Below are 57324 nucleotides of genomic sequence, written 5' to 3'. Positions count from 1 at the left end.
CCGAGGCGCAGCTGCCGATCAACGTCGGTGACACGGCGTACGACCCGCAGTTCCCCTACGGCTGGGGCCTGACGACGCTGACCGACGTCCCGGAGGGCGGCGAGGGCACCCTGCGGGCGCTCGCCGTCGCGGCCCGGGCGGCCGAGCGGACCGGTGCCCACACCGCGGGCCGGGCGCTGGTCACCAAGGCCCGCCTGATCGTCCAGCAGCGGGCGGGCCGGATGACGGCGGCCGTCGCGGGCCCCTTCGCCGACGCCGACCACCTCCTGCTGACGGGACGGTACGCAGAGGCGGTGGGGAAGCTGACCGAGGCCTACCGAAAAGCTCGGTGACACCCATATGTCCTAATTGCTGGCAATTCGGGTAGCGTCGAAGTATGAAGGTCGCACTATCTGCCCGAGCCTACGCCGGCCTCCTGGCCGCGCTGGCGCTCGCCACGCTGACGCTGCTGTCGGCGGGCGCCCCGCGCGCGGTCGCGGACAGCAGCGTCACGACGATCGCCGAGGCCTTCCGCGAGAGCCCCGTGTACGTCGACCCGGAGGCGTCCGCCCTGCTGTCGCGGGCGGACGCCGACGCGCTGCGCGAGACGATCGAGAGCGCCGACAAGCCCGTGTTCGTCGCGGTCCTGCCCGCGGACCAGCCGACCGGCAACCTCTTCACGGACCTGCGCACCGCCACCGGCGTGACCGGCCTGTACGCCGTCCGCCTCGGCGACCGCTTCGACGCCCGTGCCGACTCCGCCGTACTGCCGAACGCGGCCGTCCGCAACCTGGTCTCCAGCGTCCAGGGCGAGAGCGACACCGCCACCCAGCTCGACGAGTTCACCGACCGGGCCCTGGCCAACATGGGCGGCTCGGCCCCCGCGAGCTGGAGCCCCGACGGCGGCGGGATCTCCTCCGCCGCGCTGATCACCACCGGCGCGGTCCTGGTGGTCGGCGGCGCCGGTGCGTACACCCTCGTCCGCCGCAACCGCCGGCGGCACGAGGAGGAGCAGCGGACCGCCCTCGAACGGCTCCGGGTCGTCGTCGACGAGGACATCACCGCGTTCGGCGAGGAACTGGACCGCCTGGACTTCCACCCGGCCGAACCGGGCGCCGACGACGCCATGCGCACCGACTACGAGCACGCCCTCGACGCCTACGACCGGGCCAAGTCGTCCATGGCCGCCGCGACCAGACCGGAGGACGTGCGCGCGGTCACCCAGGCCCTGGACGACGGCCGGTTCTCCCTGGCCCGGCTCGCCGCCCGCAGGACGGGCGGGGACCTGCCCGAGCGCCGGCCGCCCTGCTTCTTCGACCCGCGCCACGGCCCCTCCGTGGCCGACGCCACCTGGACGCCGTCCGGCGGCGCGCCACGCGAGGTCCCGGTCTGCGCCGCGGACCGGACCCGCCTCGCCGACGGCCTCGACCCGGCGGTCCGCGAGGTCGACACCGACTACGGCCGGCGCCCGTACTGGGAGGCGGGCCCGGCCTACGGCCCCTGGGCGGGCGGCTACTTCGGCGGCGGCATCCTGCCCGGCCTGCTCGTCGGCACCCTGCTCGGCAGCATGATGGCCACCCCGTCCTACGCCGCCGACTACGGCAGCGGCTACGGCGACTTCGGCGGCGGCCACGAGGGCGGTGACGTCTCCGGCGCGGACTTCGACACCGGTGACTTCGGCGGGTTCGGAGGCGGCGGCGGAGGCGACTTCGGCGGCGGCGGGGACTTCGGGGGAGGCTTCTGACCCGGTCCCCGCGGGAGACCGGCACGGGCCCGGCGCGGGGCGCGCCGGGCCCGCGGACGCCGTACCGGGTGCGGCGGGGTCCGCGGACGCGTACCGGGTGCGGCGGGGTCCGCGGACGCGTACCGGGTGCGGCGGGGTCCGGGGACGCCTTACGCCTTCGCCATCTCCAGCAGCCTCTCGAAGTCGATGGCCCCCGGATCCCCGTGCGTGTTCTCCGGCACGTGCATGTGCCCGCACACCCCCTTGAAGGCGTTCCAGCGCGCCTTGCTCATCCGCTGCCCGCCGCCGCTGCCGTAGGACTTCGGGTACGCGGGCCACAGGGCCGGGCCGCGCAGGGGGACGTCGTGCTCGGTGTGCATCCAGGCGAGGAAGCGGGCGACGCCGAGCAGGGCCCAGTCCGGGGCCTTCGGCCAGTAGACGTGGGCCCGGTCGCCGGTGCGCCACTTGGTGTGCGTCTCGGGGTCGCAGGTGCCGGCCAGTTCGACCTGGCAGACGTTCAGGGTGTTCGTCTCGACGCCGCCGGGCTTGTTGAGCAGGGCGCGCGAGGAGATGTCGATGTCGAAGTGCTGGTACCACTTCAGCTTCTTGGCCGCGAGGTCGGGCACCGCCGTCAGGTTCGGCGCGGAGGCGCCGCCTCCGTAGCCGGGGAGCGAGGTGCCCTCCGTGGTGTGCAGGACGACGACGTTGACCTCCATGCGGTCGCCTTCGAAGTCGTCCTGGTACCAGTGGTCGCGGTCGGCGCCCGGGTACTTCTGCGGTCCGGTCCTGGTGCTCATGGTGCCTCCTTGCTCGAGCGTCTTCCCCGCCGTCTCAGGGGGACACCCTGAGCAACGAGTGACGGCGGCGAGCGTGGTGGCGCGGGAAGGGGCGCGGGAAGCACGGTCCGGCCACGCCGAGCGCCCGCCCTCCCCGAGGGGGAGTGGAGGGCGGGCGCGCTCGGAAGGGGCGGCGTCGGTGCGCCACCGGTGACGTGTCACGCGTTGCGGACGGCCGAGACGTCGAAGGTCAGCTTGATCTTGTCGGAGACCAGTACGCCGCCCGTCTCCAGCGCCGCGTTCCAGGTCAGACCCCACTCGGAGCGCAGGATCTCGGCCCGGCCCTCGAAGCCGACGCGCTCGTTGCCGAACGGGTCCTTCGCGGATCCGTTGAACTCCAGGTCGATGGTGAGCGGCCGGGTGACGCCGAGGATGGTCAGGTCGCCGGTGATGCGGTAGCCGTCGCCGCCGAGGGCCTCCGCCGCGGTGGAGCGGAAGGTCATCGCCGGGAACTCGTCGGTCTTGAAGAAGTCGGCGCTCTTCAGGTGTCCGTCGCGGTCGGCGGACCCGGTGTCGATGCTGTCCATCGTGACGTCGAGGGTGGCGGTCGACCGCGACGGGTCGGTGCCGTCCAGGTGCAGCGTGCCGGTGAAGTCGTTGAACTTGCCCTTGACGTTGGTGACCATCGCGTGCCGGGCGACGAACCCGAGCGTCGAGTGCGCCGGGTCGATCGTGTAGTCGCCGGTGAGCGCGGCGAGCTCCGGGTTCACGGTGGCGGTGGCCGTGGCGGACGCGGTGGAGGGGGAGGTCTCGGGGTTCCTGCGGCCGAAGATGCCCATGACGTGCTCCTTGGGGTCGGATCGATGACGGGACCGATGCTGTTGAATGTTCAACGAACTCAACGGGGTCGACTGTAGACCTGTTCCGTTCAACTTTCAACCTCATGCGCGCGGTGACCGCGGCGTCACGCACGGCCATCCGTCCGAACCCGTCGGCGCAGGCTAAGCTCGTCGCGTCACCCGTCCGGAGGGATCGCCACGCCGGGGAATGTGTGCCGGGTCTCACCGGCCGTCTTTGTGCGGTCTCCACAGTCCCGACGCCCTCTGAGCAGTCGGAAAGCCTGCATGCCCCCCAGGTTCTGTTCAGGAGCACCAGGAAAACGCGCCGGAGACTGTACGGAGTCGACGTCCCGGTTTCCTCGGTGGGCTTCGTAAGGTCGCTACATGACCGTTTTGGAAGAGACGACGGGTGAGCCGACCGCGGAGCCCACGGACGCGCGCGGGCGCGTCGCCGAGCTGCACGAGATCCGTGCGCAGGCGCTGGCCGGGCCGAGCGAGAAGGCGACGGCGGCGCAGCACGCCAAGGGCAAGCTGACCGCCCGGGAGCGCATCGAACTGCTCCTCGACCCGGGGTCCTTCCAGGAGGTCGAGCAGTTGCGCCGGCACCGGGCGACCGGGTTCGGCCTGGAGGCCAAGAAGCCGTACACCGACGGTGTGATCACCGGCTGGGGCACGGTGGAGGGCCGTACGGTCTTCGTCTACGCCCATGACTTCCGCATCTTCGGCGGCGCGCTGGGCGAGGCCCACGCCACGAAGATCCACAAGATCATGGACATGGCCATCGCGGCCGGTGCCCCGCTGGTGTCGCTCAACGACGGCGCGGGTGCCCGGATCCAGGAGGGCGTCTCCGCGCTCGCCGGCTACGGCGGCATCTTCCAGCGCAACACCAGGGCCTCCGGCGTCATCCCGCAGATCAGCGTGATGCTGGGCCCGTGCGCGGGCGGCGCGGCCTACAGCCCCGCCCTGACCGACTTCGTCTTCATGGTCCGCGAGACCTCGCAGATGTTCATCACCGGCCCCGACGTCGTCAAGGCCGTCACCGGCGAGGAGATCACCCAGAACGGCCTCGGCGGTGCCGACGTGCACGCCGAGACCTCCGGCGTGTGCCACTTCGCCTACGACGACGAGGAGACCTGCATCGCCGAGGTGCGCTACCTCCTCTCCCTGCTCCCGCAGAACAACCGGGAGAACCCGCCGCGCGTCGAGTCGGGCGACCCGGCCGACCGCCGCGGCGACGTGCTCCTCGACCTGGTCCCGGCGGACGGCAACCGGCCGTACGACATGGCCAAGGTGATCGAGGAGATCGTCGACGACGGCGAGTACCTGGAGGTCCACGAGCGCTGGGCGCGCAACATCATCTGCGCGCTGGCCCGCCTCGACGGCCAGGTCGTCGGTATCGTCGCCAACCAGCCGCAGGCCCTGGCCGGTGTCCTCGACATCGAGGCGTCGGAGAAGGCCGCCCGCTTCGTGCAGATGTGCGACGCCTTCAACATCCCGATCATCACCCTTCTGGACGTCCCCGGCTTCCTCCCCGGCGTCGACCAGGAGCACGGTGGAATCATCCGCCACGGCGCGAAGCTCCTCTACGCCTACTGCAACGCGACCGTGCCCCGGATCTCCCTCATCCTGCGCAAGGCGTACGGAGGTGCCTACATCGTCATGGACAGCCAGTCCATCGGTGCCGACCTCACCTACGCCTGGCCGACCAACGAGATCGCCGTGATGGGCGCCGAGGGTGCCGCCAACGTCATCTTCCGGCGTCAGATCGCCGAGGCCGAGGACCCCGAGGCCATGCGGACCCGCATGGTCAAGGAGTACAAGTCCGAGCTGATGCATCCCTACTACGCCGCCGAGCGCGGCCTGGTCGACGACGTCATCGACCCCGCCGAGACCCGCGAGATCCTCATCCGGTCCCTGGCGATGCTCCAGACCAAGCACGCCGACCTGCCCTCCCGCAAGCACGGCAACCCCCCGCAGTAACCCAGCGGACTTTCCGCGACACCCTCGCGGAAACCTCTCTCACGGAGACTGACAGCCATGAACGCCCCTGACATCCGCGTCGAGAAGGGCCACGCCGAGCCCGAGGAAGTCGCCGCCATCACGGCGATACTCGTGGCCCGCGCCGCCGCCCGCACCCCCGAGCCCGTCCCGGCCCACCGCGGCCGCCCGAGGGCCGGCTGGCGCCGTCTGGAACGCGAGGGCGGCTTCCGCGCCCCGCACAGCTGGCGCTGACCACCCCCGCCGGACCCGCGAAGGCCCCGACGCCCCCCAGGGCGGCCGGGGCCTTCGCCCGTCCCCGGGCGCGGACACGCCGTCGGCCCCGGCGGCACGCGAGGAGCCGGCGCCCGCACGGACCGCGCCCGGCGACGGCCGCCGTCCCGTGTTTTCCCCGCTTTCCCCGCTTTCTCCAGGACCCCGCGGACACGGACAGGGCGCCCTCTCCCGTCGGGAGGGGGCGCCCTGTCCGTGCCGTGCCGCGCGCCGGAGTTACCGCAGCCGGGCCATCAGCGCGTGCTCGACCAGCGTGATCAGCGCACTCTTGGCGTCCGCGCGGTGGCGGGCGTCGGTGGTGATGATCGGGGCGTCGGGGCCGATCTGCAGCGCCTCGCGGACCTCGTCCGGCTGGTACGGCTGGTTGCCGTCGAAGCCGTTGAGGGCGATCACGAAGGGGAGACCCGAGTTCTCGAAGTAGTCGACCGCGGGGAAGCAGTCGGCGAGCCGGCGGGTGTCCACCAGGACGATCGCGCCGATGGCGCCGCGCACCAGGTCGTCCCACATGAACCAGAAGCGGTCCTGGCCGGGCGTACCGAAGAGGTACAGGATCAGGTCCTGGTCCAGGGTGATGCGGCCGAAGTCCATGGCGACCGTGGTGGTCGTCTTGTCCCCGGTGTGGGTGAGGTCGTCGATGCCCGCCGAAGCGGAAGTCATCACGGCCTCAGTGCGCAGCGGGTTGATCTCCGAGACAGCGCCGACGAACGTGGTCTTGCCCACGCCGAAGCCGCCCGCCACCACGATCTTCGCGGAGGTGGTGGAGCGGGAAGGACCGCCGCTAGAGCTTGCGAAGTCCACTGAGCACCCTTTCGAGCAGTGTCACGTCTGGCTGGCCGCCGGCGCTCTCGTCGCCGCCGGGCTGATGGATGGCGACCAGTCCCGCCTCCGCCAAGTCGGCGACGAGGATCCTGGCCACGCCGAGGGGGATGGTCAGGAGCGCCGAGATCTCGGCGACCGACTTGATCTCTCGGCAGAGGTTGCAGATCCGCTGATGCTCGGGCAACTGGCCCTGCATCTGGTGCGGCTGCGCGGTGGTGTGCACCAGCGCCTCGATGGCGAGCTGGTACCGCGGGCGGGTCCGGCCGCCGGTCATGGCGTACGGACGCACCAAAGGGTTGCCGGCCGCCCCGGCGGGCGCCGGCTCAGGGGTGCGGCGCTGCGGCTGCACGGGCTGGACGCGCGGTGCGTGCGGCTGGTCGTACGGCGACGGACCGGGGCCCTGCGGACCCTGCGGCGCGTACGGCTGGCGCTGCTGGCTGGGGGCGGAGGGGAAGTTGTAACGGTTCGCGTTCTGGGAACCGTCGCCCTGGCCCTGGGCAGGGCCGTACGACCAGTTGCCCGAATGCGCACCGCTTGGGGGTGTTACCACTTTTCTCCTCCTCCGACTGTGTCTGGCACCCATCACGTGGAAGCCGCGTCCCGAAACCCTACGGCCTCGGGACGCCAAAACGCACCGTCCGTCTGTTAGTTGAGAAGGCTCCCTTGGAGCTCCGCACGAAGGTCGGGCGTCAGGACCGTGCCGGCCCGGTCCACCAGAAGGGCCATCTCGTACCCAATGAGGCCGATGTCCGCCTCGGGGTGTGCGAGGACTGCGAGCGAAGAACCGTCAGAGATGGACATGATGAAGAGGAATCCCCGCTCCATCTCCACAACCGTCTGGTTCACGCTGCCCCCCTCGAAGATCCGGGAGGCGCCTGCCGTCAGTGACGTCAGACCGGAGGCGACGGCCGCGAGCTGGTCGGCGCGGTCGCGGGGGAAGCCTTCGGACATCGCCAGAAGGAGTCCGTCGGCGGAGACCACCACCGTGTGGGACACCCCCGGGGTGTTGTCCACGAAGTTGGTGATCAACCAGTTCAGGTTCTGTGCCGCCTGGCTCATCGGGCTCACACTAACGCTCCTGGTCGTAGGTGCTGTCAGGACCGAAGCCCTGGCCGTTCGTTTCACTGCCTGCGTTGCGTCCGCGCTGGACGCCTCGACGCAGGTTGCTCAGCCTGCCTCGGACGTCCTCCGGGGCGCGGGAGACCTGCGGGCCTCCCTGGGGGGTGCTCTCGGCGGTGCCCTCGACCAGATTGGCCTTGGGCACCCGCCGCGGAAGACCGGAGGAGGTGACCCCGCCCGCCTTCGGCTTCCGGAGCTGCGCGGCCTGCTGCCAGCGCTCGTCGTTGGCCGAACGCCAGTCGCCGTCGCCGCCGTTCTCCGGAGAGGGGGCCGGCGCCTCGCGGTTCACGGGCTGCGCGGCGCCGTTCGAACCGCTCGCCGCGGTGGAGCCGCGGCGGGGCAGCCCGGCGTCGGTCAGCTCATGGGCGGCGGAGGGGGCCGGTCCCGGACGGTCGAAGCCTACGCGGTCCTGCTCACTCACGTCAGCGGCCTGCGCGGATTCCGCTTGCGGAGCGTACTGGTCCGGGTAGCCGTTCTGGTAGCCGGTCTGCTGCGGCCAGTCGTCCTGGTAGGACTGCTCCCCGTACGACGGGAAGCCCTCCGGCGCGGACGCCTGGGCCGGCGTGCCGCCCTCCGCGGACGGCTCCGCATACGTCGGGTCCGGGTAGCCGCCGTTCGACGGGAAGGCACCGTTCGGTGCGGCGGTGCCGTTCGACGCGAGGTACGGGTCCTCGTACGCCGGACGCTGCTGCTCCTCGTACGCCGTCTGCTGGTCGTACGCCGCCGGCTGCTCGGTGTACCCGGTCGCGCCGGCCGTACCGTCACCGTAGGCGTTCTGCGTACCGGTGAAGCCGCCCTGGGAACCGTCGTACGCCTGCTGTTGCTGCTGTTGCTGCTGCTGGGCGCCGTCGAAACCCTCGGCGTACGCGGACGGCTCGGGGGAGTCCTGCCGCGGCCGGCCGTGCGGCTGGCCGTGGTCCTGGGACTCCATGGCCGCCCGGCGCTCCTCGCGCATCCGGGAGCGGCCCACCGGGTCCAAGTCGCGGATGTCGTCGGGGACCTCGACGTAGCGGCTGTCGTCGAAGCCGAGTTCGGCCGCCGTGCGCGGCTGCGGCTGGTTGAAGTTCTCACCCTGGAACTGCTGCTCGGGGATGATCTGCGAGACGGTGAACTCGTCGCGGCCGGCGGGCTGTTCGCCGCCGCCGCCGTGCGTGATCGCGTCCGGCAGCATGACCAGCGAGGTGGTGCCGGCCTGCTCGCCCGAGGGGCGCAGCTGGACCCGGATGCCGTGCCGGTCGGACAGCCGGCCGACCACGAAGAGACCCATGCGCTGCGAGATCGCGGCGTCCACGGTCGGCGGGTTGGCCAGCTTGTGGTTGATGTCCGCGAAGTCCTCGGCCGTCAGGCCGATGCCCTTGTCGTGGATCTCGATCATGACGCGGCCGTCGGGCAGACGGGTCGCGGTGACGCGGACCTTGGTCTGCGGCGAGGAGAACGTGGTGGCGTTCTCCAGCAGCTCGGCGAGCAGGTGCACGAGGTCGGTCACGGCACGGCCGTGGATCTCGGCCTCCGGCACCCCCGAGAGCTCGATGCGCTCGTACTGCTCCACCTCGGAGGAGGCGGCGCGCAACACGTCCACCAGCGGCACCGGCTGGTCCCAGCGGCGGCCGGGCTCCTCGCCGGCGAGGACGAGGAGGTTCTCGCCGTTGCGGCGCATACGGGTCGCGAGGTGGTCCAGGCGGAAGAGGTTCTCCAGCTGGTCCGGGTCGGCCTCGTTGTTCTCCAGGTCGGTGATGAGGGTCAGCTGGCCCTCGATCAGCGACTGGTTGCGGCGCGAGAGGTTGGTGAAGATCGCGTTGATGTTGCCCCGCAGCAGGGCCTGCTCGGCGGCGAGCCGGACGGCCTCGCGGTGGACCTGGTCGAAGGCGCGGGCGACCTCGCCGATCTCGTCGGTGGTGGTGATCGGGATCGGGGTGACCCGGGTGTCGACCCGGCCGGGGTCGGTGCGCGAGAGCTGGTCGACCAGCATCGGCAGCCGCTGCTCGGCGATGCCGAAGGCGGCGTTGCGCAGCTGGCGCATCGAGCGGCTCATCTGGCGGGCCACGGTACCGGCCAGGATGAAGGCGAGGAGCAGGGCGATGACGACGGCGGCACCGGTGATGATCGCGTCGGTCCGGGCGTCGGCGGCGATGTCCGAGGCCTCGGTCACCGCCTTGTCGGCCATGTCCGACTCGATCTCGCGGTACGCGTCGTACTTCAGCGTGGTGACCGCCCACCAGTTGTCCGCCGTGACACCCTCCTCGGCGAGCGCGGCACGCTCGGACTCGTCGGTGCTCTGCATCGACGCCAGCGCGGAGACCATGTCGGAGGGGTCGGAGGGCGGCGGGACGTAGTCCGGGTCCTTCTGCTTGGCCGCGGCCGCCGCCGACGTCGCGTCCGTCTTGATCTTCGCCTCGGCGTCTTCCAGCTTCTGCGCGTCGGCCTCGGTGCCACCGCCGACGTACTCCTCGACGGCGAGGCGCTCGAGGTAGGCGTACGAGGAGAGGGCGATGCGCTGCTTGGCCAGGTCGCTGGTCTTGGGGCCGGGGCTGACCAGCAGGTGCATACCGACCGAGCGCTCGACGGAGAGGGCGGCCTTGGTCAGCGAGATCGCGTAGACGGTACGGCCGTAGGAGGTGATGTTTCCGGTGCCCAGGCCGAGTTCGTTGGCGAACTCCATCAGCGGGTGGGCGACCGTGACGTAGCCCTCCTCGGTCTGCACACCGGTGAGCTGCGAGGTGTAGGCGGCCGCGCGCAGCGCCGTCAGCTTGGTCTCGGCCGTGCGGAACAGCTCCAGACGGCGCTGGAGGCCGGACTTCTGCGGCATGTTCTGGGCGGCCGCGTCGAAGGCGTCGGCGGCGGCGTCGGTCGCCTTGCGGGCGTCGGTGACGGCCGAGTCGTCCTTCTCGCCGGAGAGAAGGGGAGCGGCGGAGATGTCCCGCTCCTTGTCGAGGGCGTCCGCGTAGGTGAGGGAGGCGCGGACCAGGCGGGCGGTGTTCTCCGCGTCCTCGGCCTCCTGCCAGGTGTCGATCGAGCTCTTCACCTGGAAGCCGCCCATGACCAGACCGACCAGCACGGGTATCAGCAGGATCGCGTTGAGCCGGGTACGCACCCGCCAGTTGCGCGGAGAGAGACGGCCGGCGCTCTTGGCGGGCGCGGCCGGCGACTCCGGGCCGGACACAGGGGTGGTCGCCGCTCCGCGCGGCGGCGGGGTGAAGTTGCCCCGCGCCGCCGGCTCGGGACTTTCCTTGCTTCGCCTCACTCGACCAACAACCTCTCGGCGGTCGGCACCTACGTCGTGCCGCAGTGTCTCAGAGCCCGGTCAGCCATCGACCATGAGTACGTCATTGACTATTGGGCAGTTCAGGCATTCCAGCATGACGACCTGCGCTCTTCCAAACAGTGGGGAGCCTGGTTTCAGTGTGATGTAAGCCCCAGATAAAACGGTCAAAAAGAGCGAGCCCCGTCAAAAGACGGGGCCTTCATGCGCGCAGCGAGACGGAGCGACCGCGACGCGTGGTGGCCCTGTCCGATTCCTCTGCCGAAACGTTATGAACACCGGAGCCGGCCGTGTCAAAAGCCACAGCCGGCTCCCAGGCCCACGGCAACTGCCGCGGACGACCGCTTTCTTGCGCTACCGCAGCCGGGCCATCAGCGCGTGCTCGACCAGCGTGATCAGCGCACTCTTGGCGTCCGCGCGGTGGCGGGCGTCGGTGGTGATGATCGGGGTGTCCGGTCCGATCTGCAGCGCCTCGCGCACCTCTTCGGGCTGGTACGGCTGCTGCCCGTCGAAGCCGTTGAGGGCGACGACGAACGGCAGGCCGCTGTTCTCGAAGTAGTCCACGGCCGGGAAGCAGTCGGCCAGCCGGCGGGTGTCCACCAGGACCACCGCGCCGATGGCGCCGCGCACCAGGTCGTCCCACATGAACCAGAAGCGGTCCTGACCGGGCGTACCGAAGAGGTACAGGATCAGGTCCTGGTCCAGGGTGATGCGGCCGAAGTCCATGGCGACCGTGGTGGTCGTCTTGTCCCCGGTGTGGGTGAGGTCGTCGATGCCCGCGCTCGCGGACGTCATCACGGCCTCCGTGCGCAGCGGGTTGATCTCCGAGACGGCACCCACGAACGTGGTCTTGCCCACGCCGAAGCCACCCGCCACCACGATTTTCGCGGAGGTGGTCGCCCGGCCGCCGTCAGAGCTTGCGAAGTCCACTGAGCACCCTTTCGAGCAGCGTCACGTCCGGTGCGCCGCCGTTGTTCTCGTCGCCGCCCGGCTGGTGGATGGCCACCAGGCCGGCCTCGGCCAGGTCCGCGACCAGGATCCGTGCCACACCCAGCGGCATGGCCAGCAGCGCCGACACCTCCGCGACCGACTTGACCTCGCGGCACAGGTGGCAGATGCGCTGGTGCTCGGGGAGCAGCCCCATGAGCGCTGCCGGGTCGGCCGTGGTGCTGATCAGCGCCTCGATGGCGAGCTGGTAGCGCGGCCGGGTCCGGCCACCGGTCATCGCGTACGGACGCACCAGTGGCTGGTCGCCCTCATCGCCGTACGGTTCCGCGTACGGATCATGAGAGGCGGTGGGCGGGGTCATGGATCCTCCGGGCGGGACAGCATGTCTCGGTCAGTCGTGCCGTCCGTCGGCCGGTGGGGGGATTGTGTCGGCCGGACGGTGATTTCGTGAGGGGGGTGGTACCGGGGACGATCAGTGGAGCAGACTGCCTTGCAGTTCGGCGCGCAGGTCGGGCGTGAGCACCGCTCCCGCCCGGTCGACCAGCAGCGCCATCTCGTAACCGACCAGGCCGATGTCGCACTCGGGGTGCGCCAGCACGGCCAGGGACGAACCGTCCGAGACGGACATGAGGAAGAGGAAACCCCGCTCCATCTCGACGACTGTCTGGGCCACCTGGCCGCCCTCGAAGATCCGGGAGGCGCCTGCCGTCAGCGAGGTGAGCCCCGACGCGACGGCCGCCAACTGGTCGGCACGGTCGCGCGGGAAGCCCTCGGACATCGCGAGCAGGAGCCCGTCGGCGGACACGACGACGGTGTGGGACACCCCGGGGGTGTTGTCCACGAAGTTGGTGATCAACCAGTTCAGGTTCTGTGCCGCCTGGCTCATCTGGCTCAACTAACGCTCCTGCTGGTGAGTGGGGCTCGGGAAACTGCCGGTCTGACCGTTGCCGGCCTGGCGACCTTGCGCGATGCCCCGACGGAGATTGGTCAGCCGTCCGCGCACGTCGTCAGGCGCGCGCGAGACCTGCGGACCGCTTTGGTGCTGTTGCTGCTGAGCCGTGCCCGGGACGAGGTTCGCCCGCGGTACCCGGCGCGGCAGGCCGGACGTGGTGACGCCGCCCGCGGCCGGCTGCCGGACGCGCTCGGCCTGCCGGACGAGCTCGTCGTTCGGCGAGGTGCGCCAGGCACCGCCCGCGGAACGCTGTGGAGCAGCCGGAGTCTGCGGCTGCTGTTGCTGTGGTGCCGGCGCCGAGCCGTTGCCGTCCGCGGCGCCCTGCTGTCCCGCACCGTGGAACCAGTTGGTCTCCAGGTTGTCGTACAGCGGGGTACGGCCGTCTCCCGGACCCGGGGCCGGCGGCAGCGCCCACCCGTCGCCCTGCTCGGGCCGCTGGGTGAGGCCCCCGTTGTCCTGCTCGGGACGGCGGGCGGCGGGGCGCGGCGGGACCGGCTGCTGCTGCGGGGAGCCGTAGCCGTCGCCGGCGCCCGGCTGCGGACGCTGGAACTGGCCCGTGGACTGCGGGTCCTGCCGGCCGGGCAGCGCGTGCTGCCCGGTGGAGGAGTTGTCGTAGCCGGGCGCGGCGAACTGACCGGTGGAACCGTTGTCGTACGCCTGCGGAGCGGCGAAGCCGCCCGTGCCCGCGCCGGTGTTCTGGCCGCCCGGGGTACCGAAGACGTCGGAGCGGACGAAACCGTCCTGCTGCCCGTTCAGGCCGGGCGCGGGGAACTGGCCCGTGTCCTGGCCGCCGGGGACGCCCGGGAACTGCCCGGTGCCCTGGCCGCCGTTGAGGCCGTTGAGGCCGGGACGCGTGAAGTCGGCGGGGCCGCCCGGGGCCTGGCGCTCCTCGACGCGGGGGATCTCCGCGGTGGAGCCGGGGCCCTGGCGGTCGTCGATGCGCGGCATCTGGGACGTCTGGGCGACGTCCGGCTCCTCGTGGCCGCGCGGGGCGTCCAGCGGGGTGTGCGGCAGCTGCGGCTGGGCGTTGTCGTCGCCCCAGCTCGCGGCGCGCTGCTGCGAGCCCGTGCCGGGCAGTTCGGCACGCGGTCCGCCGCGCGGCGGCAGCTGCGGCCGCCGCCCGCGACCGCCGCCCTGCTCGGCCCGGTTGCCGTCGTTCTGGCGCTGCGGCGCCGGCGGACGCCCGCCGCCGAACAGGTCCTGGCCCTGGCCGGGCGCACCCTGACCGGCGGCCTGGAGCCCCTGCGGCGCACCCGGAGCCTGTCCGCCGAAGCCGGCGCCGGCCGGAGCCGGGCGGCCCTGCTGCGGGGAGGCCGGAGCCTGCGGTCCGCGCGGCGCGCCGGGACGGCCACCGCCGTCCCGTCCGGGCAGCGCGGCCCGGGGCCCCTGACCGGCGGCCAGCCGGCCGGCCCCGCCCCCGCCGGGACCGGCACCGAGGGCACCGCCCCCGGGCGCACCGGCACCGAGGGCACCGCCCTGCTGGCCGTTCTGGCGACGGGCCGCGGCGGCACCGGCGGCGGCCTGCGCGGCCGCGGGGCCGCCGGACGCGCCGCCCTGACCGGGCTTGGGCTGCGGCTTCTTGCCGCCCTGGGCGACGTCCACCGGCAGCATGACCAGGGCGGTCGTACCACCGGAGTCGGACGGGCGCAGCTGGATGCGGATGCCGTGCCGCTGCGACAGACGACCGACCACGAAGAGGCCCATGCGGCGGGAGACGGAGACGTCCACGGTGGGCGGCGCGGCGAGCCGCTCGTTGATCGCGGCGAGGTCCTCGGGGGAGAGGCCGATGCCGGTGTCGTGGATCTCGATCAGGACACGGCCGTCGGGCAGCGCGTGACCGGTGACCTTGACCTTGGTCTGCGGGGAGGAGAACGAGGTGGCGTTCTCCAGCAGCTCGGCGAGCAGGTGCACGAGGTCGTTGACGACCCGGCCGGCCACCTCGGTGGTCGGCACGGAGGCCAGCTCGATGCGCTCGTACTGCTCCACCTCGGACGCGGCGGCGCGCAGCACGTCGACCAGCGGGACCGGGCGGGTCCAGCGGCGGCCGGGCTCCTCACCCGCGAGGACGAGGAGGTTCTCACCGTTACGGCGCATACGCGTCGCGAGGTGGTCGAGCTTGAACAGCGAGGACAGCTGGTCGGGGTCGGCCTCGCGGGACTCCAGCTCGGAGATCAGCGACAGCTGGCGCTGGATCAGACCCTGGGAGCGGCGCGAGAGGTTGGTGAACATCGCGTTGACGTTGCCCCGCAGCAGGGCCTGCTCGGCGGCGAGGCGGACCGCCTCGCGGTGCACGTCGTCGAAGGCCGCGGCCACCTGGCCGATCTCGTCGCGGGAGTGCACACCGACCGACTCCACGGACGTGTCGACGTCCTGCGGGTCGGACTCGGACAGCTGCTTGACCAGCTCGGGCAGACGGTCCTGGGCGACCTTGGTGGCGGTCTCCTGGAGGCGGCGCAGCGAGCGGATCATGGACCGGGCGACGACGAACGCGCCGACCAGCGACACACCGAGCACGAGCAGGATGAGCGCACTCGTGATGAGCGCCTCGCTCTCGGACTCGGTGCGCAGCTCGCGGGCCTTCTGCTCCATGTCCTCGAGCAGCGTGATCTCGATGTTGGACATCTGCTTGATCTTGGTCGTGCTGGCGTCGAGCCAGTCGTTGTACGACCGCTTGTCCAGCGACTCCAGACCGGTGGCGGAGCTCAGCGCACGCGTGGCGTACGTGTCGGCGTCCTCGATGGTCGGGCTGCCCTGCTCGATGGGCTGGAGCAGCTCCTCGGCGCCGTCGTCGCCGTAGATGCTGCGGAAACTGGCGAGCTCGGACTCCTGGTTCTCCTGCGCCGCCTGGGCGTACTGCCGGTCGTTCTCGGAGAGCTCGCCGTAGACGTCGTTGGTGACCGGCAGCGCGGCCGCGAGGGTGGCGCGCTGGACGGAGGCGTACTCCTTGGCCGAGGAGAAGGCGGCCAGCGCGCGGGTGCGCTGGATCATCTCCGGGTTGCTGGTGGCCTGGGCCATGTCCTGCGAGAGGTCGAGCAGGCTGGTGATGAGGCGGTGGTACGCCTCCACCGTCTGGGTGGAGTTGTTCTGCTCCGCGTAGGCCGACTTGCGGATCTTGGCGAGGTTGCCGAGGTCGCTGAGGAGACCGACGAGGCTGTCGCGGACGCCCTGGAGGTTGCCGTCCTTGCTGGAGGCGTCGATCTCCTCCGAGGCGTCGCTGAACGCGGACAGCGTCTGGTCCGTCTTCGCGCGGGCGCTCTTCACGATGGCGGTGGAGGGCTTCGCGCCGTGCGCCAGCGGACCGGCGGACCGGTCGCGCTCCTCCTGGAGCGCGGAGGCCAGGTCGGTCGCCTGGTTGGTCATCTCGGTCAGCAGCTGCATGTTGTCGAGCTGCTGGATGTCGTCGAGTGACTGGCTGATGCGCATCGTGCCCAGGGTGGTCGCCGCGACCACGGGCAGCGTCAGCAGCGCGACCAGGCGCGTGGAGATGCGCCAGTTGCGCAGGGCCACCCGCGAACCGTGACCGGCGGAACCGGCCGGGTCGGGTGCCGGCTTGACGGGGGGAGTCGGCGGCAGGGCGCTCGGCGACGCGGACGCGGCGGGGCGCCCGGGGCGCTCACCGCCCTCGCCGGACGGGGCCGGACCCGGGTTCTGGGCGTGCTGGGGCGAGGAGCTGCCATTGCTGGGGGCAGTCCCGCCATGCGGCTCCGGCTCGGCCGAAGCACTGCCATCCCTCTTGAAACGTCCCTGCACTAGCGTCGCAACCTCTGGACCAGGCGTCCTTCCGGGTGAACGGAAAGACGGTGTCGGCGTCTTGAAGGGCGTTCTTGAATACGCCCTCCGAGTCGTGAGTGACCGGCGCTGGCTCCCCCTTCTCGCCGCCACTCGGCGCTGCTGTGCGCCCCCTGCGCGCCGGCTCGATCCCGCGGCGGTTCCGTGGAATTCCAGCACAGTGCAGGATCTCCAACAAGGTGTGTTGGCCGGGCCGTGACCTCCGTGACAGCACGTGAGGGAGGGGTCACCGGTCGTAGAAAGTGATCCTTGGTAAACCGGACATAAATGGGCCAACCAGGTGGGTTCGAGCGGTGTCCCAGTCGCCATGATCAGGAGCGGAATGCGCGCTTCAGGGGGTCAATGTCCGTTTCGTATCGGTCGGTTGGTAGGGCGATATGACCGGTTTGACCATGGATCCGTGAGCAAACTCACACCCACATCATGAGACCTTCACGGATTCACCGGGAATCACGTGTTTAGCCTGACGCTTTACAGAAATGGCAAATCCGACAAGCCGCGCCTCCGCGGCGGGCCGGCCACGGCCCGCCGGGCGCCCGGACAGGACAGGGCTCCGTTCAACAGTGAAGACGACGACGATGTTCCACAAGATCGCCAACCCGCGGCGCACGACGCTGGCGCACCTCAAGGGCGCCGACGAACTGCAGCTTCCGGAGCAGCCGGAGCACGCCGTCGAGCTCCCCGCCCAGACCGCCAACCCGCGGCGCACCATCCTGATGGAGGTGCCCGTCACCTCCCCGGCGCAGTAGTCACGCGCACCGGCCGCCGCATCGCAGGCGGCCGGCCACGGATGTCAAGGGCGTCCCCGGCCGGGGGCGCCCTTCCGCGTTAGCCTGGAGCGTCAGACTCCAGCCAGCTCAGCAAGGGGCCAACCAACCCGTGCGCATCGCCAGGTTCTCCATCGACGGGAACGTCGCCTTCGGCGCGGTCGAGGGCGACAAGCCGGACGAGCTCGTCCTCGACATCATCAAGGGCATCCCGTTCGCGGAACACGAGCTCTCCGGCACCAAGGTGCCGCTGAGCAAGGTCCGGCTGCTCCCGCCCGTGCTCCCCAACAAGGTCGTGGCGTTCGGCCGCAACTACGCCGAGCACGCGCGCGAACTCGGCAACGAGGTGCCCGACGCCCCGTTCGCCTTCTTCAAGCCGTCGACCTCCGTGATCGGCCCGGGCGACGCCATCCAGTACCCGCCCTTCTCCCAGGACCTCCACCACGAGGCCGAGCTCGCCGTGGTCATCGGCCGCATGTGCCGCGAGGTCCCGCGCGAGCGCGTCAAGGACGTGATCCTCGGCTACACCTGCGCCAACGACATCACCGCGCGGGACGTCCAGAAGCGCGAGAAGCAGTGGGCCAGGGCCAAGGGCTTCGACTCCTCCTGCCCGCTCGGCCCCTGGGTGGAGACCGACCTCGACCCGAGCGACCTCACCATCCAGCTGACGGTCAACGGGCAGCAGCGGCAGCTCGGCCGCACCAGCGAGATGATCCACTCGATCGAGGATCTGATCGTCAACATCACCGAGGCCATGACGCTGCTCCCCGGCGACGTGATCCTCACGGGCACCCCGGCAGGGGTCGGCCCCCTGGCTGTCGGCGACGAGGTCGCCGTCACCATCGAAGGCATCGGCACTCTCACCAACAAGGTTGTCAAGCGTGGCTAGCGCACCCGGCTCCCCCGTACGCGTCCGTTTCTGTCCCTCGCCCACCGGTAACCCCCACGTGGGCCTGGTCCGCACCGCCCTGTTCAACTGGGCGTTCGCCCGGCACCACCAGGGCACCCTGGTCTTCCGTATCGAGGACACCGACGCGGCCCGCGACTCCGAGGAGTCCTACGAGCAGCTCCTGGACTCGATGCGCTGGCTGGGCTTCGACTGGGACGAGGGCCCCGAGATCGGCGGCCCGCACGCGCCGTACCGCCAGTCGCAGCGCATGGACCTGTACAAGGACGTCGCGCGCAAGCTGCTGGACGCCGGTCACGCCTACCACTGCTACTGCTCCCAGGAGGAGCTGGACACCCGCCGCGAGGCCGCCCGCGCCGCCGGCAAGCCCTCCGGCTACGACGGCCACTGCCGCGACCTGACCGAGGCGCAGGTCGAGGAGTACCGGGCCCAGGACCGCACCCCGATCGTCCGGTTCCGCATGCCCGACGAGACGATCACCTTCACGGACCTGGTCCGCGGCGAGCTCACCTTCACCCCGGAGAACGTCCCGGACTACGGCATCGTCCGCGCCAACGGCGCCCCGCTGTACACGCTGGTCAACCCGGTCGACGACGCCCTGATGGAGATCACCCACGTCCTGCGCGGCGAGGACCTGCTCTCCTCCACCCCCCGCCAGATCGCCCTCTACAAGGCGCTGATCGAGCTGGGCGTCGCCAAGGAGATCCCCTCCTTCGGCCATCTGCCGTACGTGATGGGCGAGGGCAACAAGAAGCTCTCCAAGCGCGACCCCCAGGCGTCCCTCAACCTCTACCGGGAGCGGGGCTTCCTCCCCGAGGGCCTGCTCAACTACCTCTCCCTCCTGGGCTGGTCGCTCTCCGCCGACCAGGACATCTTCACCACCGCCGAGCTGGTCGCGGCGTTCGACATCAAGGACGTCAACCCCAACCCGGCCCGCTTCGACCTGAAGAAGTGCGAGGCCATCAACGGCGACCACATCCGCCTGCTCGACGTGAAGGACTTCACGGAGCGCTGCCGCCCGTGGCTGAAGGCCCCGTTCGCCCCCTGGGCGCCGGAGGACTTCGACGAGGCCAGGTGGCAGGCGATCGCCCCGCACGCGCAGACCCGCCTGAAGGTCCTGTCGGAGATCACCGACAACGTCGACTTCCTCTTCCTGCCCGAGCCGGTCTTCGACGAGCCGAGCTGGACGAAGGCGATGAAGGAGGGCAGCGACGCGCTGCTCACCACGGCGAGGGAGAAGCTCCGGGCCGCGGACTGGACCTCGGCGGAGTCCCTCAAGGAGGCCGTCCTGGCCGCCGGTGAGGCCCACGGCCTCAAGCTCGGCAAGGCCCAGGCCCCGGTCCGGGTGGCCGTCACCGGCCGCACGGTCGGCCTGCCCCTCTTCGAATCCCTGGAGATCCTGGGCAAGGAGAAGGCGCTGACCCGCATCGACGCGGCGCTGGCGAGGCTGGCGGCCTGACCGCCGTACGTGTGTGAGGTGCGGCACCCGTCCGGGTGCCGCACCTTCGTCGTTCCGGCGGACGCGCCCCGGGTCCCCGCGTTACCGTCGGAGCATGAACATTCGCGCCGTGGTCTGGGACGTGGACGACACCCTTTTCGACTACACGACCGCGGACCGGGAGGGCATGCGCGGCCATCTCGCGGCGGAGGGACTGCTGGACGGGTACGGCACCGCGGAGCAGGCCCTGGACCTGTGGCGGGAGGTCACCGACCGGCAGTGGGCGCGCTTCGCCGCCGGCGAGACCACCTTCGAGGACCAGCGCCGCGACCGGGTGCGGGTCTTCCTGGGGCGGGAGATGACCGACGACGAGGCCGACGACTGGTTCCGGCGCTACGTCGGCCACTACGAGGCCGCCTGGTCCCTCTTCCCGGACGTCCTGCCCGTCCTCGACGCGCTCGCCGCCAGCCACCGGCACGCGGTGCTCTCCAACTCCAGCATCCACGTCCAGGACCGCAAACTGCGCGTCCTCGGCGTCCACGACCGCTTCGAGGCGATCCTGTGCGCCGCCGAGCTGGGCGTGTCCAAGCCCGAGCCGGCCGCCTTCCTCGCGGCCTGCGAGGCCCTGTCCCTGCCCCCGCACGAGGTCGCCTACGTCGGCGACCACCCGGAGATCGACGGACAGGGCGCCGCGGACGCCGGACTGCTCTCGGTGTGGATCGACCGCTACGGCGCCACGGCCACCGTGGAGCTCCCGTCCGGACGGCACCGGATCGCCAGCCTCGCCGAACTGCCCGCGATCCTCGGCGCCGATACCCGTTTTGGAGCCCAGTCCACCTTCGGGTAATGTTCTTTCTGCGCCGCCGGGGAGCGGGCCGAAAGGCCGGAGCCCCGAGGAGCAAACTAGAACAAAATCCCCTCCGGGGCTTGCGTTCCAGTGGCCTATGGTGTAATTGGCAGCACGACTGATTCTGGTTCAGTTAGTCTTGGTTCGAGTCCAGGTAGGCCAGCTCGCAGAGCTCATCTGCACCCGCGGATCACATCCGCAAGCCCCCGTTGTGTAGCGGCCTAGCACGCTGCCCTCTCAAGGCAGTAGCGCCGGTTCGAATCCGGTCGGGGGTACTGGTTCCGATCACCTCGGAATCGCTAGGGCCCCCGTTGTGTAGCGGCCTAGCACGCCGCCCTCTCAAGGCGGTAGCGCCGGTTCGAATCCGGTCGGGGGTACTGACTGGTCTAAACCACATTGGTCTATGGTGTAATTGGCAGCACGACTGATTCTGGTTCAGTTAGTCTTGGTTCGAGTCCAGGTAGACCAGCTCGGACCTGCGGAAACGCAGTGTCCATGCCCCCGTTGTGTAGCGGCCTAGCACGCCGCCCTCTCAAGGCGGTAGCGCCGGTTCGAATCCGGTCGGGGGTACAGAACGAAAGGCCCCTCGCTTCGGCGGGGGGCCTTCGCCGTGCCGACCGGTGCATCAACCGGGCGCGGCGCGCGAGGAGTTCGGATCATGGGCGGGAACGGGAAGCCGTAGGCGTACGCGAGCGCGCCCGACGCCTTCCCTCACGCGCTGTGGACGAAGGTCGACCGCATGGAACGGGACGGGAAGCCGGGCGGCCACGGGGGGATCCGGCACGGGACGTACCGAGACGTACGTCGTGCCGCAGGGGGTTCCGCGCATCGGTCCATGGCGACATGCCGGCGAGAAGAGCGGGTGACGGGGGGATCCGGGGGGAGCGGGGAGAGTCTGCCGCGGCGTTGAGGCCGGCTCTCCCCGGTGACGTCCGGGGTGTCCCGTTCGACCGGGCGGCTGCTCAGCCGGTGCGGCGCAGGGCCTCCGACAGGCGGGAGGCCGCGTCGATGACGGCCTGTGCGTGCATCCGGCCCGGGTGGCGCGACAGGCGCTCGATCGGTCCGGAGACCGAGACGGCGGCCACCACGCGGTTGGACGGGCCGCGTACCGGCGCCGAGACGGAGGCGACGCCCGGTTCGCGCTCGCCGATGGACTGGGCCCAGCCCCGGCGCCGTACGCCCGACAGGGCCGTCGCCGTGAAGCGGGCCCCCTGCAGGCCGCGGTGGAGGCGCTCCGGCTCCTCCCAGGCCATGAGGATCTGGGCCGACGAGCCGGCCTTCATGGTGAGCGTCGAACCGACCGGGACCGTGTCCCGAAGGCCGGACAGGCGTTCCGCCGCGGCGACGCAGATGCGCATGTCGCCCTGGCGACGGTAGAGCTGCGCGCTCTCACCCGTGATGTCGCGGAGGTGGGTGAGCACGGGGCCCGCGGTGGCGAGGAGACGGTCCTCGCCGGCGGCCGCGGCCAGTTCCGCCAGACGCGGGCCGAGAATGAAACGGCCCTGCATGTCACGCGCCACCATACGGTGGTGTTCCAGAGCCACGGCCAGCCGGTGGGCCGTGGGTCGTGCCAGTCCGGTGGCCGCGACCAGACCCGCGAGGGTGGCCGGACCGGACTCCAGGGCGCTCAGGACAAGGGCTGCCTTGTCCAGGACGCCGACGCCGCTACTGTTGTCCATGAAACGATATTCCCGTCTCACTCTGTGAAACGCAAGTTCAATTTTCCGTGAGACGCGCAACCCTTGGATGCACAGCGCCCGAAGACCGACGGGCCTGGCGGCGGGTGCCCGTGAACAGGGGCGTGGGCGCCGCCTCCACAAGATCTCTAGTTGGGCCGGTGATCGTCTGCCGGCCGGAGGGAAAGCGATGGGTAGGACACTCGCGGAGAAGGTCTGGGACGACCATGTCGTCCGGCGCGCCGAGGGCGAGCCCGACCTCCTCTTCATCGATCTGCACCTGCTGCACGAGGTGACCAGCCCGCAGGCCTTCGACGGCCTCCGCAAGAGCGGCCGCAAGGTGCGCCGCCTCGACCTCACCATCGCCACCGAGGACCACAACACCCCGACCCTCGACATCGACAAGCCCATCGCGGACCCGGTCTCCCGCGTCCAGCTGGAGACGCTCCGCAGGAACGCGGCGGAGTTCGGTGTGCGTCTGCACCCGCTGGGCGACGTCGAGCAGGGCGTCGTGCACGTCGTCGGCCCGCAGCTGGGTCTGACCCAGCCGGGCATGACCGTCGTCTGTGGCGACTCGCACACCTCCACGCACGGCGCCTTCGGCGGTCTGGCCTTCGGTATCGGCACCTCGCAGGTCGAGCACGTGCTGGCCACCCAGACGCTGCCGATGGCCCGGCCCAAGACCATGGCGATCACCGTCGACGGCGAACTGCCCGACGGCGTCACCGCCAAGGACCTGATCCTGGCGATCATCGCCAGGATCGGCACCGGCGGCGGCCAGGGCTACGTCCTGGAGTACCGCGGCTCCGCCATCGAGAAGCTCTCGATGGAGGCCCGGATGACCATCTGCAACATGTCGATCGAGGCCGGCGCCCGCGCGGGCATGATCGCCCCCGACCAGACCACCTTCGACTACCTCGAGGGCCGCCCGCACGCCCCCAAGGGCGAGGACTGGGACGCGGCCGTCGCGTACTGGAAGACGCTGAAGACGGACGACGACGCCGAGTTCGACGCCGAGGTCGTCATCGAGGCCGCCGAACTGTCGCCGTTCGTCACCTGGGGTACCAACCCCGGCCAGGGCGCGCCGCTTTCGGCGAACGTCCCCGACCCGGCTTCGTACGAAGACGCTTCGGAGCGCCACGCCGCCGAAAAGGCCCTGGAGTACATGGGGTTGGAGGCCGGCCAGCCGCTGCGCGACATCAAGGTGGACACCGTCTTCGTAGGCTCCTGCACCAACGGGCGCATCGAGGACCTGCGCGCCGCCGCGGAGATCGTCAAGGACCGCAAAGTCGCCGACGGCGTACGCATGCTGGTCGTCCCCGGCTCCGCGCGGGTGGGTCTGCAGGCCGTCGCCGAGGGCCTGGACGTCGTCTTCAAGGAGGCCGGCGCCGAGTGGCGGCACGCGGGCTGCTCGATGTGCCTGGGCATGAACCCCGACCAGCTCGCGCCGGGTGAGCGCTCCGCGTCCACCTCCAACCGCAACTTCGAGGGCCGGCAGGGCAAGGGCGGTCGCACCCACCTGGTGTCGCCGCAGGTCGCGGCGGCCACCGCGGTCCTGGGCCACCTGGCCTCCCCGGCCGACCTGTCCGACGCCGAGACCCGTACGCCCGCTGGAGTCTGATCAGCCATGGAAGCATTCACCAAGCACACCGGCCGGGCCGTCCCGCTGCGCCGCTCCAACGTCGACACCGACCAGATCATCCCTGCTCACTGGCTCAAGAAGGTGACCCGGGACGGTTTCGAGGACGGGCTGTTCGAGGCCTGGCGCAAGGACCCGGAGTTCATCCTCAACCGCCCCGAGCGGGAGGGCGCGACCGTCCTGGTCGCCGGCCCCGACTTCGGCACCGGCTCCTCCCGTGAGCACGCCGTCTGGGCGCTGCAGAACTACGGTTTCAAGACCGTCATCTCCTCCCGCTTCGCCGACATCTTCCGCGGCAACTCGCTGAAGAACGGCCTGCTCACGGTGGTCCTGGACCAGAAGATCGTGGACGCCCTGTGGGAGATCACGGAGAAGGACCCGACAGCTGAGGTCACTGTGGACCTTGAGGCGCGTGAGGTGCGCGCCGAGGGCATCACCGCCGCCTTCGAGCTGGACGAGAACTCCCGCTGGCGGCTGCTGAACGGCCTGGACGACATCTCCATCACCCTCCAGAACGAGGACGACATCGCCGCCTACGAGGCCAAGCGTCCGTCGTTCAAGCCGCGCACGCTCCAGGTCTGACCCCCTGGGACAGGTCGACTTTCGGCCACCGCGACACCCCCTCCGTACCCCCGATCGGTCCGATCGGGGGTACGGCTGTGTCTGCACCCCTTACGCCCCCCGAGCCCTCACCTTTCCTCCCAACGCCCCACGTTACGGGGGTGGTTGGTCGGGTAGGCGCCCTCCGTGGACGAGGCTCGCGACGGTGCCGGGACGGCGGTTCGAGGCGGCAGTTACCCCCTGGGGGGGCGACAACTCGCCCCAGATGGCACAATCTGTGCATGGAACACGACGGCCAACTCGAGCTCTATACGGCGGTCGCGAACCAGCTCAAGGAAGCGCACTCGCGGGTGCGCGCACTGCAAGTCCCGGAGGGCGTACGGATGGCGCTGACCCGGAAGCTGCTGGTCATTACGGCCGCGGCCAAGCATGATCTCGCCGATGCGACAAGGCGTCTGGAGCGGTTCATGGCGGACCTCGACGAAGGGCGAATGCCCGAAGAGGAGAGCTGATCGCCTCCGGAGCAGCCGAGTTCGTTGCGGCACAAGGGTGATTAGCCCGTTTCGTGTTTGATTTGCGGTATATATCTGCCTAACGTGCGAAAAAGCTTGAACACTTTCGTTCTGGCGATGTCTCCGAAGGGGAAGACGTGAACAAGGCGCAGCTCGTAGAAGCGATTGCCGACAAGTTGGGCGGCCGCCAGCAGGCCGCCGACGCCGTCGACGCGGTCCTGGACGCGATCGTCCGCGCGACCGTCGCGGGGGAGAGGGTCTCGGTCACCGGCTTCGGTTCGTTCGAGAAGGTCGACCGCCCGGCGCGTTACGCGCGCAACCCCCAGACGGGCGAGCGTGTTCGTGTCAAGAAGACGTCCGTGCCCCGCTTCCGCGCAGGCCAGGGCTTCAAGGACCTGGTGAGCGGCTCGAAGAAGCTGCCGCGTGGTGGCGAGGTCTCCGTCAAGAAGGCCCCCAAGGGCAGCCTGACCGGCGGCGCGGCCGCGACGGTCAAGAAGGCCGCCGCCAAGAAGGCCGCCCCGTCGACGAGGGCGACGGCCGCCGCGAAGAAGGCCGCTCCGGCGAAGAAGGCGGCGACGGCGAAGAAGACCACGGCCGCCGCCAAGAAGACGACCGCCAAGAAGGCGGCCACCAAGACGACGACGCCCGCGGCGAAGAAGACCTCCACCGCGAAGACCGCGGCCGCCGCCAAGAAGACCACGGCCAAGAAGGCCCCGGCGAAGAAGGCGACGGCCACGAAGGCCCCCGCCAAGAAGTCGACCGCCCGCAAGACCACCGCCAAGAAGACCACCGCGCGCTAGGCGCCGAAGGTCAGGGGCACCCACGCGCCGGGCCGGACTCCCTCTCGGAGTCCGGCCCGCGGCGTGTCCGGGGCTGTTCTCCGGCCCGGATCGCCGGCTCGGGCGCTGTTGGTTCCGGCGGTCGGCCCCGGTCACCGGTCTTGATCGGCGGCTCCGGTCACCGGTTTCGGGCCTTGTTCACGGGCCTCGACGGCCTCGATCACCAGCGGCGATCACCGGGCCCGACCGCTGGTTCCGGCACCGCTGGTTCCGGAACCGCCGGTTCGGTTCCGGCCGTCGACCCCGCTCAGAAGGTGTGCAGGGTCACCAGGGTGATGCGCCGGGCGTCGCCCTCGCCCTCGGTCTCGATCCGCACCCGCTGCCCCGGCCGCAGCAGCCTGAGCCCGCCCGCGTCGAACGCCGGGGCGTCGAAGGGCACCGGGGTGCCGTCGTCCAGCAGCACCTGTCCGCTGCGGGTGCCGGGGTCGTAGGTGTACGCGGTGGCCTGCATGGTCGGCAGCCTACTGCCCGGGGATCAGCAGGCGCGCGGCCGCCGTGGCTGTCCGGGGGCCGACCCCCAGGGCCAGCGCCGCCCGCAGGTCGTCACCGGTGTCCACGTCCTGGCGTACGGAATCCACCGCGTCGAGGCGGAGTTCCACGGCTCCGGACGCGCGGTGACGAGCACGGGAATCCGTTCCGAATGCCGGGAGCAATTCACGGCCCCGGGCCACCGCGAGAAGCGTCGTGCCGATCGCGGCCGCGTCGGGAAGAAAAGAGCGGGGGAATTGCGCGGCCGCCTCCAGGACGCGGGTCAATTCCTGGGGACGGAGGGCCGGGAGATCGGCGTTCAGGGCGGCGATCGCGCCCTCGGGGCGTTCACCGCGCACGACGGCCGCCGCGTGCGCCAGGGCGGCGTTCAGACCGCGGCGCGGCTCGTCGGGGACGGTGCGGGCGCCCAGCGCCGCGAGCTCCCGACCGGCCAGGACGTCGTCCGTGACGACCACCACATCCCGTACCGCCGGGCAGGCCAGGACTGCCGCGACCGTGTCCTGGGCGAAGGCGAGGGCGAGCCCCGGGCGCAGCCCGTCACCCGCGGTGTCCGCGAGCCTGCTCTTGGCCAGCGCCAACGGCTTCAGGGGTATGACCATGCTCCACAGCACCGGTGTACCGTCCCTCCCTCGTCGCCGCCATTGTCACCCGGCTCCTCCGGGGGCTCCTCGGGCGGGGCGTACGGTGTTCTCGACAGACCGGCGGTCCGGGGCGACACTTGTGCGGCCCCCAGGGGCCGGAGGAAGTTCTAGAGGAAGGTGTCCGCGTGCCCCGCCGCAGAATCGGCTTCTGGTACCGCTTCGCTGCGGTCCTCTGCAAACCGCCGCTGGTGGTTCTGATCAAGCGGGACTGGCGAGGAATGGAGCACATTCCGGCCGAGGGTGGCTTTATCACCGCGGTGAACCACAATTCACACATCGACCCCTTCGCCTACGCGCACTATCAGTACAACACCGGACGAGTGCCGCGATTCCTGGCGAAGAGCGGGCTTTTCAGGAAGGGATTCGTCGGCGCCGCGATGCGCGGCACCGGGCAGATCCCCGTCTACCGCGAGAGCACCGACGCGCTCAGCGCCTTCCGGGCCGCGATCGACGCCGTGGAGCGCGGCGAGTGCGTCGCCTTCTACCCCGAGGGCACCCTCACCCGCGACCCCGACGGCTGGCCGATGACCGCCAAGACGGGGGCCGCACGCGTCGCCCTGCAGACCAAGTGCCCGGTGATCCCGATCGCGCAGTGGGGGGCGAACGAACTGCTCCCGCCCTACGCCAAGAAGCCCCACCTCCTGCCGCGCAAGACGCACCACGTCCTGGCGGGTCCGCCCGTGGACCTGGACCGCTTCTACGACAAGGAGATGACTCCCGAGCTGCTCAAGGAGGCGACGGAGGTCATCATGGCCGGCATCACCGTGCTGCTGGAGGAGATCCGCGGAGAGAAGGCGCCCGCCACGCCCTACGACCCCCGCCGGGAGCGGATCGAGCAGCGGCGCCGTACGCAGGCACAGACACGGGCAGGCCGGACGGCCGGCCGAGAAGGGGAGAACGGCACGTGAGCAAGCCCGTCAAGGCGGCCGTCTTCGGCACCGGATCCTGGGGCACCGCCTTCGGCATGGTCCTCGCCGACGCGGGCTGCGAGGTGTCGCTCTGGGCGCGCCGCGCCGACCTCGTCGACGCGGTCAACTCCACCCGGACCAACCCCGACTACCTCCCGGGTGTCGAACTGCCCGGGAACCTGCGGGCCACCTCCGACCCCGCCGAGGCCGCGCACGACGCCGACTTCACCGTCCTCGCCGTCCCCTCCCAGACCCTGCGCGCCAACCTCGCCGAGTGGCGCCCGCTGCTCGCCCCGGACACCGTCCTGGTCTCGCTGATGAAGGGCGTCGAACTCGGCACGACCATGCGGATGAGCGAGGTCGTCGAGGACGTCGCCAAGGTGGGCCTGGACCGCGTCGCCGTCGTCACCGGTCCCAACCTCGCGCGGGAGATCGCCTCGCGGATGCCGGCCGCGTCCGTCGTCGCCTGCACCGACGAGGCCGTCGCCCGGCGGCTCCAGGCCGCCTGCCACACCACGTACTTCCGCCCCTACACCAACACCGACGTGGTGGGCTGCGAGCTGGGCGGCGCCGTGAAGAACGTCATCGGGCTGGCCGTCGGGATCGCCGACGGCATGGGTCTCGGCGACAACGCCAAGGGGTCGCTGATCACCCGCGGCCTCGCCGAGACCACCCGCCTCGGCCTCGCCATGGGAGCCGACCCGCTCACCTTCGCCGGTCTCGCCGGCCTCGGTGACCTGGTGGCGACCTGCTCCTCGCCGCTGTCGCGCAACCACACCTTCGGCACCAACCTCGGCAAGGGCATGACCCTCCAGGAGACCATCGCGGTCACCCGCCAGACCGCCGAGGGCGTCAAGTCCTGCGAGTCGGTGCTGGATCTGGCCCGCCGGCACGGCGTCGACATGCCCATCACGGAGACGGTCGTCGGCATCGTCCACGAGGGCAAGCCGCCGGTGGTGGCGCTGAAGGAACTGATGTCGCGCAGCGCGAAGCCGGAACGACGCTGAGCGATCCCCTGAGTCGGCGCTGACTCCGGGCCCTACCACCGGGTACTCTCATCGCGATATGAGCACCGAGAACCTCTCCCAGAGCCCTGAGCAGCCGTCTCGCAAGCCGCGCGTGGCCGTCGTGTTCGGCGGGCGCAGCTCCGAACACGGGATCTCCGTGGTCACCGCCGGCGCCGTCCTCGCGGCCATCGACCGGACCAGGTACGAGGTCCTGCCGATCGGCATCACCCAGGACGGCCGCTGGGCGCTCACCGCCGACGCGCCGGAGCGCATGGCGATCAGCGACCGCCGCACGCCGAACGTCGATGACCTGGCCGAGTCGCGCGAGGGCGGCGTGGTGCTCCCCGTCGACCCCGCGAACCGCGAAGTCGTCTACAGCGAGCCCGGATCGGTACCGAAGGCGCTCGGCGAGGTCGACGTCGTCTTCCCCGTGCTCCACGGTCCCTACGGCGAGGACGGCACCCTCCAGGGCCTGCTGGAGCTGTCCGGGGTCCCGTACGTGGGGTCGGGCGTGCTCGCCTCGGCCGTCGGCCAGGACAAGGAGTACATGAAGCGGGTGTTCACCTCCTTCGGGCTGAAGGTGGGCCCGTACCTGGTGATCCGGCCGCGCGAGTGGCAGCGGGACCCGTCCGCCGCCCGCAAGAAGGTCGTCGACTTCGCCGGCGAGCACGGCTGGCCGCTCTTCGTGAAGCCCGCGCGCGCGGGCTCCTCCATCGGCATCACCAAGGTCGACGACCTGTCGGGGCTCGACGAGGCGATCGCCGAGGCCCAGCACCACGACCCGAAGATCCTCGTCGAGGCGGCGCTGCGGGGCCGCGAGATCGAGTGCGGCGTGCTGGAGTTCGAGGACGGTCCGCGGGCCTCCGTCCCGGCCGAGATCCCGCCGCCGGACGCGCACGCGTACTACGACTTCGAGGCCAAGTACATCGACTCCACCCCCGGGATCGTCCCGGCGCCGCTGACGCCCGAGGAGACCGCCGAGGTGCGCCGGCTCGCGGTGGACGCCTTCGAGGCGGCCTCCTGCGAGGGCCTGGTCCGCGCGGACTTCTTCCTCACCGAGGACGGGGAGTTCGTGATCAACGAGATCAACACCATGCCGGGCTTCACGCCGATCTCCATGTACCCGCAGATGTGGCAGGCGACCGGCGTCGACTACCCGGAGCTGGTGGACCGGCTGGTGCAGGCGGCGCTGCGCAGGCCGACGGGCCTGCGCTGATCCGGCCGAGAGCCCGCCCGGACGAGAGCCACTCCGGACGACAGCCTGTCCGGACGACAGCCTGTCCGGACGACAGCCTGTCCGAGAACCCGCCCGGACGAGAAACCCCTAGTCGGCGATCCCTCCGGGGATCGCCTTCTTGATGGGCGCGGCCAGGTCGACGAGAGGTGCCATGCCGTCCCCGGTGCGGTCCTCGGGGATCGTGACCTCGACGTACGCCCTGCGCAGCGTCGTGGTGAAGCGGAACGAGCCGTTCTCCTGGTTCTCCAGCAGCCAGCCGACCCCGTTCACCTCGACCGCGTCGGCCTGCTCGTCGCTCATCTCCGCGGGCCGTTCGACACCGCAGCGCAGTATGATCGCCGGGTTCCCCCAGCCCGCGGTCAGTGCGGACGCGGGTGAGGGATCCCGTCGGCCGAGGTCGTCCACCTCGGACGGCAGCGCCTTGTCCAGGTTCCGGCACAGCTTGGTGACCGAGGCCGAGGGGCTGGGAACCGCCGCCGACGCGTCACCGTCTGCTGAGGAGCAGCCCACCGCAGCGAGCAGGAGGGCGAGCGACGGCGCAACGACCGGCCGGTGACGGAAAAGGTTCACCGGCCCAGGGTAGACGGGGGCTACAGATGTACGACCGGGCAGGTCAGGGTGCGGGTGATCCCGTCCACCTGCTGGACCTTGGCGACCACCAGCCGGCCGAGGTCGTCGACCGTGTCGGCCTGGGCCCGCACGATCACGTCGTAGGGACCCGTCACGTCCTCGGCCTGGACGACCCCGGGGATCTTGCCGATCGTCTCGGCGACGGTCGACGCCTTGCCGACCTCCGTCTGGATCAGGATGTACGCCTGTACCACGGAACCTCCAGGGCGGCCACGAGGATCATGTGGGGAAAAGGAACGCCACGGTATCGCGTCGCCGCGCGCCGCGGGGAGACCTGCGGGAACCACGGATCGCGCGCCGGGGTGCGGGCAGGACGGAAGTCGACGGCCTTCTCGACCGTATCGAGGACACTGGTGACGCGCGACCGGGCACGGACAGGGACAGAAGGGGAGCCAGGACGATGAAGGGCACGGTCGGTGAGCTCGGGGAGTTCGGGCTCATCAGGGAGCTCACCTCCCGTCTCACCACCACCCCGGCGGTCCGGGTCGGCCCCGGCGACGACGCCGCGGTGGTCGCCGCACCCGACCGACGGGTCGTGGCCAGCACCGACATCCTGGTGGAGGGCCGGCACTTCCGCCGTGACTGGTCCACCGCCTACGACGTCGGCCGCAAGGCCGCCGCGCAGAACCTCGCCGACATCGCCGCGATGGGCGCCGTGCCGACCGCCGTGCTGCTCGGCCTCGTCGTGCCCGCCGAACTCCCGGTGACCTGGCCGACCGAGCTGATGGACGGCCTGCGGGACGAGTGCCAGGTGGCCGGCGCCGCGGTCGTCGGCGGTGACGTCGTCCGCGGCGACACCATCATGGTGTCGATCACCGCGCTCGGCGACCTGCGCAACCAGGAGCCGATCACCCGGGCCGGCGCCCAGCCCGGCGACCTGGTGGCGGTCACCGGCTGGCTGGGCTGGTCCGCCGCCGGATACGCGGTCCTCTCCCGCGGTTTCCGCTCGCCGCGCGCCTTCGTCGAGGCCCACCGACGCCCCGAACCGCCGTACCACGCGGGCCCGGCGGCCGCCGCGCTCGGCGCGACGGCCATGTGCGACGTGAGCGACGGGCTGATCGCCGACCTCGGGCACATCGCCGAGGCCAGCAAGGTCCGCATCGACATCCGGTCCGGCGCGATCGACATCCCCACGCAGATGAACGACATCGGTCAGGCCGTCGGCGTCGACCCCATCCAGTGGGTGCTGACCGGGGGAGAGGACCACGCGATCGTGGCGACCTTCCCGCCGGACGTGAAGCTGCCGGCCCGCTGGAAGGTGATCGGCGAGGTCCTCAACCCCTCCGCGCTGCCCCAGGTGACGGTCGACGGGGCGCCCTGGACCAGCAAGGGCGGCTGGGACCACTTCGGGAGCATAGAGTCATGAGCGCCCTTCCCCGTGTGCTGACCGTCGCCGGCTCCGACTCCGGTGGCGGCGCGGGCATCCAGGCCGACCTGAAGACCATGCTCGCGCTCGGCGTGCACGGCATGAGCGTGGTCACCGCCGTCACCGCCCAGAACTCCCTCGGTGTGCAGGGCGCCTGGGAACTGCCCGCCGAGGCGGTGCGGGCCCAGTACCGCAGCGTCGTCGACGACATCGGCGTCCAGGCGGTGAAGACCGGGATGCTCGCCTCCGCCGAACTGGTCGAGACGGTGGCCGAGTTGATCGCCGGCACGGACGCGCCGGCCGTCGTCGACCCGGTGGGCGTCTCCAAGCACGGCGACCCGCTGCTGGCGGCCTCGGCGTTGGACTCCGTACGCACGAAGCTGCTGCCGGTCGCGACCGTCGCCACCCCGAACCTCGACGAGGTGGCGCAGCTCACGGGCGTGCGGGTCGCCTCGGAGCGGGAACTGCGCGAGGCCGCGGCCGCCGTGCTGGCGTACGGGCCGCGGTGGGTGCTGATCAAGGGCGGTCACCTCTCCGGCGACGCCGTCGACCTGCTCACCGACGGCTCCGAGGAGCACTGGCTGCGCGCCCCCCGGCACGACAACCGGCACACCCACGGCACCGGCTGCACCCTGGCGTCGGCGATCGCCTCGCAGCTCGCGCAGGGGCGGACCGTGCCGGAGGCGGTGACGACGGCCAAGCGGTACGTCACCGGGGCGATCGCGGCCGGGTTCCCCCTGGGCGGGGGCATCGGGCCGGTGAACCACGGCTGGGAGCTCACCCGGCGGGCGGGGACACCCGGGGCCTGAGGCCCGTCGGGGAGCGGGGCGCGCTCGCGTCGTCCGACACGGCTGTCGTCAGGTACGTCCGGTACGGCTGTCGTCAAGTACATCCGGTACGGCTGTCGCCAGGTACAGCAGAAAGCCGGTCCACTTGAGGTGGACCGGCTTTGTGCAGCGAACCGGCAGTGGCCGCGCGCTCAGCTGAGCGTCAGCGCGAGACCTTGCCGGCCTTGATGCACGAGGTGCAAGCGTTCACGCGCTTCGGCGTCCCGCCCACCACGGTACGCACACGCTGGATGTTCGGGTTCCAGCGACGGGACGTACGGCGGTGCGAGTGCGAGATGTTGTTGCCGAAGCCCGGCCCCTTGCCGCAGACGTCGCAGTTGGCAGCCACGGGTCACTCCAAAGACTTCAGATGCACTTACGGTTGATCCCGGCATGCCGGGATCGAGATCGAAGGGATCAGAGATCTGAGTGGCGCTGCCAGGGGGAGAGCCCGATCGGGATCGAGCAACCGGAGCAGCATACAACGACTGCGCCAGTGCAACGAAACTACCACGGCTGACCATGGCTCCGTTCCCGGCCCTCTTCCGGTGGACACCCGCCCACGGTCTACGCTGCGTCCCAGTCCAGCAGCTCAAGGAGGCGCAGGTGCCGCAGGTGCCGCAGACATTCTTCGATGCTCTCGCGGTGCGCACCTGGTGCGGTCTGGCGCTGCGTGCGCTGGGACGGGACCGCGAGGAGATCGACGCGATCAACGTCTATCCCGTCGCGGACGGGGACACCGGCACCAACCTGTACCTGACCGTCGAGTCGGCGGCGACCGCCGTCGAGGCCGTGTTCGCCGGGCACGAGGCCGGCTCGGCGGCCGCCGGGAAGCCGTCCCTCGCCGACGCCGCCCGCGCGATGGCGCACGGCGCGCTCATAGGCGCGCGCGGGAACTCCGGGACGATCCTCGCGCAGCTGCTGCGCGGCATGGCCCAGGTGCTCGCCGAGGGTGAGCCCCCTCACACGGACGCGGCGGGCCTGCGGCTGGCCCTGCGGCACGCCTCCGACTCCGCCCGGCGGGCCGTGGCCCACCCGGTCGAGGGCACCGTCCTGTCGGTGGCCTCGGCCGCCGCCGACGCGGCGGGCGGGGCCGAGGGCGACTGCGGGACGGTGGCCAGGGCGGCCCACCGGGGGGCGTGCGCGGCGCTCGCCGCGACCCCGGGCCAGCTGGCCGTCCTGAAACGTGCCGGGGTCGTCGACGCGGGCGGCCGGGGGCTGGTGACGGTGCTCGCGGCGCTGGTGGAGACGCTGACCGGGGAGAGGCCAAGGAACTTCACCGCCACCACCTCCACCGCCGCCACCACCTCCATCCCCGCCGCCGCCGGGCACGCGCGCGTGGCGCCCGGAGACGCGGAGCCCGCCGGGAGCGACGGCTGCGCGGAGCCCGCCGGGAGCGACGGCTGCGCCGAGGCCGCCGGCGGCGACGGCCCCGCCTTCGAGGTCATCTACCTCCTGGAGGCGCCCGACGCGGCCGTGGACCGGCTGCGGGAACGGCTCGACGCGCTCGGGGACTCGCTCGTCGTGGTCGGCGGCGACGGACTGTGGAACGTCCATGTGCACGTCGACGACGCCGGCGCCGCCGTGGAGGCGGGCGTCGAGGCCGGCCGGCCCCACCGCATCCGCATCACGCACTTCGGCGCCGGCGACGCGCACACCCGCGGCGGCGACCGCCCGGCCCGCGACCGCGCCGAGCGGGCGGTCGTCGCCGTCGTCCCCGGCGAGGGCCTGGCCGGGCTGTACGCCGAGGCCGGCGCGACCACGGTCCTCGCCCGGCCCGGAGAGCCGCCCGCGAGCGGTGAACTCGTCGAGGCCGTACGGCGCGCCCACGCGCGCGAGGTCGTGCTGCTGCCCAACGACCCCGACCTGCGCCACACCGCGGCCGCCGCGGCCGAGCAGGTCCGCTCGGAGGGCGTCCGGGTGGCCCTCATCCCGACCCGGTCCGCGGTCCAGGGGATCGCCGCGCTCGCCGTGCACGAGCCGGACCGCCGCTTCGACGAGGACGTCGTGTCGATGACCTCGGCGGCCGGCGCCACCCGCCACGCCGAGGTCGCCGTCGCCGAGCGCCAGTCGTGGACCATGGCCGGCATCTGCCAGGCCGGCGACGTCCTCGGACTCGTCGACGGCGACGTGGCCGTCATCGGCGCCGACGTCACGGCCATCGCCGAGACCGTCCTGGACCGCATGCTGGCAGCGGGCGGGGAGCTCGTCACCCTGGTGCTCGGCGACGAGGCCCCCGAGGGCATCGCCGAGCACCTGCGCACGCGGGTGCGGGAGAGGTACCTCGCCGTCGACACGGTGGTGTACCGCGGCGGACGGCAGGGCGCGCCCCTGCTGATCGGCGTCGAGTAGCGACGGCCCCGTTCAGCCCGTCGCCTGCTCCTCCACCACCTGCAGCAACTGCTCCGCCTCCGCCCGCCGCGCCCGTACGGTCTCGTCGGCCCCGCCACCGGCGTCCGCGGCGTCCGCGTACGCCCGGAGCACCGCACGCGCGCGTGCCGCGGCCTGCGCCGGACGGCCCAGGTCGGTCTCCAGCCAGCCCGCGGCCAGCTCGGCGCCGGTGCGGGCGTGCGGCGGGGTCCCGTCGCCCAGGGAGACGAACACCGCGACCGCCTTCGCCATCTGCCCCAGGGCCTCCTCCAGCGTGGCCCGGATGGAGTCGTCGTCGGCGTCCTCCGCCGCCGAGCGGGCGAGCAGGTCCCCGAACTGGCGGTGCGTGTGGCCGAGTTCGTCGACGAGCCGCAGGCGGGCCTCCTCGTCCTCCGTGTCGCCCAGCGCGTCCGCGCACTCCTCGACGGCGGCCGTCATCAGCGCCCGCGCCGCGTCCGGACCGTCCTCCGTGCGCAGCGCCAGCCACGCGCGGGCGCGCAGCGAGCGGACCAGGCCGTGGACGTTGCCGACGGACCGCCACAGTTCGCCCGCGCGCGCGTAGGCCCGGTCCGCGTCGGCGGGCAGGCCCGCCTGGCCGAGGGACTCGGCGGCCAGGTGCGCCAGCGTGGCGTGGTCGTGCTGCTCGGGCCAGTGCCGGGCGGTCTCGGCGGCCTGGAGCCGGCGTTCGGCGGCGGCCCGGTGCTCGCCGAGCTCGCTCAGACAGTCCCCGAGCCACCACTGCGTCTGGACGACGACCCCGTCGCCGTGCGTGTCGGCCCGCAGATCGGCCAGCGCCGACTCCAGCACCTCGGCCGCCTCCGCCCAGCGGCCCTGCCGCACGAGCAGCCCGCCCAACTGGTGCCGCGCCCACGCGCCGAGCGTCGGGCCCTCGCCCGCCGCGTCGGCCCAGTGCGCCGCCTCCAGGGCGTGCTCCGCGGCCTCCCCGCCCCGTCCCCGGCCGCAGACGACCTCGGCGAGCTGGAGGTGCAGCTGGGCCCGCCCGACCGGCTCCAGATGGGTGCCGCCGTGCTCCAGGGCGGCCCGCAGCGCCCGCTCCGCCTCCACCAGGTCGCCCAACTGGTGCGCGAGCCCGGCCAGCCGGGCCTCGTACTCCACGGCGAACCACGGCAGCCCCGCCGCGACGAACTCCGCCGCCGCCCCGGCGAACAGCTCCGCACCCCGCTCGGCGTCCCCCGAGCGCGCCGCCAGCTCCGCGAGCATCGCGTGCCCCTCGGCGACCCGCGCGGCGAGCCGTACGTCGTCCCCGGCCCGTCCCTCGACGAGCGCCAGCACCTCCCGTACGGCCGCCTCGGCCTCGGTCCGCACCCGCTCCGGCAGGGGCCCCTCGGCCTCCTGGACGCGGCGCATCAGGATCCGGGCACGGCCCATGAGGACGCCCGCCGCCTGCGGTACGCCCGTGCCGCCCTCGGCGTACAGCGCCAGGACCCGGTCGTAGGGTCCGGCGACCGCCTCGACCGCCGCGTCGACGTCCCCGGCGAGCGCGCGGACGTACGCGGCACGCGCGTGTGCCGCCAGGGCCTCCCCGGGATCGCCCGCCTCCTCGTACAGCTCCGCCGCCCGCTCGAACGTCTCGGCGCCCCGCGGGCCGAGCCCCATCGCCTCGTGGTCGGCGATCTCCGCGCGGTCGCGCGCGTCCAGCTCCGCCCCCTCGGCGGCGCGCGCCACCGCCGCCCACGCCTCCACGGCGTGCGGCAGCAGGCCGTCCGACAGCCGCCGCGCCTCGGCGAGCAGACCGGGCAGACCGGGCGGGCCGGTCTCCCCGGCGGGTCCGGCCGCGCGCTCCGCGCCGGCCGGGGCCCCGGGCCCGTCCGGCGCCGCCGCGCGCACCGCCCGCACCCCCAGCGGCAGCCGCTGGGCCAGCGGCCGCTGTGCCATCCGTGCGCGGGCCCGCTCACTCACGTACGACGTGCCGTTGCGGTCGTCGAAACGCGCGGCCAGCGCCAGGGCCTCCCCGCGCGCGTGGGCGGCGAGACCGCTCGCGGTCCACGTCCGCCCGGCCGGCCCGGGCACCCGCTGGTCACCGAGGCCGAGACCGCACAGCCGCTCCATGAGCAGCGCGACCACGCTCAGGAACTCCAGCCTGCTGCGCGGATGCCCCTCGTCCGTGAAGTACGCCGGCCGCTCCGCCAGCAGCTCCAGGCCCCGCGCCTCGTTGCCGGTCAGCGCGCAGAACTCCACGTGGTCGGCGTACGCGCCGCGCATGCTCTCCATGGCCCGCACCAGCCGGAAGCCGCGCAGATGGTGGGCGCGCGCCTCCTCCAGCCGGCCCAGCCGCAACAGCGGCACCAAGGACGACGCGAGCACGGTGTGCGGCTCGTGCGCGCAGCTGTAGACGCCCTCCAGGACCGGCGCCCACAGCTGAAGGGCCTCCGCGTCCCGGCCCCGCTCCGCCTGCCACCAGCCCTGGCCGTGCAGCTCGCACGCGTGGCAGTCGGCCATGGTGTCGCGGTCCGCGGCCAGCCAGGCGGCGAACGCCCGCTCGGCCCGCTCGACGTCCCCCACGTGCGCGGCCACGCTGAACTCGGCGCCGCGCACCGCCCGCTCCGAGTGCCCGGCGAGCCGGTAGCGGTGCTCCATCTCGCCCAGCCACTTCTCCACGGACGCCAGCGGGACGTGCGGCTGGTCGAGCATGCCGGCCGACACCCACTTGAAGACCCAGTGCAGCGAGTGCGTCTCGTACTCGTCGAAGTCCTCCGGCCGCTCGTCCCACATGCGCAGCAGCCGCGCGAACGGGACGAACATCTTGTCCTTCTCGGAGCTGTAGTTGTAGACCTTCAGCTGGTGCCCGAGCGCCTCGATCACGGCGAGCGGGACGTTCAGCCTCTCGGCCTCCGCGAGCAGCTGTTCCGCGCGCGCGTTGCGGGCCGGGCCCTCGGGCTGCTCGGAGTTCTCCGCCATCGCCCGGCGGAGCGCGTCGAAGTCCGTGATCCCCGTCATCAGTGGCCGTCCTCCCCTTGTGCGGAGCCCCCCGGTGCGGAGCCCTCGTGCGTGGCCCACTCCAGGAGGCCGATGAACGCGCGGTTCAACAGCGCGGAGTCGGCCGGCCTGAGCGGCCGCTGCGCCATCAGCAGCGCCTGTCCGTACAGCGACTCCGTCGCGGTGCCGATCAGCTCCGCGTCACGCAGGGAACTGATCCGGCGGATCAGCGGGTTGAGGTGGTTGAGCACCAGACGCGCGCGCGGGGCGCTGCCGCGCAGCGACCCCAGGATGCCCGCCCACAGGTCGTCGGCCCCCGCCTCCGCCTCCGCCCGCGCCTGCTCGTGCCGTGCCGCCCGGTCGTCCAGGTGCAGCGCCGGCACGGACAGGGGGTGGAAGGCGCGCAGGACGACGTCGCAGCCCAGCGGGTCGAGCCGCGCCCGCGCGGCCGCCAGGAAGCCGGAGAGCGCGAGCTCCTCCGCGGGGTCCACGGCGTCCAGGTGCGCGGTCACCGTGTCCGCGTCCAGCTCGGCGACCACGGTGCCCGGCCGCACCGACGGCAGCGCCTCGACCAGCTCGCTGTCGTAGGTGTAACCGCCGTTGACCACCCCGACGCCCTGCGCCGACGCGATCGGCGCGACCTGGCGGTACTCCTCCACGGTCCGTGTGAAGTGCACCACCGGGTGCCGCTGCGCGAACTCCTCCAGGGACAGCCGTCCGTCGGTCGTCTCGAACGGCAGCCACGGCAGCATCGTGCGCAGCATCTCCCCGTCGTGCCGCGCCAGGGACTTCACCCCCAGGTGGTGCACGGCCAGGAAGGCCGCGAGCCGCTCCGGGTCACCGGCGGCCAGGCCCGTCAGCCAGGACCTGATCCGCTCCCCCAGCGCCTCCCGCACGGCCGCCAGCGTCTCGTCCTCGTACAGGGACTCGCGCGAGGCCGTGGGCCGCAGACTGTCGGTGTCCAGCACGCAGCGCACGAAGAACGCCCAGTCGGGCAGCAGCTGTTCGGCCCGCTCGGTCAGCAGCATGCCCTTCAGGTGCACACGGTGGCCCGCCCGCTGCGCCGGACTGACCGCGGCCGGCAGCACGTACGCCACCCCGCGGATCCCCGCCAGCGGCACGTTCAGCTCGATCGAGTCCAGCGGTGCAAAACCGAACAGCTCGTGGCAGTGCCGGGCCAGCGCCGCCCGCCGGCCGGCCGGGGAGGGGTACGGCCGGTCCCAGGGCGCCGGCAGGTCGGTGACCGCCTCCTCGCCCACCCGGACGTCGTACGGCAGCAGCGAGCCGAAGTCCCGGGCCAGTTGCAGGACCCGCCGCTCGGTGAGCCACTCCCCGGCACCCGCCCGCGCCGTCAGGTGCACGGTGGTGCCCGGCTCGGGGCGCTCCTCGTCGGGCAGCGTCCGCACGGTGTACGACCCGTCGTCCCGGGCCGTCCACTCCACCGGCGGCGCGTCCGGCGTGCGCGCGCTGCGGCTGACCACCCGGATCCGCTCGGCGACCACGAAACACGCCAGGAGTCCGATGCCGAACTGCCCGAGGAAGTCGGAGCGGGCCTCCTGCACCCCCTCGGCCCGCTTGGAGCTGCGCCCGATGGTGGCCAGCAGGCTGTGCACGTCGGCCTCGGTGAGACCGACACCGGAGTCCTCCACCCGCAGCCGGTCACCCGACGCGAACAGCCGCACCCGCGCCGGCGCGCCGGGCTCCTCGGCCCGCCGGGCGGTGATCGCGTCCACCGCGTTCTGGAGCAGTTCGCGCAGGTAGACCCTGGGACTGGAGTAGAGGTGATGGGAGAGCAGGTCCACCAGACCACGCAGGTCGACCTGGAACGTATGAGGAGACGGTGATGCCTGGGATGACTGTGAGGTCTGGGAGTCCATCGCGTCAGCGCCGCGGGGTGGGGGAGGGTCGACGGCGCGGGGTCGGGCGGTCCCGGTGGGGCGGTGACCGCGGAGATGGCCGGAGCGCGCCATCCTAGAGCCCCAACGAGCCGTCTGACCAGGGGTTTCAAGCCACGTATACGGCGATGTCAGTGGTGTGGTGTGCAATGGATCCCGTGCCCGCACTCGAAGAACCACTGAAAAGCGTGCTCGGCCCACCCACCGCGAAGGTGATGGCCGAGCACCTCGGCCTGCACACCGTCGGCGACCTCCTGCACCACTACCCGCGCAGATACGAGGAGCGGGGCCAGCTCACCCACCTCGCCGACCTCCCCATGGACGAGCACGTCACGGTGGTCGCCCAGGTCGCCGACGCCCGCCTGCACACCTTCGCCTCAGCCAAGGCCCCCCGCGGCAAGGGCCAGCGGCTCGAGGTCACCATCACGGACGGCAGCGGCCGCCTCCAGCTGGTCTTCTTCGGCAACGGCGTCCACAAGCCCCACAAGGAGCTCCTGCCGGGCACCCGCGCGCTGTTCGCGGGCAAGGTCTCCGTCTTCAACCGCCGCCTCCAACTCGCCCACCCGGCCTACGAGCTGCTGCGCGACTCGGGGGACGGGGTCGCCGGCGACGCCGTCGAGAGCTGGGCGGGCGCCCTCATCCCGATCTACCCCGCCACCGCCAAACTGGAGTCCTGGAAGATCGGCAAGGCGGTCCAGACGGTCCTGCCCAGCGCCCAGGAGGCCCTCGACCCCCTCCCCGGAACCCTCCGCGAGGGCCGCGGCCTGGTCTCCCTCCCCGAGGCACTCCTCAAGATCCACCGCCCGCACACCAAAGCCGACATCGACGACGCCCGCGCCCGGCTGAAATGGGACGAGGCATTCGTCCTCCAGGTCGCCCTCGCCCGCCGCCGCCACGCCGACGGCCAACTCCCCGCGGTCCCGCGCAGACCCCGCCCCGACGGCCTCCTCACCGCCTTCGACGACCGCCTCCCCTTCACCCTCACCGAGGGCCAGCGGAAGGTGTCCAAGGAGATCTTCGACGACCTGGCGACGGAGCATCCGATGCACCGGCTGCTGCAGGGGGAGGTCGGATCGGGGAAGACCATGGTCGCCCTCCGCGCCATGCTCGCCGTCGTCGACGCCGGCGGACAGGCCGCCATGCTGGCCCCCACCGAGGTCCTCGCCCAGCAACACCACCGCTCCGTCGTGGAGATGATGGGCGACCTGGCCGAGGGCGGCATGCTGGGCGGCACCGAGCACGCCACCAAGGTGGTGCTGCTCACCGGGTCGATGGGCGCGGCCGCGCGCCGGCAGGCGCTGCTCGACCTCGTCACCGGCGAGGCCGGCATCGTCATCGGCACCCACGCGCTGATCGAGGACAAGGTCGCCTTCCACGACCTGGGCCTGGTCGTCGTCGACGAACAGCACCGCTTCGGCGTCGAGCAGCGCGACGCCCTGCGCGGCAAGGGCAAGCAGCCCCCGCACCTGCTCGTCATGACCGCCACGCCCATCCCGCGCACGGTCGCCATGACCGTCTTCGGCGACCTGGAGACCTCCGTCCTCGACCAGCTCCCGGCCGGCCGTTCCCCCATCGCCAGCCATGTCGTCCCCGCCGCCGACAAGCCCCACTTCCTCTCCCGCGCCTGGGAGCGGGTCCGCGAGGAGGTGGCGGGCGGCCATCAGGCATACGTCGTCTGCCCGCGCATCGGCGACGAGGAGGACGACCCGCGCAAGTCCAGGAAGAAGCCGGCGGAGGACGAGGACGGCAAGCGTCCGCCGCTCGCCGTTCTCGACGTGGCCGACCAGCTCGCCAAGGGCCCCCTCCAGGGCCTGCGGATCGAGGTCCTGCACGGCAGGATGCCCCCCGACGACAAGGACGCCGTCATGCGCCGCTTCGCCGCGGGCGACACCGACGTCCTCGTCGCCACCACCGTCATCGAGGTCGGCGTCAACGTCCCGAACGCCACCGCGATGGTGATCATGGACGCCGACCGGTTCGGCGTCTCCCAGCTCCACCAGCTGCGCGGCCGCGTCGGGCGCGGCTCGGCGCCCGGCCTGTGCCTGCTGGTCACCGAGGCGCCGGAGGCCGCCGACGCCCGGCGCCGGCTCGACGCGGTCGCCTCCACCCTCGACGGCTTCGAGCTCTCCCGCATCGACCTCGAACAGCGCCGTGAGGGCGACGTCCTCGGCCAGGCCCAGTCCGGCGCCCGCTCCAGCCTGCGCGTCCTCGCCGTCATCGAGGACGAGGAGGTCATCGCCGAGGCCCGCCAGGAGGCCACGGCGGTCGTCGCGGCCGACCCGGAGCTCACCGGCCTCCCGGGCCTGCGCACCGCCCTGGCCGCGCTGCTGGACGAGGAGAGGGAGCAGTACCTGGAGAAGGGCTGAGAGACTGGGACAGGTCACCGCTCGGGCACCCGTCCGAGCCGTTCGAGCACACCGAGAAGGACCCGAGATGACCCGCGTGATCGCCGGCGCAGCCGGCGGACGCCGCCTGGCCGTCCCGCCAGGGACCGGCACCCGCCCCACCTCCGACCGCGCACGCGAGGGTCTCCTCTCCACCTGGCAGTCCCTCCTCGGCGGCCCCCTGGACGGCGAACGCGTCCTCGACCTGTACGCCGGCTCGGGCGCCGTCGGCCTGGAGGCGCTCTCCCGCGGCGCCGGACACGTCCTGCTGGTGGAGGCCGACGCCCGCGCCGTCCGCACCGTCCGGGAGAACGTCCGCACCCTCGGTCTGCCCGGCGCCGAGGTCCGGGCGGGCAAGGCCCGGCAGATCATCCAGACGCCCCCGCCCGCCCCGTACGACCTGGTCTTCCTCGACCCCCCGTACGCCGTCTCCGACGAGGATCTTCGGGAGATTCTGCTCACACTCCGCACGGAGGGGTGGCTCGCGCCGGAAGCTCTCGTCACCGTGGAGCGCAGCACCAGAGGCGGCACCTTCGACTGGCCGGACGGCTTCGAGGAGATCCGGTCCCGTCGCTACGGCGAGGGAACGTTTTGGTACGGTCGCGCCGCCTCTACGTGCGAAGACGCACGATGACCGGACCGGAGAGCGAGGGATCACAAGTGCGCCGCGCCGTCTGTCCCGGGTCGTTCGACCCGATCACCAACGGACACCTCGACATCATCTCCCGCGCCTCCCGCCTCTATGACGAGGTCTACGTCGCGGTGATGATCAACAAGGCCAAGAAGGGCCTGTTCGAGATCGACGAACGGATCGACCTGATCCGCGAGGTGACCTCCGAGTACGCGAACGTCCGCGTCGAGGCCTTCCACGGCCTCCTCGTCGACTTCTGCAAGGAGCGCGAGATCCCGGCCATCGTCAAGGGCCTGCGCGCGGTCAGCGACTTCGACTACGAGTTGCAGATGGCCCAGATGAACAACGGCCTCTCGGGCGTCGAGACGCTCTTCGTGCCCACCAACCCCACCTACAGCTTCCTCTCCTCCTCTCTGGTCAAGGAGGTCGCCACCTGGGGCGGCGACGTCTCCCACCTGGTGCCCCCAGTGGTTCTGGAGGCCCTCGACAAGCGCCTGCGCGCCAACTGATGGGGCTACAGTCGTCCCGTCCGTCTCCAACACAGCTGTAGAGAGTGGCGAGCAACCGGTGGACGTGCAGAAGAAGCTCGACGAGATCGTCACGGCGGTCTCCAGCGCCCGATCCATGCCGATGTCGGCCTCGTGCGTGGTCAACCGCGCGGAACTGCTCGCCCTGCTGGAGGAGGTGCGCGCGGCCCTGCCCGACTCCCTCGCCGAGGCCCGGGATCTGATCGGCGGCCGCGAGCAGATGGTCGAGCAGGCCCGCCAGGAGGCCGAGCGGATCATCGAGACCGCGCACGCCGAACGCGGCTCCCTGATCTCCGACACCGAGATCGCCCGCCGCTCCCAGGCCGAGGCCGACCGCATCCTCGCCGAGGCCCGCACTGAGGCCGAGGAGGTCCGCGCCGAGGCCGACGACTACGTCGATTCCAAGCTCGCCAACTTCGAGGTCGTCCTCACCAAGACGCTGGGCTCCGTCGGCCGCGGCCGCGAGAAGCTCCTCGGCACGGGCTCCGGCGTCGACGAGAACGGCTACGAGGACGAGGACGCCCCCGAGCGCAGCCACGACCCCGAGACCCTGCGCCGCGACGCCGACGCCTACGTCGACACCAAGCTGGGCGCCTTCGAGGCGGTCCTGGCCAAGACCCTGGAGGCCGTCGGCCGCGGCCGCCAGAAGCTGCACGGCCGGATCGCCACCGACGACCTCGGCGCCCTCGCCGACGACACCACGACCTTCCAGCACTCCTCCGACGCGGACTACCTCGCCGACCTGGCCGCCCTCGCCGAACAGGACACCCCGGCCGAGCAGCCCGCGCAGCACCAGCAGCGGTACGACCAGCAGGACGTCCAGCCCCAGCCCGCGTACGGCTACCAGCAGCAGGACCTTTACGCCGGCGGCTACCAGCAGCAGACCTACGGCGGTCAGCAGGACCCCTACGGCTATCCGCAGGCCGATCCGTACGCCCCCGCCCCCGGCTACGCCGCGGCGGGAGGCGCCCCCTACCAGGGCTACGACGCCCAGCAGGCGCCGTACGACCCGAACCAGGCCGCTCAGCAGCCCGCGCACATCCCGCAGCAGCAGGACGCGCACATCCCGCGGCAGGACGCCCAGGCGTACACCCTCGACGAGACCAGCCTCTTCGACACGAGCATGATCAGCGCCGAGCAGCTGCGCGCCTACGAACAGGGCCGCGGACTGTGACGGCGGGGGCGGCGGACACCGGATTGGGCTGGGAGCGAAAGCTCCAGTATCCTGGCTCTTCGGTCGCGTGTGCGCTTCGCTGACTTCGCAGACGTCCGCGATCACCGCTGCCCGGAACACCGGAAGGCAGCACCCTCGTCAGCTCGGAAGATCGAAAGCAGGAATGGCACCCAACGCCCGCCTCGACCACCGCAACCCCCTCGTGTTCGACACGCACGAGCTGGGTCGGCGGCCAGGTGCGCTGCAGCGCCTGACCCGTACGATCGACGCCCCCCGGGACCTCGGTATCCAGGGAGTCATCGGAGTGCCGGAAGGCGCCCCGGTGGAGCTGGAGCTCCGCCTCGAGTCGGTCATGGAAGGGGTGCTCGTCACGGGCACCGCCCGTGCACGGGCCGAGGGGGAGTGCGTAAGGTGTCTGGAGCCGCTGGAGCTCACGCTCGAAGCGGACTTCCAGGAGATGTTCTCGTACCCTGACGCCGACGACCGGGGCCGCGTGAAGGCGGAACCGGCCGACGACGCCGAGGAAGACGAGGACAGGCTCTTTCTCGAGGACGGCATGTTCGACCTCGAGCCCGTGCTGCGTGATGCGGTGGTGCTCGCACTGCCGATGCAGCCGGTGTGCCAGGACGACTGCCCCGGCCTGTGCTCCGAGTGCGGAGCACGGCTCGCGGACGACCCGGACCACCACCATGACGCCGTCGACATCCGTTGGGCGGCATTGCAGGGACTCGCCGGTTCACTCGAAGACGGCGAGAAGGACGAGATGAGCGGCGGCGCGCTTCCTTCAGCGCACGCCGACGAGAAGCAGGAGAAGTAGCCGTGGCTGTTCCGAAGCGGAAGATGTCGCGCAGCAACACGCGCCACCGCCGGTCGCAGTGGAAGGCTGCGGTCCCCACCCTGGTTGCGTGCGAGCGCTGCCACGAGCCCAAGCAGCAGCACATCGCGTGCCCGTCGTGCGGCACCTACAACAAGCGCCAGGTCCTCGAGGTCTGAGCGGCTGGTGAGAGGCTTCATGTCTGACGCCAAGGCGGACTCGACCGCCAGGAAAAAGGCGGACAACACGGCCTCGTCCCACACGCTTCTGGAAGGGCGGCTCGGCTACCACGTCGAGTCCGCCCTTCTGGTGCGTGCGCTGACCCACCGCTCCTACGCGTACGAGAACGGCGGTCTGCCGACGAACGAACGGCTGGAGTTCCTCGGGGACTCCGTGCTCGGCCTCGTCGTCACGGACACGCTGTACCGCACCCACCCCGACCTGCCCGAGGGCCAACTGGCCAAGCTGCGGGCCGCGGTGGTCAACTCACGTGCGCTGGCGGAGGTCGGTCGCGGCCTCGACCTGGGCTCCTTCATCCGGCTGGGCCGCGGTGAAGAGGGCACGGGCGGCCGGGACAAGGCGTCCATCCTCGCCGACACCCTGGAAGCGGTGATCGGCGCGGTCTATCTCGACCAGGGCCTCGACGCGGCCTCCGAACTGGTGCACCGCCTGTTCGACCCGCTGATCGAGAAGTCCTCCAACCTCGGTGCCGGCCTGGACTGGAAGACCAGCCTCCAGGAGCTCACCGCGACCGAAGGGCTCGGCGTGCCCGAGTACCTGGTCACGGAGACCGGTCCCGACCACGAGAAGACCTTCACTGCTGCTGCCCGCGTCGGAGGCGTCTCGTACGGCACCGGCACCGGCCGCAGCAAGAAGGAGGCGGAGCAGCAGGCCGCCGAGTCCGCGTGGCGGTCCATCCGGGCCGCGGCGGACGAGCGGGCCGAGGAGGCCGCCGGCCTCCGGGCCGTCGACGGCAGCGCGGGCACCGAGTCCGCCTCCGCCTGAGCCGCGGGCCCGCCCGCGGCGCACCGACGTACAGCGCGACCGAGCGCCCGCCCCGCTCCGGGGTGGGCGCTCGGCTCGTGCGGAGCACCACTCGTACAGAGGGAATGACAGGGAGACCATGCCCGAGCTGCCCGAGGTCGAGGTCGTCCGGCGCGGCCTGGAGCGGTGGGTCGCCCACCGCACGGTCGCCGAGACCGAGGTGCTGCACCCGCGCGCCGTACGCCGTCACCTCGCCGGCGCCGACGACTTCGCGCACCGCCTCAAGGGCCACCGCGTCGGCGTGCCGAGCCGTCGCGGCAAGTACCTCTGGCTGCCGCTGGAGGACACCGCCCAGGCGATCCTCGCCCACCTGGGGATGAGCGGTCAGCTCCTGGTGCAGCCGCAGGGTTCGCCCGACGAGAAGCATCTGCGCGTCCGGGTCCGCTTCGCCGACGCGTCCGCCACCGAGCTCCGCTTCGTCGACCAGCGCACCTTCGGCGGGCTGTCGCTGCACGACACCACACCGGACGGCCTGCCCGACGTCATCTCGCACATCGCCCGCGACCCCCTCGACCCGCTGTTCGACGAGGAGGCGTTCCACCGGGCGCTGCGCCGGAAACGGACGACGATCAAGCGGGCGCTGCTCGACCAGTCCCTGATCAGCGGAGTCGGCAACATCTACGCGGACGAGGCCCTGTGGCGCACCCGCCTCCACTACGACCGTCCGACCACGACCCTCACCCGTCCCCGCACGACCGAACTCCTCGGACACGTCCGGGACGTGATGAACGCCGCCCTCGCCGTCGGCGGCACCAGCTTCGACAGCCTGTACGTCAACGTCAACGGCGAGTCGGGCTACTTCGACCGGTCGCTGGACGCCTACGGGCGCGAGGGCCTGCCCTGCAAGCGCTGCGGCACACCGATGCGCCGGCGCCCGTGGATGAACCGGTCCAGCTACTTCTGCCCGAAGTGTCAGAGGCCGCCGCGCGTCCCGTCGTAGCGCGCCCGGGCCGCGAGGACGTCGTCCATACGGCCCTCCACCAGGCGGATCAGCCCCAGCAGCCGCTCGGTGACCTCATGGCCCAGCGGGGTGAGCTCGTAGTCCACGCGGGGCGGGTTGGTCGGCTGGGCCTCGCGGTGCACCAGGCCGTCGCGCTCCAGCGCGTGCAGCGTCTGGGAGAGCATCTTCTCGCTCACGCCGTCGACCCGGCGGCGCAGCTGGTTGAAGCGCAGGGAGCCCTCGTGCAGCGCTCCCAGGGTGAGCGCGCCCCAGCGTCCGGTGACGTGCTCCAGCGTGCCGCGCGAGGGGCAGGCCCTGGCGAACACGTCGTACGGGAGGTCCTGCTCCTCCGTGCGCTCCTGGGTGCGGGTCATGGCACCAGCGTACGTGAGGGCAGCGCTGGCCAACAGATTGCGCTTACGAGGGGTTAGTGGCGCGTGTGCGGTGCCGAGGCGTGCGCGGGGTCGCGCGGAGCGTCGCGCAGGGCGGGGGCGGTGGGGTCAGTAGCCGAAGTCCTGGGTCCACCAGGGGCCGCCGGACCCGAAGTGGACGCCCACGCCCAGCGTGGTGAAGTCGCAGTTCAGTATGTTGGCGCGGTGGCCGGGGCTGTTCATCCAGGCCTCCATCACCGCCGCGGCGTCGGCCTGGCCCCGGGCTATGTTCTCGCCGCCGAGGTCGGATATGCCGGCCTTCGCCGCCCTGTCCCACGGGGTCGCCCCGTCCGGGTCGGTGTGGTCGAAGAAGCCGCGCGCGGCCATGTCCTCGCTGAAGCTCTGGGCGAGGCCGGCCAGCGCGCTGTTCGCGGCGAGGGCGCTGCACCCGACCTTGGACCGCTCCTCATTGACGAGCTTCAGCACCTGCGCCGCCGCCTGCGCCTCCGCCGAGACCGTCACCGGGGCGCTGGTCTTCTCCGGCGCCTTCGAGGCCGTATTCGAGGGAGTCTCCCGCGCCGTCTTCTGCGGGGTCTGCCGCGGCTCCTTCGTCGGGGCGGCCTTCGACTGCCCGGCCGTCGGGGAGGCGCTCGGCGCCTTGGAGGCCGACGGAGTGGGCGACGCCGAACTCCGGGCCGAGGGCGACGTGGATGGTCCGGCGCCGCTGCCGGCCGACGCGCCGGCGCGGCCGGTCTCCAGGGAGCCGGACGCGCCGCCCTGCTCGGAGGCCGAGTTCGTCGGTGCGTCGGCGGCCCGCACCTTGTCGGCCGAGCCACCGCCGAACCGGTAGTCGTCGAGGCCGGGCACCGCCCCTGTGGCCACCGCGACCGTACCGAGGGCCACGGCCGCGGACACCCCGAGCAGGCCCGTACGGACCGGCGCACCGGCCCTCCTCCTACGGCGGCGCCCGGATCCCGCGCGCTCCGCGCCGTCGTGTCCCGGGCCGGACCGGCCCGGTGCGTCGCCCGGCGTGAACCCGTCCGAGGAGAGCACCGCGGTGTCGGTCGAGTCGGCCGGCACCCGCGTATGCGTGTCGTCCGTCGCGAAGAGGTACTCCTGGCTTCTGGCCACCGACTCGGCGTACGCCTCCGGGTTCAGGTACGGAGCGATCCCCGTCGTCGGGTGATCGCCGGTGTACCCGCCCTGCCGGGCGTGCCCCTCCGGGTGCGAGCCGTCCGTGTGGGTGACCCCCGTGGCGCGGCCCGTTGCGGCGCGGCCGGCGGCGGAGCGTCGGTGGCGTCCCATGTCCTGGCCTTCCTCGTCCAACTGGTCTGAGCGGTCCCCCCGCGGTCGACCCGACGCCCTGGGGCACAGGACTCCATCAGGACTCCATCAGGACTCCATATGGTCAACCCGACTCACTCGATCGAGTGAGTTTCATATGAGATTCATTGGGTGGGGACGGTACCGCATGGCGCTGGGGGAGGAAGTGTCCCCAGAGACATTGCCTGGTTAGGTTGCACCCATGAGCGAGGATGTAAGGCTGGTCGCCTGGGTGCGCGGACAGGTCCAGGGCGTGGGTTTCCGCTGGTTCACGCGGGCGAAGGCGCTGGAGATCGGCGGCGTGAGTGGTTTTGCTCTCAATCTGGCCGACGGGCGCGTCCAAGTGGTGGCCGAAGGGCCGCGCAAGAACGTCGAAGCGCTGCTCGACTGGCTCCAGAGTGACGACACGCCCGGGCGCGTGAACGGAGTCACCGAGATATGGGACACACCGCGCGGCGGTTACGACGGCTTCGCGATTCGCTGACGAACCGGCGCGGGGACACCCCGGAAAAGCGGAGGGACATGCCACCGGCACCTGCCCGAAGCAGAAAGGAGCAGGTGGTTGCCAAGAACCGCTTGCAGTGGCAGGCTCCGCACGCAAAGATGATCGCCACGCCCCGAGGGCCCCGCAGGAGTCGCAGCGCCGCCGTTCCCGGCCGCGTGCCCCAGGGTTGCCCGCCAATACGGGGCGTGATCGTGTTGACCGTCAAACTTTTTGGTGAGACGCTGAAAGCACCCCGCGCACCTAGCTGTTTGGCATGGATGAACGGCAGCACGAGCAAGATTCCTGCCAAACACCGCGGGTGCGAATCCCTCACGACCCACACCGCTTCGGTCGGTCACTCATTGTGGAGGACCATCCATCATGGCAAAGGCGCTTCTCGGTTACGTCGGCGGCTCCGACCCGCGACTCCTCGCCGAGATGCGACGGCTCCAGCAGCGCGTCCAGGACCTGGAAAACGAGCTCGGACGAATCCAGGCCGAGAACGACGCTCTGACGGCTGCCGCTTCTCACGACAGGTTCATGGAGAGCATCGACGCACACCAGGCGGAGCCTGCGCTCACCTGATCGCTGCCCGCTCCACAACAGCACACGCAGTGGTCGGGCGACTTTCTCAGCCGCGTCGGACCGCTTGGTTGACAGAAGTTGCAAGGGACGCTTCGGCGTCCCTTCTTTCTTTCCCCCGCGCATCCTTTCAGTCTCTTTAACGTGTGGTGTGCCCTGCGCGTTCACGGGTGAAACCGCGGGTTCATGGAGTGGGACATTCCCGGGCGGTAGAGTCCACCGCCGTGCACCTCAAGGCCCTGACCCTCCGCGGGTTCAAGTCGTTCGCCTCGGCCACCACACTCCGGTTCGAGCCGGGGATCACGTGCGTCGTCGGACCGAACGGCTCGGGCAAGTCCAACGTGGTGGACGCGCTCAGCTGGGTCATGGGCGAACAGGGCGCCAAGTCCCTGCGCGGCGGCAAGATGGAGGACGTCATCTTCGCCGGCACCACCGGGCGCCCCCCGCTGGGCCGCGCCGAGGTGTCCCTGACCATCGACAACTCCGACGGCGCCCTGCCCATCGAGTACGCCGAGGTCACCATCACGCGGATCATGTTCCGCAACGGCGGCAGCGAATACCAGATCAACGGCGACACCTGCCGTCTGCTGGACATCCAGGAACTGCTGAGCGACTCCGGCATCGGCCGCGAGATGCACGTCATCGTCGGCCAGGGCCAGCTCGACTCCGTCCTGCACGCCGACCCCATGGGCCGCCGCGCGTTCATCGAGGAGGCCGCGGGCGTCCTCAAGCACCGCAGACGCAAGGAGAAGGCGCTCAGGAAACTGGACGCGATGCAGGCCAACCTCGCGCGCGTGCAGGACCTGACGGACGAACTGCGGCGCCAGCTGAAGCCGCTCGGCCGGCAGGCAGCCGTCGCCCGCCGCGCCGCCGTCATCCAGGCCGACCTGCGCGACGCCCGCCTGAGACTGCTCGCCGACGATCTCGTACGGCTGCGGGAGGCCCTGCGGGCGGAGGTGGCCGACGAGGCCGCGCTGAAGGAGCGCAAGGACGCCGCCGAGCGGGAGCTGCGACAGGCCCTCCAGCGGGAGGCGCACCTGGAGGACGAGGTCCGCCGGCTGACGCCCCGGCTCCAGCGCGCCCAGCAGACCTGGTACGAGCTGTCCCAGCTCGCCGAACGGGTCCGCGGCACCGTCTCGCTGGCCGACGCGCGCGTGAAGAGCGCCACCTCCGCGCCCCCCGAGGAACGGCGCGGCCGCGACCCCGAGGACATGGAGCGCGAGGCCGCCCGCATCCGTGAGCAGGAGGCCGAGCTGGAAGCGGCGCTGGAGGCGGCGCAGCGGGCCCTGGAGGACACCGTCTCCCACCGCTGCGACCTGGAGCGCGAACTGGCCGCCGAGGAACGGCGCCTGAAGGACGCCGCCCGGGCCATCGCCGACCGCCGCGAGGGGCTCGCCCGGCTGCACGGCCAGGTCAACGCGGCCCGCTCCCGCGCCGCGTCCGCCCAGGCCGAGATCGGCCGCCTGGCCGCCGCCCGGGACGAGGCCCGGGAACGGGCCGTCGCCGCGCAGGAGGAGTACGAGGCCCTGAAGGCGGAGGTCGACGGCCTCGACGCCGACGACGCCGAGCTCACCGCACAGCACGAGGCGGCGAAGCGGCAGCTCGCCGAGGCGGAGGCCGCGCTGAGCGCCGCCCGCGAGGCGGCCACCGCCGCCGAACGCGGCCGCGCCGCGACCCAGGCCCGGCACGAGGCCCTCGCCCTGGGCCTGCGCCGCAAGGACGGCACGGGCGCGCTGCTCGGCGCACGGGACCGCCTCACCGGCCTGCTCGGCCCCGCCGCGGAACTCCTCACCGTCACCCCCGGCTACGAGGTCCCCCTCGCCGCGGCCCTCGGCGCCGCCGCCGACGCCCTCGCCGTGACCACCCCGTCCGCCGCCGCGGACGCCCTCCGCCTGCTGCGCAAGCAGGACGCGGGACGGGCGGCCCTGCTGCTGGCCACGGACGCACCGGACAGCACGGACACACCGGACAGCACGGCCACGGCGGGGGCCGCCGTGGCCGCCGATGCCACGGTCCCTCCGGTGAACACCACGGGCCCCGGCATCGCCACCGGCCCCGACACCACCACCGGCCTCGACACCGCCCCCGGCCCCGGCGCCCACTCCGGCGCCGCCGCCCGCCGCCCCGCCGCACCCCCCTTCGCCGCCGACCTCGTCCGCGCCCCGGCCGACCTCATGCCCGCCGTACGGTGGTTGCTGCGCGGGATCGTCGTCGTCGGGACGCTGGAGGACGCCGAGGACCTCGTGTACGCCCGGCCCGAGCTGACGGCCGTGACCGCGGAGGGCGACCTGCTGGGGGCGCACTTCGCGCAGGGCGGGTCCGCCGGGGCGCCGAGCCTGCTGGAGGTGCAGGCCTCCGTGGACGAGGCCGCCGCCGAGTTGGAGGAACTGGCGGTGCGGTGCGAGCAGTTGGCCGAGGCGCAGCGGGCGGCGGGGGAGCGGCGCGGGGAGTGCGCCGGGCGCGTCGAGGAGCTCGGGGAGCGCGGCCGGGCGGCCGAGCGGGAGAGGTCGGCGGTCGCCCAGCGGCTCGGGCGGCTCGCCGGGCAGGCCCGCGGTGCCGCCGGGGAGGCGGAGCGGTCCACCGCCGCGGCCGCCCGCGCGCAGGAGGCGCTCGACCGGGCCGTCGAGGAGGCCGAGGAACTGGCCGAGCGGCTGGCGGTCGCCGAGGAGATGCCCGGCGAGGAGGAGCCGGACACGTCGGTGCGCGACCGGCTCGCCGCCGACGGGGCCAATGCGCGGCAGACCGAGATGGAGGCCCGGCTCCAGGTCCGTACGCACGAGGAGCGGGTCAAGGGGCTCGCGGGGCGGGCCGACGCGCTGGACCGGGGCGCGCGGGCGGAACGCGAGGCACGCGCGCGCGCCGAGCGGCGGCGGGCGCGGCTGCGGCACGAGGCCGCGGTGGCGGAGGCCGTCGCCTCCGGCGCGCGGCAACTGCTCGCGCACGTCGAGGTCTCGCTCCACCGGGCCGACGCCGAACACGTCGCCGCCGAGGCCGCCAAGGCCCGGCGGGAGCAGGAGCTGGCCGCCGCCCGTGGTGCCGGGCGCGACCTCAAGGCCGAGCTCGACAAGTTGAAGGATTCAGTTCACCGGGGCGAGGTACTCGGCGCCGAGAAACGGCTGCGGATCGAGCAGCTGGAGACCAAGGCGCTGGAGGAACTGGGTGTCGAACCGGCCGGGCTGGTGTCCGAGTACGGACCGCAGCAACCGGTGCCGCCCTCGCCCCCCGCCGACGGCGAGCAGCTGCCGGACGATCCCGAGCATCCGCGCAACCGGCCCACCCCCTTCGTGCGGGCCGAGCAGGAGAAGCGGCTGAAGGCGGCGGAACGCGCCTACCAGCAGCTCGGCAAGGTGAACCCGCTCGCACTGGAGGAGTTCGCCGCGCTGGAGGAGCGCCACCAGTTCCTCAGCGAGCAGTTGGAAGACCTCAAGAAGACGCGCACCGACCTGCTCCAGGTGGTGAAGGAGGTCGACGAACGGGTCGAGCGGGTCTTCGCGGAGGCGTTCCGGGACACCGCCCGGGAGTTCGAGGGCGTGTTCAGCCGGCTCTTCCCCGGGGGTGAGGGACGGCTGGTGCTGACCGACCCGGACCACATGCTGACCACGGGCGTCGACGTCGAGGCCCGGCCGCCGGGCAAGAAGGTCAAGCGGCTCAGCCTGCTCTCGGGCGGAGAACGGTCGCTCACCGCGGTCGCGATGCTGGTGTCGATCTTCAAGGCGCGGCCCAGCCCGTTCTACGTGATGGACGAGGTCGAGGCCGCTCTCGACGACACCAACCTCCAGCGGCTCATCCGCATCATGCAGGAGCTCCAGGAGTCCTCGCAGCTGATCGTGATCACGCACCAGAAGCGCACGATGGAGGTCGCCGACGCGCTCTACGGCGTCTCCATGCAGGGCGACGGGGTGTCGAAGGTGATCTCCCAGCGGCTCCGCTAGGCCCCACCGCACGGGACCGTACGGGACCACCCGAGATCACCTCTTCAAGACTTGAACGCGCCGCCCCCACGCGTGCCGCTTTTCTCACACCCGCTCACCTATTGACTTCGAAACTTGAAGGCATACTCTCGGAAACGTTGCTTTCACCTTCAGGTATGACCTACCTAGAAGGGCAGACCCACACCGGCGGCGTTGCCGGTGGCCCGAGGAGTACACGTGACCAGCACAGCGCAGGCACCCAAGTCAGGAGCCGGGACGGCTCACCCCGATCATCTCGGGCATGTCATCTTCATCGCCGCGGCGGCCGCGATGGGAGGCTTCCTCTTCGGCTACGACAGCTCCGTGATCAACGGCGCCGTCGAGGCCATCCGCGACCGCTACGACGTCGGCTCCGCGGCCCTCGCCCAGGTCATCGCCATCGCCCTGATCGGCTGCGCCATCGGCGCCGCGACCGCCGGCCGCATAGCCGACCGCATCGGCCGCATCCGCTGCATGCAGATCGCCGCCGTCCTCTTCACCATCAGCGCCGTCGGCTCGGCCCTCCCCTTCGCCCTGTGGGACCTCGCCTTCTGGCGCGTCGTCGGCGGCTTCGCCATCGGCATGGCCTCGGTCATCGGCCCGGCCTACATCGCCGAGGTCGCCCCGCCCGCCTACCGCGGCCGCCTCGGCTCCTTCCAGCAGGCCGCGATCGTCGTCGGCATCGCGATCTCGCAGCTGGTCAACTGGGGTCTGCTGAACGCCGCCGGCGGCGACCAGCGCGGTGAGCTGATGGGCCTGGAGGCCTGGCAGGTCATGCTCGGCGTCATGGTCGTCCCGGCCGTCCTCTACGGCCTGCTCTCCTTCGCCATCCCCGAGTCCCCGCGCTTCCTGATCTCCGTCGGCAAGCACGAGCGGGCCCGCGAGATCCTCACCGAGGTCGAGGGCCGGGGCATCGACCTCGACGCGCGCGTCGCCGAGATCGAGCACGGCATGAAGAGCGAGCACAAGTCGAGCTTCAAGGACCTGCTCGGCGGCTCCTTCTTCTTCAAGCCGATCGTCTGGATCGGTATCGGCCTGTCGGTCTTCCAGCAGTTCGTCGGCATCAACGTCGCGTTCTACTACTCCTCGACGCTGTGGCAGTCGGTCGGCGTCGACCCGACGGACTCGTTCTTCTACTCGTTCACGACGTCGATCATCAACATCGTCGGCACCGTGATCGCGATGATCTTCGTGGACCGCGTCGGCCGCAAGCCGCTCGCCCTCATCGGCTCCGTCGGCATGGTGATCGGCCTCGCGCTGGAGGCCTGGGCCTTCTCCTTCGACCTGGTCGACGGCAAGCTGCCGGCCACGCAGGGCTGGGTCGCGCTGATCGCCGCCCACGTGTTCGTCCTCTTCTTCGCCCTGTCCTGGGGTGTCGTCGTCTGGGTCTTCCTCGGCGAGATGTTCCCCAACAAGATCCGCGCCGCCGCCCTGGGCGTGGCCGCCGCCGCGCAGTGGATCGCCAACTGGGCCATCACCGCGAGCTTCCCGTCCCTGGCCGAGTGGAACCTCTCCGGCACCTACGTGATCTACACGGTCTTCGCCGCGCTCTCCATCCCGTTCGTCCTCAAGTACGTCAAGGAGACGAAGGGCAAGGCGCTGGAGGAGATGGGCTGACCGCCCCCCGAACCCGAGGAGACGGGGCCTCATCCCCGCTGCCCCCTCTCCTCGCCCCGTACGGCGTACCGCCCCGGCTCGTCACCCGAGCCGGGGCGGTACGCCGTACGCGCTTCACGTGCTCCGAGCGCCGTGCGCGCCGTCACGGAGCGGCCCGCCCCTCGCACCGCGCGCAAGCGGCACTTCCGGCTCCGGTAAGACACCCTCCCCGTGGAGCAGGGCTCCGCCGCGGGCAGGGATGGATACTGGACGGGTTATGGAAACCGTCATCCTTGCTGTAGTCATCGCCGTGCTCGTGCTCGGCGCGATCGGCGGGCTCATCGTCGGCAGCCGGCGCAGAAAGCCGCTGCCCCCGCCGCCGCCCGCCGCCCCCGACATCACCGCGCCTCCGGCCGAGCCGCATGTCGGCGACGAGGCCGAGACACCGCGCGACGAACCGCGCCGCACGATCGAGGAGGTGGACCTCCCGGGCGGCGGCGCTCCCACCGCCGTGGAGGAGCCTCCTGTCGTCGAGGCTCCCGGGATCGAGATCCCGGAGCCCACCGAGGGGCGCCTGATCCGCCTGCGCGCCCGCCTGTCCCGCTCCCAGAACGCCCTCGGCAAGGGCCTGCTCACGCTGCTGTCGCGCGAGCACCTCGACGAGGACACCTGGGAGGAGGTCGAGGACACCCTCCTCACCGCCGACGTCGGCGTCCTGCCCACCCAGGAACTGGTGGAGCGGCTGCGCGAGCGGGTGAAGGTGCTCGGCACCCGCACGCCCGAGGAACTGCGCGGCCTGCTGCGCGAGGAGCTCCTCAAGCTGGTCGGCACCGACGTCGACCGCACCGTGAAGACCGAGCCGGAGAACCGCAAGCCGGGCATCGTGATGGTCGTCGGCGTCAACGGCACCGGCAAGACCACCACCACCGGCAAGCTCGCCCGCGTCCTGGTCGCCGACGGCCGCACGGTCGTGCTGGGCGCCGCCGACACCTTCCGGGCCGCCGCGGCCGACCAGTTGCAGACCTGGGGCGAGCGCGTCGGCGCCCACACCGTGCGCGGGCCGGAGGCCGGTGACCCCGCCTCCGTCGCCTTCGACGCGGTGAAGGAGGGCAAGGAGATGGGGGTCGACGTGGTCCTCATCGACACCGCCGGCCGGCTGCACACCAAGACCGGCCTCATGGACGAGCTCGGCAAGGTCAAGCGCGTCGTGGAGAAGCACGCCCCGCTCGACGAGGTGCTGCTCGTCCTCGACGCCACCACCGGGCAGAACGGCCTCGTCCAGGCCCGGGTCTTCGCCGAGGTCGTCGACATCACCGGCATCGTGCTGACCAAGCTCGACGGCACGGCCAAGGGCGGCATCGTCGTCGCCGTCCAGCGCGAGCTGGGCGTGCCCGTCAAGCTGGTCGGGCTCGGCGAGGGCGCCGACGACCTGGCGCCGTTCGAGCCGGAGGCGTTCGTTGACGCCCTTGTCGGAGCGTGACCGGCCGCTGACTGCGACGGCCGCCGAGAAGCGCCCGCCCCCCGCTGCAGCGGGGGG

General features: G+C 71.8%; 51 protein-coding genes and 5 tRNA genes (1 of these 56 only partly in view). 36 read left to right on the top strand and 20 right to left on the bottom strand.

Annotation, left to right across the window (positions count from 1 at the left end; genetic code table 11):
• Positions 1-332: the end of a glycoside hydrolase family 3 N-terminal domain-containing protein gene (locus ACFV9M_RS22990; protein ID WP_385068519.1), read on the top strand. The gene continues 2680 nt to the left of window position 1, outside the view; only the last 332 of its 3012 coding nucleotides appear in the window; its start codon lies off the left edge, out of view; the stop codon is at positions 330-332.
• 44 nt (positions 333-376) lie between these two features.
• Positions 377-1723, top strand: a complete 1347-nt coding sequence (locus ACFV9M_RS22985; RefSeq protein WP_385102513.1) for a hypothetical protein — start codon at positions 377-379, stop codon at positions 1721-1723.
• 149 nt (positions 1724-1872) lie between these two features.
• On the opposite strand, the gene ACFV9M_RS22980 is transcribed toward ACFV9M_RS22985, so the two are convergent.
• Together ACFV9M_RS22980 and ACFV9M_RS22975 are read right to left on the bottom strand one after the other, a co-directional pair.
• Positions 1873-2499, bottom strand: a complete 627-nt coding sequence (locus tag ACFV9M_RS22980; protein WP_385068515.1) for a hypothetical protein — start codon at positions 2497-2499, stop codon at positions 1873-1875.
• 197 nt (positions 2500-2696) lie between these two features.
• Entirely contained in the window at positions 2697-3317 is a 621-nt protein-coding gene (locus ACFV9M_RS22975; protein WP_385068513.1) for a YceI family protein, read from the bottom strand.
• Positions 3318-3701: 384 nt separating this feature from the next.
• Between ACFV9M_RS22975 and ACFV9M_RS22970 the strand changes: the two genes are divergently transcribed.
• A complete protein-coding gene (locus tag ACFV9M_RS22970; protein ID WP_385068511.1) occupies positions 3702-5297 on the top strand; it encodes an acyl-CoA carboxylase subunit beta in 1596 nt (531 codons plus the stop codon).
• Positions 5298-5354: 57 nt separating this feature from the next.
• The gene (locus ACFV9M_RS22965; RefSeq protein WP_385068509.1) at positions 5355-5549 is read left to right on the top strand and encodes an acyl-CoA carboxylase subunit epsilon; all 195 of its coding nucleotides are present in this window, start codon (positions 5355-5357) and stop codon (positions 5547-5549) included.
• 255 nt (positions 5550-5804) lie between these two features.
• On the opposite strand, the gene ACFV9M_RS22960 is transcribed toward ACFV9M_RS22965, so the two are convergent.
• The 8 genes from ACFV9M_RS22960 to ACFV9M_RS22925 all read right to left on the bottom strand — a co-directional run bounded on the left by ACFV9M_RS22960 (position 5805) and on the right by ACFV9M_RS22925 (position 16435).
• Positions 5805-6386, bottom strand: a complete 582-nt coding sequence (locus ACFV9M_RS22960; RefSeq protein ID WP_351346482.1) for an ATP/GTP-binding protein — start codon at positions 6384-6386, stop codon at positions 5805-5807.
• Positions 6367-6957, bottom strand: coding sequence for a DUF742 domain-containing protein (locus tag ACFV9M_RS22955; RefSeq protein ID WP_385068507.1), 591 nt, complete (start codon positions 6955-6957; stop codon positions 6367-6369). The genes ACFV9M_RS22960 and ACFV9M_RS22955 overlap by 20 nt, the downstream gene beginning before the upstream one ends.
• Before the next feature lie 95 nt (positions 6958-7052).
• Complete coding sequence (locus ACFV9M_RS22950; RefSeq protein ID WP_004983065.1) at positions 7053-7466, bottom strand: roadblock/LC7 domain-containing protein; 414 nt, start codon at positions 7464-7466, stop codon at positions 7053-7055.
• Positions 7467-7476: 10 nt separating this feature from the next.
• Positions 7477-10767, bottom strand: a complete 3291-nt coding sequence (locus ACFV9M_RS22945; protein ID WP_385068505.1) for a nitrate- and nitrite sensing domain-containing protein — start codon at positions 10765-10767, stop codon at positions 7477-7479.
• 372 nt (positions 10768-11139) lie between these two features.
• Complete coding sequence (locus ACFV9M_RS22940; RefSeq protein ID WP_132855910.1) at positions 11140-11715, bottom strand: ATP/GTP-binding protein; 576 nt, start codon at positions 11713-11715, stop codon at positions 11140-11142.
• Complete coding sequence (locus ACFV9M_RS22935) at positions 11696-12094, bottom strand: DUF742 domain-containing protein (protein WP_019058642.1); 399 nt, start codon at positions 12092-12094, stop codon at positions 11696-11698. The genes ACFV9M_RS22940 and ACFV9M_RS22935 overlap by 20 nt, the downstream gene beginning before the upstream one ends.
• 111 nt (positions 12095-12205) lie before the next feature.
• Positions 12206-12619 (bottom strand): roadblock/LC7 domain-containing protein, encoded by a 414-nt coding sequence (locus ACFV9M_RS22930; protein ID WP_365460581.1) that lies wholly within the window; start codon positions 12617-12619, stop codon positions 12206-12208.
• Positions 12620-12628: 9 nt separating this feature from the next.
• Positions 12629-16435 (bottom strand): nitrate- and nitrite sensing domain-containing protein, encoded by a 3807-nt coding sequence (locus ACFV9M_RS22925; RefSeq protein WP_385068502.1) that lies wholly within the window; start codon positions 16433-16435, stop codon positions 12629-12631.
• 602 nt (positions 16436-17037) lie between these two features.
• On the opposite strand from ACFV9M_RS22925, the gene ACFV9M_RS22920 reads away from it, so the two are divergent.
• From ACFV9M_RS22920 to ACFV9M_RS22880, 9 genes are all read left to right on the top strand, one after another.
• Entirely contained in the window at positions 17038-17223 is a 186-nt protein-coding gene (locus ACFV9M_RS22920; protein WP_385068572.1) for a hypothetical protein, read from the top strand.
• Between the two features lie 130 nt (positions 17224-17353).
• Complete coding sequence (locus ACFV9M_RS22915; protein WP_385068500.1) at positions 17354-18130, top strand: fumarylacetoacetate hydrolase family protein; 777 nt, start codon at positions 17354-17356, stop codon at positions 18128-18130.
• Positions 18123-19607: a glutamate--tRNA ligase gene (gene gltX / locus ACFV9M_RS22910; RefSeq protein ID WP_385068498.1), complete on the top strand. Its 1485-nt coding sequence runs from the start codon at positions 18123-18125 to the stop codon at positions 19605-19607. Before ACFV9M_RS22915 ends, gltX begins: the two co-directional genes overlap by 8 nt.
• Before the next feature lie 94 nt (positions 19608-19701).
• Positions 19702-20433 carry an HAD family hydrolase gene (locus ACFV9M_RS22905; RefSeq protein ID WP_385068496.1) on the top strand — a complete coding sequence of 244 codons (732 nt, stop codon included), beginning with the start codon at positions 19702-19704 and terminating at the stop codon, positions 20431-20433.
• Positions 20434-20524: 91 nt separating this feature from the next.
• A tRNA-Gln gene (locus tag ACFV9M_RS22900) sits at positions 20525-20596 on the top strand.
• Between the two features lie 39 nt (positions 20597-20635).
• A tRNA-Glu gene (locus ACFV9M_RS22895) sits at positions 20636-20708 on the top strand.
• 29 nt (positions 20709-20737) lie between these two features.
• Positions 20738-20810 (top strand) — tRNA-Glu (locus ACFV9M_RS22890).
• A gap of 20 nt (positions 20811-20830) precedes the next feature.
• Positions 20831-20902 (top strand) — tRNA-Gln (locus ACFV9M_RS22885).
• 28 nt (positions 20903-20930) lie between these two features.
• Positions 20931-21003 (top strand) — tRNA-Glu (locus ACFV9M_RS22880).
• Positions 21004-21395: 392 nt separating this feature from the next.
• Here the strand turns inward: ACFV9M_RS22880 and ndgR are convergent.
• Positions 21396-22112 carry an IclR family transcriptional regulator NdgR gene (gene ndgR, locus ACFV9M_RS22875; RefSeq protein ID WP_385068494.1) on the bottom strand — a complete coding sequence of 239 codons (717 nt, stop codon included), beginning with the start codon at positions 22110-22112 and terminating at the stop codon, positions 21396-21398.
• 187 nt (positions 22113-22299) lie between these two features.
• Between ndgR and leuC the strand changes: the two genes are divergently transcribed.
• The 4 genes from leuC (at position 22300) to ACFV9M_RS22855 (ending at position 25621) form a co-directional block, all read left to right on the top strand.
• A complete protein-coding gene (gene leuC / locus ACFV9M_RS22870) occupies positions 22300-23730 on the top strand; it encodes a 3-isopropylmalate dehydratase large subunit (RefSeq protein ID WP_385068492.1) in 1431 nt (476 codons plus the stop codon).
• Between the two features lie 6 nt (positions 23731-23736).
• On the top strand, positions 23737-24330 hold the full coding sequence (gene leuD / locus ACFV9M_RS22865; protein ID WP_385068490.1) for a 3-isopropylmalate dehydratase small subunit: 594 nt from the start codon (positions 23737-23739) through the stop codon (positions 24328-24330).
• 260 nt (positions 24331-24590) lie between these two features.
• Complete coding sequence (locus tag ACFV9M_RS22860; protein ID WP_385068488.1) at positions 24591-24821, top strand: hypothetical protein; 231 nt, start codon at positions 24591-24593, stop codon at positions 24819-24821.
• A 137-nt stretch (positions 24822-24958) separates the two neighbouring features.
• Complete coding sequence (locus ACFV9M_RS22855; RefSeq protein ID WP_385068486.1) at positions 24959-25621, top strand: HU family DNA-binding protein; 663 nt, start codon at positions 24959-24961, stop codon at positions 25619-25621.
• A 286-nt stretch (positions 25622-25907) separates the two neighbouring features.
• On the opposite strand, the gene ACFV9M_RS22850 is transcribed toward ACFV9M_RS22855, so the two are convergent.
• Both ACFV9M_RS22850 and cofC read right to left on the bottom strand, forming a co-directional pair.
• Positions 25908-26111: a hypothetical protein gene (locus ACFV9M_RS22850; RefSeq protein ID WP_385068484.1), complete on the bottom strand. Its 204-nt coding sequence runs from the start codon at positions 26109-26111 to the stop codon at positions 25908-25910.
• A 10-nt stretch (positions 26112-26121) separates the two neighbouring features.
• Entirely contained in the window at positions 26122-26748 is a 627-nt protein-coding gene (cofC, locus tag ACFV9M_RS22845) for a 2-phospho-L-lactate guanylyltransferase (protein WP_385068482.1), read from the bottom strand.
• Between the two features lie 167 nt (positions 26749-26915).
• Here cofC and ACFV9M_RS22840 point away from each other — a divergent pair, with 167 nt between their 5' ends.
• The 3 genes from ACFV9M_RS22840 to ACFV9M_RS22830 are packed head-to-tail and all read left to right on the top strand — an operon-like array spanning position 26916 to position 29921.
• Entirely contained in the window at positions 26916-27698 is a 783-nt protein-coding gene (locus ACFV9M_RS22840; RefSeq protein WP_385068480.1) for a lysophospholipid acyltransferase family protein, read from the top strand.
• Positions 27695-28705, top strand: coding sequence for an NAD(P)H-dependent glycerol-3-phosphate dehydrogenase (locus ACFV9M_RS22835; RefSeq protein ID WP_385068478.1), 1011 nt, complete (start codon positions 27695-27697; stop codon positions 28703-28705). Before ACFV9M_RS22840 ends, ACFV9M_RS22835 begins: the two co-directional genes overlap by 4 nt.
• 58 nt (positions 28706-28763) lie before the next feature.
• A complete protein-coding gene (locus tag ACFV9M_RS22830) occupies positions 28764-29921 on the top strand; it encodes a D-alanine--D-alanine ligase family protein (protein WP_385068476.1) in 1158 nt (385 codons plus the stop codon).
• 108 nt (positions 29922-30029) lie between these two features.
• Here ACFV9M_RS22830 and ACFV9M_RS22825 read toward each other — a convergent pair whose 3' ends face one another.
• Both ACFV9M_RS22825 and ACFV9M_RS22820 read right to left on the bottom strand, forming a co-directional pair.
• Positions 30030-30512, bottom strand: coding sequence for a DUF3515 domain-containing protein (locus tag ACFV9M_RS22825; RefSeq protein WP_385068474.1), 483 nt, complete (start codon positions 30510-30512; stop codon positions 30030-30032).
• Between the two features lie 20 nt (positions 30513-30532).
• Positions 30533-30766: an Lrp/AsnC family transcriptional regulator gene (locus ACFV9M_RS22820; RefSeq protein WP_385068472.1), complete on the bottom strand. Its 234-nt coding sequence runs from the start codon at positions 30764-30766 to the stop codon at positions 30533-30535.
• A 206-nt stretch (positions 30767-30972) separates the two neighbouring features.
• Between ACFV9M_RS22820 and ACFV9M_RS22815 the strand changes: the two genes are divergently transcribed.
• Together ACFV9M_RS22815 and thiD are read left to right on the top strand one after the other, a co-directional pair.
• Positions 30973-31938 (top strand): thiamine-phosphate kinase, encoded by a 966-nt coding sequence (locus ACFV9M_RS22815; RefSeq protein WP_385068470.1) that lies wholly within the window; start codon positions 30973-30975, stop codon positions 31936-31938.
• Entirely contained in the window at positions 31935-32747 is an 813-nt protein-coding gene (gene thiD, locus ACFV9M_RS22810) for a bifunctional hydroxymethylpyrimidine kinase/phosphomethylpyrimidine kinase (protein ID WP_385068468.1), read from the top strand. Before ACFV9M_RS22815 ends, thiD begins: the two co-directional genes overlap by 4 nt.
• A 181-nt stretch (positions 32748-32928) precedes the next feature.
• Here the strand turns inward: thiD and rpmB are convergent, their stop codons facing one another.
• Positions 32929-33114 (bottom strand): 50S ribosomal protein L28, encoded by a 186-nt coding sequence (rpmB, locus tag ACFV9M_RS22805; protein ID WP_003993230.1) that lies wholly within the window; start codon positions 33112-33114, stop codon positions 32929-32931.
• A 257-nt stretch (positions 33115-33371) separates the two neighbouring features.
• On the opposite strand from rpmB, the gene ACFV9M_RS22800 reads away from it, so the two are divergent.
• Positions 33372-35117: a DAK2 domain-containing protein gene (locus ACFV9M_RS22800; RefSeq protein ID WP_385068568.1), complete on the top strand. Its 1746-nt coding sequence runs from the start codon at positions 33372-33374 to the stop codon at positions 35115-35117.
• Between the two features lie 12 nt (positions 35118-35129).
• On the opposite strand, the gene ACFV9M_RS22795 is transcribed toward ACFV9M_RS22800, so the two are convergent.
• Positions 35130-38093, bottom strand: a complete 2964-nt coding sequence (locus tag ACFV9M_RS22795) for a tetratricopeptide repeat protein (RefSeq protein WP_385068465.1) — start codon at positions 38091-38093, stop codon at positions 35130-35132.
• Positions 38093-39949 carry an HSP90 family protein gene (locus ACFV9M_RS22790; RefSeq protein ID WP_385068463.1) on the bottom strand — a complete coding sequence of 619 codons (1857 nt, stop codon included), beginning with the start codon at positions 39947-39949 and terminating at the stop codon, positions 38093-38095. Before ACFV9M_RS22790 ends, ACFV9M_RS22795 begins: the two co-directional genes overlap by 1 nt.
• A 167-nt stretch (positions 39950-40116) precedes the next feature.
• Between ACFV9M_RS22790 and recG the strand changes: the two genes are divergently transcribed.
• The 8 genes from recG (at position 40117) to mutM (ending at position 47481) form a co-directional block, all read left to right on the top strand.
• Positions 40117-42333 carry an ATP-dependent DNA helicase RecG gene (gene recG / locus ACFV9M_RS22785; RefSeq protein ID WP_385068461.1) on the top strand — a complete coding sequence of 739 codons (2217 nt, stop codon included), beginning with the start codon at positions 40117-40119 and terminating at the stop codon, positions 42331-42333.
• Between the two features lie 67 nt (positions 42334-42400).
• Positions 42401-42985 (top strand): 16S rRNA (guanine(966)-N(2))-methyltransferase RsmD, encoded by a 585-nt coding sequence (gene rsmD, locus ACFV9M_RS22780; RefSeq protein ID WP_385068459.1) that lies wholly within the window; start codon positions 42401-42403, stop codon positions 42983-42985.
• A gap of 26 nt (positions 42986-43011) precedes the next feature.
• A complete protein-coding gene (coaD, locus tag ACFV9M_RS22775) occupies positions 43012-43491 on the top strand; it encodes a pantetheine-phosphate adenylyltransferase (protein WP_385068566.1) in 480 nt (159 codons plus the stop codon).
• Positions 43492-43549: 58 nt separating this feature from the next.
• Positions 43550-44683, top strand: coding sequence for an ATP synthase F0 subunit B (locus ACFV9M_RS22770; RefSeq protein ID WP_385068457.1), 1134 nt, complete (start codon positions 43550-43552; stop codon positions 44681-44683).
• A 163-nt stretch (positions 44684-44846) separates the two neighbouring features.
• Complete coding sequence (locus tag ACFV9M_RS22765; protein WP_385068455.1) at positions 44847-45500, top strand: YceD family protein; 654 nt, start codon at positions 44847-44849, stop codon at positions 45498-45500.
• 2 nt (positions 45501-45502) lie between these two features.
• Entirely contained in the window at positions 45503-45676 is a 174-nt protein-coding gene (gene rpmF, locus ACFV9M_RS22760) for a 50S ribosomal protein L32 (protein WP_003951102.1), read from the top strand.
• Positions 45677-45683: 7 nt separating this feature from the next.
• A complete protein-coding gene (gene rnc, locus ACFV9M_RS22755; protein ID WP_385068453.1) occupies positions 45684-46502 on the top strand; it encodes a ribonuclease III in 819 nt (272 codons plus the stop codon).
• A gap of 118 nt (positions 46503-46620) precedes the next feature.
• On the top strand, positions 46621-47481 hold the full coding sequence (gene mutM / locus ACFV9M_RS22750) for a bifunctional DNA-formamidopyrimidine glycosylase/DNA-(apurinic or apyrimidinic site) lyase (RefSeq protein WP_385068451.1): 861 nt from the start codon (positions 46621-46623) through the stop codon (positions 47479-47481).
• On the opposite strand, the gene ACFV9M_RS22745 is transcribed toward mutM, so the two are convergent.
• Positions 47454-47855 carry a winged helix-turn-helix transcriptional regulator gene (locus tag ACFV9M_RS22745; protein ID WP_385068449.1) on the bottom strand — a complete coding sequence of 134 codons (402 nt, stop codon included), beginning with the start codon at positions 47853-47855 and terminating at the stop codon, positions 47454-47456. The two genes, mutM and ACFV9M_RS22745, sit on opposite strands and share 28 nt — an antisense overlap.
• 126 nt (positions 47856-47981) lie before the next feature.
• Positions 47982-49157, bottom strand: a complete 1176-nt coding sequence (locus ACFV9M_RS22740; protein WP_385068447.1) for a CAP domain-containing protein — start codon at positions 49155-49157, stop codon at positions 47982-47984.
• Positions 49158-49377: 220 nt separating this feature from the next.
• Between ACFV9M_RS22740 and ACFV9M_RS22735 the strand changes: the two genes are divergently transcribed.
• The 5 genes from ACFV9M_RS22735 (at position 49378) to ftsY (ending at position 57267) form a co-directional block, all read left to right on the top strand.
• Positions 49378-49659 carry an acylphosphatase gene (locus tag ACFV9M_RS22735; protein ID WP_385068445.1) on the top strand — a complete coding sequence of 94 codons (282 nt, stop codon included), beginning with the start codon at positions 49378-49380 and terminating at the stop codon, positions 49657-49659.
• Positions 49660-50040: 381 nt separating this feature from the next.
• Positions 50041-50244: a hypothetical protein gene (locus ACFV9M_RS22730; protein WP_073491170.1), complete on the top strand. Its 204-nt coding sequence runs from the start codon at positions 50041-50043 to the stop codon at positions 50242-50244.
• Between the two features lie 221 nt (positions 50245-50465).
• Positions 50466-54173 (top strand): AAA family ATPase, encoded by a 3708-nt coding sequence (locus tag ACFV9M_RS22725; protein WP_385068443.1) that lies wholly within the window; start codon positions 50466-50468, stop codon positions 54171-54173.
• A 216-nt stretch (positions 54174-54389) separates the two neighbouring features.
• A complete protein-coding gene (locus ACFV9M_RS22720) occupies positions 54390-55808 on the top strand; it encodes a sugar porter family MFS transporter (protein ID WP_385068441.1) in 1419 nt (472 codons plus the stop codon).
• A gap of 256 nt (positions 55809-56064) precedes the next feature.
• Entirely contained in the window at positions 56065-57267 is a 1203-nt protein-coding gene (ftsY, locus tag ACFV9M_RS22715; protein ID WP_385079923.1) for a signal recognition particle-docking protein FtsY, read from the top strand.
• Positions 57268-57324 lie beyond the last annotated feature (57 nt).

The organism is Streptomyces sp. NPDC059895, from assembly GCF_042731035.1.
Taxonomy (GTDB): Bacteria; Actinomycetota; Actinomycetes; order Streptomycetales; family Streptomycetaceae; genus Streptomyces.
This window is presented reverse-complemented; position numbering and strand designations above follow the sequence as displayed.

Excerpts from the sequence above, each read along its gene's own strand:
- ACFV9M_RS22985 (WP_385102513.1), top strand. The coding sequence starts at position 377 with ATGAAGGTCGCACTATCTGCCCGAGCCTACGCCGGCCTCCTGGCCGCG.
- ACFV9M_RS22980 (WP_385068515.1), bottom strand. The coding sequence starts at position 2,499 with ATGAGCACCAGGACCGGACCGCAGAAGTACCCGGGCGCCGACCGCGAC.
- ACFV9M_RS22975 (WP_385068513.1), bottom strand. The coding sequence starts at position 3,317 with ATGGGCATCTTCGGCCGCAGGAACCCCGAGACCTCCCCCTCCACCGCG.
- ACFV9M_RS22970 (WP_385068511.1), top strand. The coding sequence starts at position 3,702 with ATGACCGTTTTGGAAGAGACGACGGGTGAGCCGACCGCGGAGCCCACG.
- ACFV9M_RS22965 (WP_385068509.1), top strand. The coding sequence starts at position 5,355 with ATGAACGCCCCTGACATCCGCGTCGAGAAGGGCCACGCCGAGCCCGAG.
- ACFV9M_RS22950 (WP_004983065.1), bottom strand. The coding sequence starts at position 7,466 with ATGAGCCAGGCGGCACAGAACCTGAACTGGTTGATCACCAACTTCGTG.
- ACFV9M_RS22935 (WP_019058642.1), bottom strand. The coding sequence starts at position 12,094 with ATGACCCCGCCCACCGCCTCTCATGATCCGTACGCGGAACCGTACGGC.
- ACFV9M_RS22930 (WP_365460581.1), bottom strand. The coding sequence starts at position 12,619 with ATGAGCCAGGCGGCACAGAACCTGAACTGGTTGATCACCAACTTCGTG.
- ACFV9M_RS22905 (WP_385068496.1), top strand. The coding sequence starts at position 19,702 with ATGAACATTCGCGCCGTGGTCTGGGACGTGGACGACACCCTTTTCGAC.
- ndgR (WP_385068494.1), bottom strand. The coding sequence starts at position 22,112 with ATGGACAACAGTAGCGGCGTCGGCGTCCTGGACAAGGCAGCCCTTGTC.
- leuC (WP_385068492.1), top strand. The coding sequence starts at position 22,300 with ATGGGTAGGACACTCGCGGAGAAGGTCTGGGACGACCATGTCGTCCGG.
- leuD (WP_385068490.1), top strand. The coding sequence starts at position 23,737 with ATGGAAGCATTCACCAAGCACACCGGCCGGGCCGTCCCGCTGCGCCGC.
- ACFV9M_RS22860 (WP_385068488.1), top strand. The coding sequence starts at position 24,591 with ATGGAACACGACGGCCAACTCGAGCTCTATACGGCGGTCGCGAACCAG.
- ACFV9M_RS22850 (WP_385068484.1), bottom strand. The coding sequence starts at position 26,111 with ATGCAGGCCACCGCGTACACCTACGACCCCGGCACCCGCAGCGGACAG.
- cofC (WP_385068482.1), bottom strand. The coding sequence starts at position 26,748 with ATGGTCATACCCCTGAAGCCGTTGGCGCTGGCCAAGAGCAGGCTCGCG.
- ACFV9M_RS22830 (WP_385068476.1), top strand. The coding sequence starts at position 28,764 with ATGAGCACCGAGAACCTCTCCCAGAGCCCTGAGCAGCCGTCTCGCAAG.
- ACFV9M_RS22815 (WP_385068470.1), top strand. The coding sequence starts at position 30,973 with ATGAAGGGCACGGTCGGTGAGCTCGGGGAGTTCGGGCTCATCAGGGAG.
- thiD (WP_385068468.1), top strand. The coding sequence starts at position 31,935 with ATGAGCGCCCTTCCCCGTGTGCTGACCGTCGCCGGCTCCGACTCCGGT.
- ACFV9M_RS22795 (WP_385068465.1), bottom strand. The coding sequence starts at position 38,093 with ATGACGGGGATCACGGACTTCGACGCGCTCCGCCGGGCGATGGCGGAG.
- ACFV9M_RS22790 (WP_385068463.1), bottom strand. The coding sequence starts at position 39,949 with ATGGACTCCCAGACCTCACAGTCATCCCAGGCATCACCGTCTCCTCAT.
- recG (WP_385068461.1), top strand. The coding sequence starts at position 40,117 with ATGGATCCCGTGCCCGCACTCGAAGAACCACTGAAAAGCGTGCTCGGC.
- rsmD (WP_385068459.1), top strand. The coding sequence starts at position 42,401 with ATGACCCGCGTGATCGCCGGCGCAGCCGGCGGACGCCGCCTGGCCGTC.
- ACFV9M_RS22765 (WP_385068455.1), top strand. The coding sequence starts at position 44,847 with ATGGCACCCAACGCCCGCCTCGACCACCGCAACCCCCTCGTGTTCGAC.
- mutM (WP_385068451.1), top strand. The coding sequence starts at position 46,621 with ATGCCCGAGCTGCCCGAGGTCGAGGTCGTCCGGCGCGGCCTGGAGCGG.
- ACFV9M_RS22745 (WP_385068449.1), bottom strand. The coding sequence starts at position 47,855 with ATGACCCGCACCCAGGAGCGCACGGAGGAGCAGGACCTCCCGTACGAC.
- ACFV9M_RS22740 (WP_385068447.1), bottom strand. The coding sequence starts at position 49,157 with ATGGGACGCCACCGACGCTCCGCCGCCGGCCGCGCCGCAACGGGCCGC.
- ACFV9M_RS22735 (WP_385068445.1), top strand. The coding sequence starts at position 49,378 with ATGAGCGAGGATGTAAGGCTGGTCGCCTGGGTGCGCGGACAGGTCCAG.
- ACFV9M_RS22730 (WP_073491170.1), top strand. The coding sequence starts at position 50,041 with ATGGCAAAGGCGCTTCTCGGTTACGTCGGCGGCTCCGACCCGCGACTC.
- ftsY (WP_385079923.1), top strand. The coding sequence starts at position 56,065 with ATGGAAACCGTCATCCTTGCTGTAGTCATCGCCGTGCTCGTGCTCGGC.